Annotated in this window: 51 protein-coding genes and 1 riboswitch; of the genes, 29 read left to right on the forward strand and 22 right to left on the reverse strand. The window is 52.9% G+C overall.

All coding sequences use genetic code 11. The features are described from left to right. Positions 1–40 precede the first annotated feature (40 nt). From rluA to araB, 6 genes are all read right to left on the reverse strand, one after another. Complete coding sequence (rluA, locus tag A7589_RS13975) at positions 41–700, reverse strand: bifunctional tRNA pseudouridine(32) synthase/23S rRNA pseudouridine(746) synthase RluA (RefSeq protein WP_000525206.1); 660 nt, start codon at positions 698–700, stop codon at positions 41–43. A gap of 11 nt (positions 701–711) precedes the next feature. Further along, positions 712–3,618 (reverse strand): RNA polymerase-associated protein RapA, encoded by a 2,907-nt coding sequence (gene rapA / locus A7589_RS13980; RefSeq protein WP_001116985.1) that lies wholly within the window; start codon positions 3,616–3,618, stop codon positions 712–714. Positions 3,619–3,782: 164 nt separating this feature from the next. Beyond that, positions 3,783–6,134, reverse strand: coding sequence for a DNA polymerase II (gene polB, locus A7589_RS13985; protein WP_108188894.1), 2,352 nt, complete (start codon positions 6,132–6,134; stop codon positions 3,783–3,785). Between the two features lie 74 nt (positions 6,135–6,208). Further along, positions 6,209–6,904, reverse strand: coding sequence for an L-ribulose-5-phosphate 4-epimerase (araD, locus tag A7589_RS13990; RefSeq protein ID WP_000888710.1), 696 nt, complete (start codon positions 6,902–6,904; stop codon positions 6,209–6,211). A 168-nt stretch (positions 6,905–7,072) separates the two neighbouring features. Further along, the gene (araA, locus tag A7589_RS13995; protein WP_000151716.1) at positions 7,073–8,575 is read right to left on the reverse strand and encodes an L-arabinose isomerase; all 1,503 of its coding nucleotides are present in this window, start codon (positions 8,573–8,575) and stop codon (positions 7,073–7,075) included. A gap of 10 nt (positions 8,576–8,585) precedes the next feature. After that, the gene (araB, locus tag A7589_RS14000) at positions 8,586–10,286 is read right to left on the reverse strand and encodes a ribulokinase (RefSeq protein ID WP_000951880.1); all 1,701 of its coding nucleotides are present in this window, start codon (positions 10,284–10,286) and stop codon (positions 8,586–8,588) included. A gap of 338 nt (positions 10,287–10,624) precedes the next feature. Between araB and araC the strand changes: the two genes are divergently transcribed. Then, positions 10,625–11,503 (forward strand): arabinose operon transcriptional regulator AraC, encoded by an 879-nt coding sequence (gene araC, locus A7589_RS14010; RefSeq protein ID WP_016159393.1) that lies wholly within the window; start codon positions 10,625–10,627, stop codon positions 11,501–11,503. A gap of 85 nt (positions 11,504–11,588) precedes the next feature. Then, positions 11,589–12,353 (forward strand): DedA family protein, encoded by a 765-nt coding sequence (locus A7589_RS14015; protein WP_001148379.1) that lies wholly within the window; start codon positions 11,589–11,591, stop codon positions 12,351–12,353. 81 nt (positions 12,354–12,434) lie between these two features. Here A7589_RS14015 and thiQ read toward each other — a convergent pair whose 3' ends face one another. From thiQ to sgrR, 4 genes are all read right to left on the reverse strand, one after another. Further along, complete coding sequence (gene thiQ, locus A7589_RS14020; RefSeq protein ID WP_000916313.1) at positions 12,435–13,133, reverse strand: thiamine ABC transporter ATP-binding protein ThiQ; 699 nt, start codon at positions 13,131–13,133, stop codon at positions 12,435–12,437. Further along, positions 13,117–14,727, reverse strand: coding sequence for a thiamine/thiamine pyrophosphate ABC transporter permease ThiP (gene thiP / locus A7589_RS14025; protein ID WP_108188895.1), 1,611 nt, complete (start codon positions 14,725–14,727; stop codon positions 13,117–13,119). The genes thiQ and thiP overlap by 17 nt, the downstream gene beginning before the upstream one ends. Beyond that, the gene (thiB, locus tag A7589_RS14030; RefSeq protein WP_010355661.1) at positions 14,703–15,686 is read right to left on the reverse strand and encodes a thiamine ABC transporter substrate binding subunit; all 984 of its coding nucleotides are present in this window, start codon (positions 15,684–15,686) and stop codon (positions 14,703–14,705) included. Before thiB ends, thiP begins: the two co-directional genes overlap by 25 nt. Positions 15,687–15,716: 30 nt before the next feature. Beyond that, positions 15,717–15,816: riboswitch (TPP riboswitch) on the reverse strand. Between the two features lie 33 nt (positions 15,817–15,849). Beyond that, on the reverse strand, positions 15,850–17,505 hold the full coding sequence (sgrR, locus tag A7589_RS14035; protein WP_010355663.1) for a DNA-binding transcriptional regulator SgrR: 1,656 nt from the start codon (positions 17,503–17,505) through the stop codon (positions 15,850–15,852). An 88-nt stretch (positions 17,506–17,593) separates the two neighbouring features. Here sgrR and sgrT point away from each other — a divergent pair, with 88 nt between their 5' ends. Further along, the gene (gene sgrT, locus A7589_RS23310; protein WP_001248775.1) at positions 17,594–17,725 is read left to right on the forward strand and encodes a glucose uptake inhibitor SgrT; all 132 of its coding nucleotides are present in this window, start codon (positions 17,594–17,596) and stop codon (positions 17,723–17,725) included. A 106-nt stretch (positions 17,726–17,831) separates the two neighbouring features. Here sgrT and leuD read toward each other — a convergent pair whose 3' ends face one another. The 5 genes from leuD to leuL form a co-directional block, all read right to left on the reverse strand. Next, on the reverse strand, positions 17,832–18,437 hold the full coding sequence (leuD, locus tag A7589_RS14045) for a 3-isopropylmalate dehydratase small subunit (protein WP_000818245.1): 606 nt from the start codon (positions 18,435–18,437) through the stop codon (positions 17,832–17,834). A gap of 10 nt (positions 18,438–18,447) precedes the next feature. Beyond that, positions 18,448–19,848: a 3-isopropylmalate dehydratase large subunit gene (gene leuC / locus A7589_RS14050; RefSeq protein WP_001140670.1), complete on the reverse strand. Its 1,401-nt coding sequence runs from the start codon at positions 19,846–19,848 to the stop codon at positions 18,448–18,450. A gap of 2 nt (positions 19,849–19,850) precedes the next feature. Beyond that, positions 19,851–20,942 carry a 3-isopropylmalate dehydrogenase gene (gene leuB / locus A7589_RS14055; protein WP_000042349.1) on the reverse strand — a complete coding sequence of 364 codons (1,092 nt, stop codon included), beginning with the start codon at positions 20,940–20,942 and terminating at the stop codon, positions 19,851–19,853. After that, a complete protein-coding gene (leuA, locus tag A7589_RS14060; RefSeq protein WP_000082870.1) occupies positions 20,942–22,513 on the reverse strand; it encodes a 2-isopropylmalate synthase in 1,572 nt (523 codons plus the stop codon). Before leuA ends, leuB begins: the two co-directional genes overlap by 1 nt. A gap of 92 nt (positions 22,514–22,605) precedes the next feature. Then, the gene (leuL, locus tag A7589_RS14065) at positions 22,606–22,692 is read right to left on the reverse strand and encodes a leu operon leader peptide (RefSeq protein ID WP_001300467.1); all 87 of its coding nucleotides are present in this window, start codon (positions 22,690–22,692) and stop codon (positions 22,606–22,608) included. Between the two features lie 657 nt (positions 22,693–23,349). On the opposite strand from leuL, the gene leuO reads away from it, so the two are divergent. From leuO to mutT, 24 genes are all read left to right on the forward strand, one after another. After that, positions 23,350–24,294 (forward strand): transcriptional regulator LeuO, encoded by a 945-nt coding sequence (gene leuO, locus A7589_RS14070; protein WP_010355140.1) that lies wholly within the window; start codon positions 23,350–23,352, stop codon positions 24,292–24,294. 317 nt (positions 24,295–24,611) lie between these two features. Further along, positions 24,612–26,336, forward strand: a complete 1,725-nt coding sequence (ilvI, locus tag A7589_RS14075; RefSeq protein WP_000425628.1) for an acetolactate synthase 3 large subunit — start codon at positions 24,612–24,614, stop codon at positions 26,334–26,336. Between the two features lie 2 nt (positions 26,337–26,338). Next, a complete protein-coding gene (gene ilvN, locus A7589_RS14080) occupies positions 26,339–26,830 on the forward strand; it encodes an acetolactate synthase small subunit (RefSeq protein WP_010355142.1) in 492 nt (163 codons plus the stop codon). A gap of 11 nt (positions 26,831–26,841) precedes the next feature. Next, entirely contained in the window at positions 26,842–26,928 is an 87-nt protein-coding gene (locus tag A7589_RS22845; RefSeq protein WP_032147791.1) for a hypothetical protein, read from the forward strand. An 81-nt stretch (positions 26,929–27,009) separates the two neighbouring features. Beyond that, a complete protein-coding gene (gene cra / locus A7589_RS14085; RefSeq protein WP_000762401.1) occupies positions 27,010–28,014 on the forward strand; it encodes a catabolite repressor/activator in 1,005 nt (334 codons plus the stop codon). 601 nt (positions 28,015–28,615) lie between these two features. Then, on the forward strand, positions 28,616–29,074 hold the full coding sequence (mraZ, locus tag A7589_RS14090; protein ID WP_000488286.1) for a division/cell wall cluster transcriptional repressor MraZ: 459 nt from the start codon (positions 28,616–28,618) through the stop codon (positions 29,072–29,074). Position 29,075: 1 nt separating this feature from the next. After that, positions 29,076–30,017, forward strand: a complete 942-nt coding sequence (rsmH, locus tag A7589_RS14095; RefSeq protein ID WP_108188896.1) for a 16S rRNA (cytosine(1402)-N(4))-methyltransferase RsmH — start codon at positions 29,076–29,078, stop codon at positions 30,015–30,017. Next, complete coding sequence (gene ftsL, locus A7589_RS14100) at positions 30,014–30,379, forward strand: cell division protein FtsL (protein WP_000625658.1); 366 nt, start codon at positions 30,014–30,016, stop codon at positions 30,377–30,379. The genes rsmH and ftsL overlap by 4 nt, the downstream gene beginning before the upstream one ends. A 15-nt stretch (positions 30,380–30,394) precedes the next feature. Then, positions 30,395–32,161 (forward strand): peptidoglycan glycosyltransferase FtsI, encoded by a 1,767-nt coding sequence (ftsI, locus tag A7589_RS14105; RefSeq protein WP_000642204.1) that lies wholly within the window; start codon positions 30,395–30,397, stop codon positions 32,159–32,161. After that, the gene (gene murE / locus A7589_RS14110; protein ID WP_000785113.1) at positions 32,148–33,635 is read left to right on the forward strand and encodes a UDP-N-acetylmuramoyl-L-alanyl-D-glutamate--2,6-diaminopimelate ligase; all 1,488 of its coding nucleotides are present in this window, start codon (positions 32,148–32,150) and stop codon (positions 33,633–33,635) included. Before ftsI ends, murE begins: the two co-directional genes overlap by 14 nt. Then, complete coding sequence (murF, locus tag A7589_RS14115; RefSeq protein WP_108188897.1) at positions 33,632–34,990, forward strand: UDP-N-acetylmuramoyl-tripeptide--D-alanyl-D-alanine ligase; 1,359 nt, start codon at positions 33,632–33,634, stop codon at positions 34,988–34,990. The genes murE and murF overlap by 4 nt, the downstream gene beginning before the upstream one ends. Next, positions 34,984–36,066 carry a phospho-N-acetylmuramoyl-pentapeptide-transferase gene (gene mraY, locus A7589_RS14120; protein WP_000964122.1) on the forward strand — a complete coding sequence of 361 codons (1,083 nt, stop codon included), beginning with the start codon at positions 34,984–34,986 and terminating at the stop codon, positions 36,064–36,066. The genes murF and mraY overlap by 7 nt, the downstream gene beginning before the upstream one ends. Positions 36,067–36,068: 2 nt before the next feature. Then, positions 36,069–37,385: a UDP-N-acetylmuramoyl-L-alanine--D-glutamate ligase gene (gene murD / locus A7589_RS14125; RefSeq protein ID WP_000796426.1), complete on the forward strand. Its 1,317-nt coding sequence runs from the start codon at positions 36,069–36,071 to the stop codon at positions 37,383–37,385. Then, a complete protein-coding gene (gene ftsW, locus A7589_RS14130; protein ID WP_010345404.1) occupies positions 37,385–38,629 on the forward strand; it encodes a cell division protein FtsW in 1,245 nt (414 codons plus the stop codon). The genes murD and ftsW overlap by 1 nt, the downstream gene beginning before the upstream one ends. Then, positions 38,626–39,693, forward strand: a complete 1,068-nt coding sequence (murG, locus tag A7589_RS14135; protein ID WP_000016578.1) for an undecaprenyldiphospho-muramoylpentapeptide beta-N-acetylglucosaminyltransferase — start codon at positions 38,626–38,628, stop codon at positions 39,691–39,693. The genes ftsW and murG overlap by 4 nt, the downstream gene beginning before the upstream one ends. Before the next feature lie 53 nt (positions 39,694–39,746). Next, positions 39,747–41,222, forward strand: a complete 1,476-nt coding sequence (murC, locus tag A7589_RS14140; RefSeq protein ID WP_001096081.1) for a UDP-N-acetylmuramate--L-alanine ligase — start codon at positions 39,747–39,749, stop codon at positions 41,220–41,222. Next, positions 41,215–42,135, forward strand: a complete 921-nt coding sequence (gene ddlB, locus A7589_RS14145; RefSeq protein ID WP_000130076.1) for a D-alanine--D-alanine ligase — start codon at positions 41,215–41,217, stop codon at positions 42,133–42,135. Before murC ends, ddlB begins: the two co-directional genes overlap by 8 nt. Before the next feature lies 1 nt (position 42,136). Beyond that, entirely contained in the window at positions 42,137–42,967 is an 831-nt protein-coding gene (ftsQ, locus tag A7589_RS14150; RefSeq protein WP_000075731.1) for a cell division protein FtsQ, read from the forward strand. Beyond that, a complete protein-coding gene (gene ftsA, locus A7589_RS14155; protein WP_000588474.1) occupies positions 42,964–44,226 on the forward strand; it encodes a cell division protein FtsA in 1,263 nt (420 codons plus the stop codon). The genes ftsQ and ftsA overlap by 4 nt, the downstream gene beginning before the upstream one ends. A 60-nt stretch (positions 44,227–44,286) precedes the next feature. Then, positions 44,287–45,438, forward strand: coding sequence for a cell division protein FtsZ (gene ftsZ, locus A7589_RS14160; protein ID WP_000462777.1), 1,152 nt, complete (start codon positions 44,287–44,289; stop codon positions 45,436–45,438). A gap of 100 nt (positions 45,439–45,538) precedes the next feature. Beyond that, positions 45,539–46,456 (forward strand): UDP-3-O-acyl-N-acetylglucosamine deacetylase, encoded by a 918-nt coding sequence (lpxC, locus tag A7589_RS14165; protein WP_000595482.1) that lies wholly within the window; start codon positions 45,539–45,541, stop codon positions 46,454–46,456. 230 nt (positions 46,457–46,686) lie between these two features. Further along, positions 46,687–47,199 carry a secA translation cis-regulator SecM gene (gene secM / locus A7589_RS14170; protein ID WP_000014328.1) on the forward strand — a complete coding sequence of 171 codons (513 nt, stop codon included), beginning with the start codon at positions 46,687–46,689 and terminating at the stop codon, positions 47,197–47,199. Between the two features lie 61 nt (positions 47,200–47,260). Next, a complete protein-coding gene (gene secA, locus A7589_RS14175) occupies positions 47,261–49,966 on the forward strand; it encodes a preprotein translocase subunit SecA (RefSeq protein WP_000905811.1) in 2,706 nt (901 codons plus the stop codon). 59 nt (positions 49,967–50,025) lie between these two features. Then, positions 50,026–50,415: an 8-oxo-dGTP diphosphatase MutT gene (mutT, locus tag A7589_RS14180; RefSeq protein WP_000736052.1), complete on the forward strand. Its 390-nt coding sequence runs from the start codon at positions 50,026–50,028 to the stop codon at positions 50,413–50,415. Between the two features lie 214 nt (positions 50,416–50,629). On the opposite strand, the gene yacG is transcribed toward mutT, so the two are convergent. The 3 genes from yacG to coaE are packed head-to-tail and all read right to left on the reverse strand — an operon-like array spanning position 50,630 to position 52,200. Next, positions 50,630–50,827 carry a DNA gyrase inhibitor YacG gene (gene yacG / locus A7589_RS14185; RefSeq protein ID WP_000005033.1) on the reverse strand — a complete coding sequence of 66 codons (198 nt, stop codon included), beginning with the start codon at positions 50,825–50,827 and terminating at the stop codon, positions 50,630–50,632. A gap of 9 nt (positions 50,828–50,836) precedes the next feature. Next, positions 50,837–51,580, reverse strand: coding sequence for a cell division protein ZapD (gene zapD, locus A7589_RS14190; protein WP_001194741.1), 744 nt, complete (start codon positions 51,578–51,580; stop codon positions 50,837–50,839). Then, positions 51,580–52,200 carry a dephospho-CoA kinase gene (coaE, locus tag A7589_RS14195; RefSeq protein ID WP_001269534.1) on the reverse strand — a complete coding sequence of 207 codons (621 nt, stop codon included), beginning with the start codon at positions 52,198–52,200 and terminating at the stop codon, positions 51,580–51,582. Before coaE ends, zapD begins: the two co-directional genes overlap by 1 nt. Positions 52,201–52,224: 24 nt before the next feature. On the opposite strand from coaE, the gene A7589_RS23080 reads away from it, so the two are divergent. Beyond that, positions 52,225–52,269: a hypothetical protein gene (locus A7589_RS23080; RefSeq protein ID WP_176241868.1), complete on the forward strand. Its 45-nt coding sequence runs from the start codon at positions 52,225–52,227 to the stop codon at positions 52,267–52,269. 155 nt (positions 52,270–52,424) lie between these two features. Then, on the forward strand, positions 52,425–53,468 hold the full coding sequence (guaC, locus tag A7589_RS14200) for a GMP reductase (protein WP_001217350.1): 1,044 nt from the start codon (positions 52,425–52,427) through the stop codon (positions 53,466–53,468). A gap of 34 nt (positions 53,469–53,502) precedes the next feature. Here guaC and hofC read toward each other — a convergent pair whose 3' ends face one another. From hofC to nadC, 4 genes are all read right to left on the reverse strand, one after another. After that, complete coding sequence (hofC, locus tag A7589_RS14205; RefSeq protein WP_000157281.1) at positions 53,503–54,705, reverse strand: protein transport protein HofC; 1,203 nt, start codon at positions 54,703–54,705, stop codon at positions 53,503–53,505. Further along, complete coding sequence (gene gspE, locus A7589_RS14210; RefSeq protein WP_001027404.1) at positions 54,695–56,080, reverse strand: type II secretion system protein GspE; 1,386 nt, start codon at positions 56,078–56,080, stop codon at positions 54,695–54,697. Before gspE ends, hofC begins: the two co-directional genes overlap by 11 nt. Positions 56,081–56,089: 9 nt before the next feature. Further along, entirely contained in the window at positions 56,090–56,530 is a 441-nt protein-coding gene (gene ppdD, locus A7589_RS14215; protein WP_000360898.1) for a prepilin peptidase-dependent pilin, read from the reverse strand. A 202-nt stretch (positions 56,531–56,732) separates the two neighbouring features. Beyond that, on the reverse strand, positions 56,733–57,626 hold the full coding sequence (gene nadC, locus A7589_RS14225) for a carboxylating nicotinate-nucleotide diphosphorylase (protein WP_001135151.1): 894 nt from the start codon (positions 57,624–57,626) through the stop codon (positions 56,733–56,735). Between the last annotated feature and the right edge of the window lie 45 nt (positions 57,627–57,671).

The following is a 57,671-nucleotide window of genomic DNA, read 5'->3' on the forward strand; positions in this document are numbered from 1 at the left end:
GTCCATCACATCGGCCTACCGAACTGCACCAGCGTGACTATTAAAAATCCGCAGGCGCCTTAAACGTCATACTATTGCCATATGCCGGATGGGTAATCGTCAACATCTCTGCATGTAGCAGCAAACGAGGTGCCATCTCCCTGGCTTCTGGTGAAGCATAAAAACGATCGCCGAGAATCGGATGACCCAGCGCCAGCATATGCACACGTAGCTGATGCGAACGTCCGGTAACCGGCTTTAACACCACTCTTGCCGTGTTATCCGCCGCATAATCCACGACTTCATATTCCGTCTGCGCAGGCTTCCCCGTTTCGTAACAGACTTTCTGTTTCGGGCGGTTTGGCCAGTCGCAAATCAATGGCAGATCTATCAGACCTTCGGCGGGGGATGGATGCCCCCAGACGCGAGCCACATACTGCTTTTTCGGCTCGCGCTCGCGGAACTGGCGTTTTAATTCCCGCTCCGCCGCTTTGGTCAACGCCACTACAATCACACCGCTGGTAGCCATATCCAGACGATGCACCGATTCTGCCTGCGGATAATCACGCTGAATGCGCGTCATCACGCTGTCTTTGTGCTCTTCCAGACGCCCCGGCACAGACAACAAACCGCTCGGCTTGTTGACCACCATAATGTGATCATCCTGATACAGGACAACCAGCCAGGGTTCCTGCGGCGGATTGTAGTTTTCCATCCCCATCATCGGCTCCGTTACTGATGCGTCACAACGATTAAACGCAGGGCATCCAGACGCCAGCCTGCCTGATCCAGGCTTTCCATCACCTGATGACGGTTGCTCTCAATGGCGGTCAGTTCGTCGTCACGAATGTTCGGGTTCACTGCACGCAGTGCTTCCAGACGCGACAGTTCCGCAGACAGTTTTTCGTCAGCTTCGTTACGCGCCGCATCAATCAGTGCACGAGCAGACTTCTCAATCTGCGCTTCACCCAGCTGAAGAATAGCGTGAACCTCTTGCTGCACGGCGTTAACCAGCTTGCTGCCAGTGTGACGGTTAACCGCGTTAAGCTGACGGTTAAAGGTTTCAAACTCTACCTGTGCCGCCAGGTTGTTGCCGTTTTTATCCAACAGCATACGTACCGGCGTCGGCGGCAGGAAGCGGTTAAGCTGCAACTGCTTCGGCGCTTGTGCTTCAACCACGTAAATCAGCTCCACCAATAGCGTACCTACCGGCAACGCTTTATTTTTCAACAGTGAAATCGTGCTGCTACCGGTATCGCCAGAAAGTATCAGATCCAGCCCGTTGCGGATCAGCGGATGTTCCCAGGTAATAAACTGCGCATCTTCACGCGCCAGCGCCACTTCACGATCAAAGGTGATGGTGATGCCATCTTCCGACAGCCCCGGGAAGTCCGGCACCAGCATGTGATCGGACGGTGTCAGCACGATCATGTTGTCGCCGCGATCGTCCTGATTGATCCCGATAATATCGAACAGATTCATGGCGAAGGCGATCAGGTTGGTATCGTCATCCTGCTCTTCAATGCTTTCTGCCAGTGCCTGGGCTTTTTCGCCACCGTTGGAGTGGATCTCCAGCAGGCGGTCACGCCCCTGCTCCAGCTGTGCTTTCAGGGCTTCATGCTGCTCGCGGCAGTTTTTGATCAGCTCATCAAAGCCTTCGGTTTGATCGGGTGAAGCCAGGTAGTTAATCAGATCGTTGTACACGCTATCGTAAATAGTGCGTCCGGTCGGGCAGGTGTGCTCGAAGGCATCAAGACCTTCGTGATACCAGCGCACCAGCACTGACTGAGCGGTTTTCTCCAGATAAGGTACGTGAATCTGAATATCGTGCGCCTGACCGATACGATCCAGACGACCAATACGCTGTTCCAGCAGGTCTGGGTTGAACGGCAGATCGAACATTACCATGTGGCTGGCGAACTGGAAGTTACGCCCTTCAGAACCGATTTCCGAGCACAGCAGCACCTGTGCGCCGGTATCTTCTTCGGCGAACCATGCGGCTGCGCGGTCACGTTCGATAATCGACATGCCTTCGTGGAACACCGCTGCGCGAATACCTTCACGCTCGCGCAGCACCTGCTCCAGTTGCAGCGCGGTGGCGGCTTTAGCGCAGATCACCAGCACTTTCTGTGAGCGATGGCTGGTCAGATAGCCCATCAGCCACTCAACGCGCGGGTCGAAGTTCCACCAGGTGGCGTTATCGCCTTCAAATTCCTGATAAATACGCTCCGGGTAGAGCATATCGCGGGCGCGGTCTTCCGCACTTTTACGTGCGCCCATAATGCCAGACACTTTAATAGCCGTCTGATACTGCGTCGGCAGCGGCAGCTTAATGGTGTGCAGCTCGCGTTTCGGAAAGCCTTTCACACCGTTACGGGTGTTACGGAACAGCACGCGGCTGGTGCCGTGGCGATCCATCAGCATCGAAACCAGCTCCTGACGGGCGCTCTGGGCATCTTCGCTGTCGCTGTTTGCCGCCTGCAGCAGCGGCTCGATATCCTGTTCGCCGATCATTTCACCGAGCATGTTCAGTTCGTCATTGCTCAGTTTGTTACCTGCCAGCAGCATGGCAACGGCGTCCGCAACCGGACGATAATTTTTCTGCTCTTCAACGAATTGCGCGAAATCGTGGAAACGGTTCGGATCCAGCAGACGCAGACGGGCGAAGTGGCTTTCCATCCCCAGTTGTTCCGGGGTCGCAGTCAGCAGCAGAACGCCCGGCACATGCTCTGCCAGTTGTTCAATGGCCTGATATTCACGGCTTGGTGCATCTTCGCTCCACACCAGGTGGTGCGCTTCGTCGACTACCAGTAGATCCCACTCAGCTTCACAGAGATGTTCCAGACGCTGTTTGCTGCGACGGGTAAAATCCAGCGAGCAAATCACCAGCTGTTCGGTGTCGAACGGGTTGTAGGCATCGTGCTGGGCTTCGGCGTAACGCTCATCATCAAACAGGGCAAAGCGCAGGTTGAAACGGCGCAGCATTTCTACCAGCCACTGATGCTGTAAAGTTTCTGGCACGATGATCAATACGCGTTCTGCAGCGCCAGAGAGCAACTGCTGATGCAGGATCATCCCGGCTTCAATGGTTTTCCCTAAACCTACTTCGTCAGCCAGCAGGACGCGCGGCGCATGGCGGCGACCAACATCATGAGCGATGTTGAGCTGGTGCGGGATCAGGCTGGTACGCTGACCGCGCAGGCCGCTGTACGGCATACGGAACTGTTCGCTGGAATACTTACGTGCGCGATAACGCAGCGCAAAGCGATCCATACGGTCGATCTGCCCGGCAAACAGGCGGTCTTGCGGTTTGCTGAACACCAGTTTGCTATCAAGGAAAACTTCGCGCAGGGTCACGCCGGCTTCTTCAGTATCCAGGCGAGTACCGATATAGGTCAGCAAGCCATTTTCTTCTTTTACTTCTTCGACTTGCATCTGCCAGCCGTCGTGGCTGGTAATGGTATCACCAGGGTTGAACATCACGCGGGTCACGGGGGAATCACTGCGTGCGTACAGACGGTTTTCACCAGTAGATGGGAAAAGCAGAGTGACAGTTCGCGCATCCACCGCGACAACGGTTCCAAGTCCCAATTCGCTTTCTGTATCGCTGATCCAGCGTTGACCAAGTGTAAAAGGCATATGTGTTCGGCTCTATATCTTTAATTGCAGGCAATAACTACCCGCTACCGGGCTTATGTGGTAGTGGCGTTATTCAGGTCCAGGAATGGAAAGGGCGCTATGGTACTGGATGGCAAAGGATTCGTCACGCATCAAAATGGTATCTGGCGAACTCTTTTTTTTGCTCAAAATAGCCCAAGTTGCCCGGTCATAAGTGTAGCAAAATTATCCTCAATAAAGGGGAGTATTCCTTCCGCCACCGGTTGAAGCTGGCGAGTCAGATAGTGTTCGTAATCCAGCGGTGAACGTTGATAGTCCAGCGGCTCCGGGCCGTTAGTGGTCCAGACATATTTAATGGTGCCTCGGTTCTGATATTGCAAGGGGCGTCCGCGCTTTTGGTTTTCTTCATCGGCAAGGCGAGCGGCGAGTACATGAGGCGGCACATTACGCTGATATTCGCTCAGTGGGCGGCGTAGCCGTTTGCGGTAAACCAGCCGTGCATCCAGTTCACCTGCCATCAGTTTGTCGATGGTTTCGCGGATATAATCCTGATATGGCTCGTTGCGAAAGATGCGCAAATACAGCTCCTGCTGAAACTGCTGAGCCAGTTGTGTCCAGTCGGTACGCACGGTTTCCAGCCCTTTAAACACCATCCGCTGCTTGTCGCCTTCCTGAATCAGTCCGGCGTATCGCTTCTTACTGCCGGTATCGGCTCCGCGAATAGTTGGCATCAGAAAACGGCAGAAATGAGTTTCATACTCCAGTTCCAGCGCACTGGTCAGCCGTTGATTTTGCAGCGTTTCCGCCCACCAGGCGTTAACGTGCTGTACCAGTGCGCGACCGATTTTCGCCGCCTCTTCTTCGCAATGAGCGCCTTTCAGCCAGACAAACGTTGAGTCGGTATCGCCATAGATCACGTCATAGCCTTGCGCTTCAATTAACGCTTTGGTTTGTCGCATGATCTGATGACCGCGCATGGTGATCGAGGACGCCAGGCGCGGATCGAAGAATCGGCAGGCGGTCGTACCAAGCACGCCATAAAAGGCATTCATAATGATTTTCAGTGCCTGCGACAGCGGCTTATTGCCCTGACGTTTGGCTTCATCGCGGCCGTGCCAGATGTTAGTTACGATCTCTGGCAGGCAATGTTTTTCCCGCGAGAACCAGGCTTCGAGAAAACCTTCGGTGCTGTGCTCTGGATCAGGCTGCGCCATGCCTTCCACCAGCCCGACGGGATCAATCAGAAAGGTGCGGATGATCGATGGGTACAGGCTTTTGTAGTCCAGCACCAGCACCGAATCATACAGCCCTGGTCGCGAATCCATCACGTAGCCGCCAGGGCTGGCGTGCGGTGGAACTTCGCCGAGATTGGGCGCGACATATCCGGCGCGATGCATTCGCGGGAAATAGAGATGACCAAACGCCGCCACCGAACCTCCGTGGCGGTCTACCGGCAGGCCGTTAACCGTCGCCCGTTCGAGCAAAAATGGCATGATTTCAGTTTTATGGAAGATCTGCGTTACCAGTTCGCAATCTTTCAGGTTATAAGTCGCCAGTGCGGGCTTATCTTCGGCGAAACGGCGGTCAATTTCGTCCATCCGATCCCACGGGTTATCGATAGATTTTCCTTCGCCTAACAATTCCTGGGCGACGGTTTCCAGCGAGAATGAAGAGAAATTCCAGAACGCGGATTTCAGCGCCTCGATACCGTCGATAATTAGCCGGCCTTTGGCCTGGGCAAAAAAAACACCGTTTTTAAAACCGTGCTCGCGCCACTCCAGCTCGCTGTTATCGCGCCCCAGACGCAGCGGAATGCGGTAACGCTCGGCATGTTTTTGCAGCATTCGCAGATCGAACTGCACCACGTTCCAGCCGATGATCACATCGGGATCGTGGTTTGCAAACCAGGCGTTGAGTTTTTCCAGCAGTTGCGGACGGCTGGCGACGTACTCCAGTTCGAAATCAAGTGAGGAAGCGTCGCCATTCTCTGGCCCCAGCATATAAACGATGCGCTGCCCACAGCCTTCCAGGCCGATGCAGTACAGCTCACCGTGGCGGGTGGTTTCAATATCTATAGAGACCCACTTGAGCGGCGGGCGGTAGTCGGGATGCGGTTTCAGACGGGCATTAACGATAGCGCCATCACGCAAATCACCCTCGACCCACACCGGAGCGGTAATAAACCGCTCCATCAGATAGCGTTCTGGCGGGCGTACATCGGCCTCGTAGACGGTAACGCCACCTTCACGCAGGCGCTTTTCGTAATTCATCAACTGGCGATGGGCGCGACAGTAAAGGCCATACACCGGCTGGCGGTGAAAATCCTTTAACGCCAGCGGCGTCAGGCGAAAGCCTTGTTCACCCTGCAAAATATGCTGAGCGCGGGGAACCTGATCGGCAGGAATAAACGCCACGGACTCTTGCGGCGCAAGCGTAACCTGCAACGGCCCGTTGTCCGTCGCTAACCAAAAGGAAACTTCGGTTCCTTGCGGGGTATCCCGCCAGTGTCGGGTTAAGATAAAACCTGCCTGCGCCACGCTGAAAATCCAATAAAAAACCAGGCTTGAGTATAGCCTGGTTTTGGTTGACTGGCTGTGGTTTTATACAGTCATTACTGGCCGTAATAGGCTTTTGCGCCATGCTTACGCAGATAGTGCTTATCCAGCAGCGTTTGTTGCATATCCGGTAACTGCGGCGCTAACTGGCGGCAGAAAATCCCCATATAAGCGACTTCTTCCAGCACGATGGCGTTGTGCACCGCATCTTCGGCATTTTTACCCCACGCAAATGGACCGTGAGAATGCACCAGCACGCCTGGCATTTGCGCCGCGTCTATACCTTGTTTTTCAAACGTTTCAACGATGACGTTACCGGTTTCCCACTCATATTCACCGTTGATTTCTGCATCGGTCATTTTACGCGTACAGGGAATGGTGCCGTAGAAATAGTCGGCGTGGGTGGTGCCGGTTGCCGGAATCGACTGACCTGCCTGCGCCCAGATAGTGGCATGGCGGGAGTGTGTGTGCACAATGCCGCCAATGGACGGGAATGCCTGATAGAGCAGCCGGTGAGTTGGCGTGTCGGAGGAGGGCTTTTTCTTACCTTCAACGACTTCACCAGTTTCGATGCTAACCACGACCATATCGTCGGCGGTCATGGTGCTGTAATCGACGCCGGAAGGTTTGATCACAAAGACGCCGCGCTCGCGATCAACGGCGCTGACGTTGCCCCAGGTCAGCGTGACCAGGTTGTGTTTTGGCAGCGCCAGATTGGCTTTTAATACCTGACGTTTGAGATCTTCTAACATGTTGACTCCAGAGAGGTCATTTCCCCTCACCCCGGCCCTCTCCCCAAAGGGGCGAGGGGGAAAAGAATGCCGGATGCGCTTTGCTTATCCGGCCTACAAAATCTCAGCGCGTAGGCCTGATAAGACGCGCCAGCGTCGCATCAGGCGTTGAAAGCCCGATGCGGCTAATTAGCGACGAAATCCGTAATACACTTCGTTCCAGCGCAGCGCGTCTTTAAACGCTGGCAGGCGGGTGTCGTTATCAATCACCGTGATTTCAATGTCGTGCATCTCGGCAAACTGGCGCATATCGTTCAGGTTCAGCGCATGGCTGAAAACGGTATGGTGCGCGCCACCAGCAAGGATCCATGCTTCGGAAGCAGTTGGCAGATCCGGCTGTGCTTTCCACAACGCATTCGCTACCGGCAGTTTCGGCAGGGAGTGCGGCGTTTTCACCGTATCGATGCAGTTAACCAGCAGACGATAACGATCGCCGAGATCAATCAGGCTGGCGACAATCGCAGGGCCGGTTTGGGTGTTGAAGATCAGGCGAGCAGGATCGTCTTTACCGCCAATGCCAAGGTGCTGAACGTCGAGGATCGGTTTCTCTTCTGCGGCGATCGACGGGCAGACTTCCAGCATATGGGAGCCGAGCACCAGGTCATTACCTTTCTCGAAGTGATAGGTGTAATCCTCCATAAAGGAGGTGCCGCCCTGCAGACCGGTTGACATCACCTTCATGATGCGAAGCAGGGCGGCAGTTTTCCAGTCGCCTTCGCCCGCAAAGCCGTAACCCTGCTGCATCAGACGCTGTACGGCGAGACCCGGAAGCTGTTTCAGGCCGTGCAAATCTTCAAAGGTGGTGGTGAACGCGTGGAAGCCACCTTGTTCCAGGAAACGCTTCATCCCCAGCTCAATACGTGCCGCTTCCAGCACGTTCTGCCGTTTTTCGCCGTGGATTTGTGTGGCAGGCGTCATGATGTAGCTGCTTTCATACTCATCGACCAGCGCGTTAACATCGCCATCGCTGATGGAGTTCACCACCTGCACCAGATCGCCAACCGCCCAGGTATTCACCGAGAAACCGAACTTGATCTGTGCGGCAACTTTATCGCCATCGGTGACCGCCACTTCACGCATATTGTCGCCAAAACGGCAGACTTTCAGATGACGGGTATCCTGTTTAGAGACCACCTGGCGCATCCAGGAGCCGATACGCTCATGGGCTTGTTTATCCTGCCAGTGACCGGTAACCACGGCATGTTGCTGACGCATACGCGCGCCGATGAAGCCGAACTCGCGGCCGCCGTGCGCGGTCTGGTTCAGGTTCATAAAGTCCATGTCGATGCTGTCCCACGGCAGCGCCGCGTTGAACTGGGTGTGGAATTGCAGCAACGGTTTGTTGAGCATGGTCAGGCCGTTGATCCACATTTTTGCCGGGGAGAAAGTGTGCAACCACACCACCAGACCGGCGCAACGATCGTCGTAATTGGCGTCGCGGCAAATTGCGGTGATTTCATCCGGCGTGGTGCCCAGCGGTTTCAGCACCAGTTTGCAGGGCAGTTTCGCTTCCGTATTTAGCGCCTTAACGACGTGCTCGGCATGTTGGGTGACCTGACGCAGGGTTTCCGGGCCATACAGATGCTGGCTACCAATGACAAACCACACTTCATAATTATCAAAAATCGTCATTTTCGTGTCCTTATAGAGTCGGAACGGCCTGGGCAGCCTGTGCCGGGGCGGAAGTTGGAAGATAGTGTTGTTCGGCGCTCATCGCCCATTGCTGATAGCGGCGATAAAGCTGTTCAAAGCGTTGTGCCTGTTCGCTGCGCGGTTGCAGGGTTTTCTCTACCGCACTGGCCATTTTTTGCTGTGCTGATGGGATGTCTGCGTGCACTTTTGCGGCGACGGCAGCGAAAATTGCCGCACCGAGCGCACAGCACTGGTCAGAGGCTACAATTTGCAGCGGGCGATTCAGCACGTCGCAGCAGGCCTGCATAATGACCTGGTTTTTCCGCGCGATGCCGCCCAGCGCCATCACGTTATTGACGGCGATTCCCTGATCGGTGAAGCACTCCATGATTGCGCGTGCGCCAAAGGCGGTGGCGGCAATCAAACCGCCAAACAGCAGCGGAGCGTCGGTAGCGAGGTTCAGATCGGTAATCACCCCTTTCAGGCGTTGGTTCGCGTTCGGTGTGCGGCGGCCGTTAAACCAGTCGAGCACCACCGGCAGGTGATCCAGAGAAGGATTTTTGGCCCACGCCTCGGTCAGCGCCGGAAGCAGTTGTTTTTGGCTGGCGTTGATTTGCTCTTTCAGTTCCGGATGTTGGGCGGCGAGCTGTTCCAGAGGCCAGCCGAGTACGCGACCAAACCAGGCGTAGATATCACCAAATGCCGACTGGCCTGCTTCCAGACCGATAAATCCAGGCACCACGCTGCCATCAACCTGACCGCAAATACCTTTCACTGCCCGTTCGCCAACGCTCTGTTTGTCGGCAATCAGAATGTCGCAGGTGGACGTGCCGATAACTTTTACCAGCGCGTTAGGCTGTGCACCCGCGCCGACCGCGCCCATATGGCAGTCAAACGCGCCGCCGGAAATCACTACACTTTCAGGCAAACCGAGACGCTGCGCCCATTCCGGGCATAAGGTGCCCACCGGAATATCGGCAGTCCAGGTGTCAGTGAACAACGGGGAAGGTAAATGACGGTTGAGGATCGGATCCAGCTCATCAAAGAAACTGGCTGGTGGCAGGCCACCCCAGCTTTCATGCCACAGTGATTTATGCCCGGCGCTGCAACGTCCGCGACGAATATCCTGCGGGCGCGTGGTGCCGGAAAGCAGGGCAGGAACCCAGTCGCACAGCTCAATCCACGATGCGGCAGATTGCGCAACGGCGCTGTCCTGACGGGTAACGTGGAGAATTTTCGCCCAGAACCATTCGCTGGAATAAATACCGCCAATATAGCGGGAATAGTCAACTTTGCCCGGTGTGTGACATAAGCGGGTGATCTCTTCCGCTTCTTCAACCGCTGTGTGGTCTTTCCACAATACGAACATCGCGTTCGGGTTTTCGGCAAACTCCGGGCGCAGCGCCAGCACGTTGCCGTCGGCGTCGATTGGCGCAGGCGTGGAGCCGGTGCTGTCCACGCCAATACCGACCACTTCAGCCCGTTGTTCGGCGCTAAGCTCTGCCAGTACGGTTTTCAGCGCCGCTTCCATTGACTCAATGTAGTCACACGGATGATGACGGAACTGGTTATTCGGGCCGTCACAATATTGCCCTTTTTGCCAGCGGGGATACCACTCTACGCTGGTGGCGATCTCTTCACCGGTGGCGCATTCCACCGCCAAAGCTCGCACAGAATCACTGCCAAAATCGAGGCCAATTGCAATCGCCATCGTTTCACTCCATCCAAAAAAACGGGTATGGAGAAACAGTAGAGAGTTGCGATAAAAACAGTCAGGCAGTATTCGCTAATCTTATGGATAAAAATGCTATTGCATAGCAAAGTGTGACGCCGTGCAAATAATCAATGTGGACTTTTCTGCCGCGATTATAGACACTTTTGTTACGCGTTTTTGTCATGGCTTTCGTCCCTCCTTGTTACAAAATGCTTTTCACAAGCGGGGTTGTCGGTTGGATTAGTGAAGATAGCCCACCAGAGACGCAATGCTGATGATGTTTAATGCAATATGGACAATTGGTTTCTTCTCTGATTGGCGGGAGTATGAAAAGTATGGCTGAAGCGCAAAATGATCCCCTGCTGCCGGGTTACTCGTTTAACGCCCATCTGGTGGCGGGTTTAACGCCGATTGAGGCCAACGGTTATCTCGATTTTTTTATCGACCGACCGCTGGGAATGAAAGGCTATATTCTCAACCTCACCATTCGTGGACAGGGTGTGGTGAAAAATCAGGGACGAGAATTTGTCTGCCGGCCGGGCGATATTTTGCTGTTCCCTCCGGGCGAAATTCATCATTACGGTCGTCATCCGGAGGCTCGTGAATGGTATCACCAGTGGGTTTACTTTCGTCCGCGCGCCTACTGGCACGAATGGCTTAACTGGCCGTCGATATTTGCCAATACCGGTTTCTTTCGCCCGGACGAAGCGCACCAGCCGCATTTCAGCGACTTGTTCGGGCAAATCATTAATGCCGGGCAAGGGGAAGGGCGCTATTCGGAGTTGCTGGCGATAAATCTTCTTGAGCAATTGTTACTGCGGCGCATGGAAGCGATAAATGAGTCGCTCCATCCGCCAATGGATAATCGGGTACGCGAGGCTTGTCAGTACATTAGCGATCACCTGGCGGACAGCAATTTTGATATCGCCAGCGTCGCGCAGCATGTTTGCCTGTCGCCGTCGCGTCTGTCGCATTTGTTCCGCCAGCAGTTAGGAATTAGCGTCTTAAGCTGGCGCGAGGATCAACGCATTAGTCAGGCGAAGCTGCTTTTGAGCACCACCCGGATGCCTATCGCCACAGTCGGGCGCAATGTTGGCTTTGATGATCAACTCTATTTCTCGCGGGTATTTAAAAAATGTACCGGGGCGAGTCCGAGTGAGTTCCGTGCCGGTTGTGAAGAAAAAGTGAATGATGTAGCTGTCAGGTTGTCATAACTGGTAACGAATCAGACAATTGATGGCTTGACGGAGTGGCAATGGGTTTGCAGAATCCCTGCTTCGTCCCTTTGACAGGCACATTATGCAAGCATTGCTGGAACACTTTATTACCCAATCCACCGTGTACTCATTGATGGCGGTGTTATTGGTGGCTTTTCTGGAGTCGCTGGCGCTGGTCGGGTTGATTCTACCCGGTACGGTGCTGATGGCGGGGCTGGGGGCGCTGATTGGCAGTGGCGAGTTAAGTTTCTGGCACGCCTGGCTGGCAGGGATCATTGGCTGCCTGATGGGCGACTGGATCTCCTTCTGGCTGGGCTGGCGTTTTAAAAAGCCGTTGCATCGCTGGTCATTTCTGAAGAAAAACAAAGCACTACTCGATAAAACCGAACATGCGCTGCATCAGCACAGCATGTTCACCATTCTGGTCGGTCGTTTTGTCGGCCCGACGCGTCCGCTGGTGCCAATGGTGGCGGGGATGCTGGATCTGCCGGTGGCGAAATTTATCACGCCAAATATTATCGGCTGTTTGTTGTGGCCGCCGTTTTACTTCCTGCCGGGGATTCTGGCGGGCGCGGCGATTGATATTCCCGCCGGGATGCAGAGCGGCGAGTTTAAGTGGTTGTTGCTGGCGACGGCGGTGTTTTTGTGGGTTGGCGGCTGGCTGTGTTGGCGGTTATGGCGCAGCGGCAAAGCAACTGACCGTTTAAGTCATTATTTGTCGCGTGGTCATTTGTTGTGGCTGACACCGTTGATATCTGCCACTGGCGTGGTGGCGCTGGTGGTGTTAATTCACCATCCGTTGATGCCGGTGTATATCGATATTTTGCGTAAAGTGGTTGGGGTTTAGGGGATAGTTTGCACCGGCGCTGGTTTGTTCCCCTCGCCCTAACCCTCAGCCCAGAGGGGCGAGGGGACTGTCCGTGCGCTTTTAACCCATAATCCCCAACAGCGCCGAAGCACTCGCCTTACCGCTCAACAACTCATCGGTCTTACCCTGCCAGGCGATGCGCCCGTCGGCGACCACCACCGAGCGCGTGGCGATCCGCGCCGCATCTTCCACACTGTGCGACACCATCAATAGCGTCATTTTTTGCTGCTGGCAGCTCGTGCTCACCAGCGTCAGCATTTCCTGACGCAGCGCCGGATCGAGTGCAGAGAACGGTTCATCAAGCAATAAAATCGGCTGTTCGCGCACCAGACAACGCGCTAACGCGACGCGCTGCCGTTGACCGCCGGAAAGCTCACCTGGTAACCGTGCCATTAAATTATCAATTCCCATCTGACGGGCGATAGCGTGCATTTTCTCCTGCTGTACCGCGTTCAGCTTCAATCCCGGATTCAACCCCAGCCCGATGTTCTGCGCCACCGTCAGGTGACTGAACAGGTTGTTCTCCTGAAACAGCATCGACACCGGGCGGCGTGACGGCGGCGTTGTGGTGTGATCAACGCCATTGATAGTCAGCGAGCCACTGGCAGGCGTCAGAAAACCGGCGATCAAATTCAGCAGGGTACTTTTACCTGCGCCGCTTGGCCCGAGGATCGCCACCTGCTCGCCGCGTTCCACCGTTAGGCTAAAACGCATCGGTAAATGGTGGTAAAGCCAGGTGATATCAGTCAGTTTTAACATTTCGCCCCGGTAGTTTTTCAATCACGGTAAACAGCATAAAACAGAGCAGCAGCAGAATTAACGCGGTGACCGCGCCGTCCTGGCTGCGGTATGAGCCAATTTGCTGGTAGAGATAAAACGGCAGGGTGCGGAAATCATCGTTACCGAACAACGCCACTACGCCAAAATCACCAATCGACAGCACGCAGGCAAAGGCCAGCGCCTGCGCCAGCGGACGCTTCAGGGCGCGCAGCTCCACCACTTTTAAGCGCGACCAGCCTTCAATGCCCAGCGACTGACACAACATGCTGTAGCGGGCGGTGATATCGCGCATCGGGTTTTCCAGCACCTTCAGCGCGTAAGGGATCGCCATTAACGCATTGGTGAAAATAACAATGCTGTCAGCAGATTGCGGCAGGCCAGTAGTGTTGTTAAGCAGCAAAAAGAAACCCGTTGCCAGCACAATACCCGGCATGGCGATGATTAGCATTCCGCTCATCTCCAGCGCCTGACCCGCCAGTATTTTTTGCCGCGCCCGCAGTTCGCGACTGCTCCATAGCAGCATCATGGTTAGCACCACGCACAATACGCCTGCCGCCAGCGCAATACGCAACGAGGTCCACAGCGCCTGCCACAGCACCGGTTGCGCCAGCACTTCCGGTAGCTGGCGATTTACCCCATCGACGATCACCGCCAGTAACGGTGGCAGCAACAACAGCAGCGCCAACACAATCAACACAGTGTCACAAATGCGGCTGTGCAGACGATCGTCCGGGTCACGCCAGCCTTGCAGCAGCGTGGTGCCGGGCGCAATGGCCTTACTTAATCGCTGACTCAACAGCACCAGCCCAAGGCAGCAGACCATCTGGATCAACGCCAGCATCGCCGCGCGGGCAGGATCGTAGTCGTAACTCAGCGCCTGATAGATTGCCAGCTCGATAGTGGTCGCCTGTGGCCCGCCGCCCAGCGATAGCACGGTGGCGAAGCTGGCGAAACAGAGCATAAAGATCAGCGCAGCAACCGGCGGGATTTGTCGCCGTAACCACGGCCATTCGACGAAACGAAAGAAATGCCAGCCGCGCATCCCAAGCTGTGCGGCAAGCTGGCGCTGCTCGCCGGGGATATTTTCCAGTGCCTGGAGTAATAAACGGCTCGCCATCGGCAGATTAAAAAATACGTGCGCCAGCAAAATACCTTGCAGGCCGTAGGGCGAAAAGGTCCATTCCAGACCGAGCGTTTGCCAGAGCGATGCCAGCCAGCCCTGACGACCATAGACGCTAAGAATACCAAAAACGGCGACCAGCACCGGCAGGATCAAGGTCATTGCGCACAGACGCAGCAGCGCCAGCCGCCCCGGAAAGCGCCTGCGATAGAGAGCGCGGGCAAGGAATATCGCGGGCACGACAGAGAGCAGCGCCGAGAGAAACGCCTGCCAGAAGGAGAAGCGCACCACATGCCACAGGTAACTGTCCTGCCAGATTGTTGCCCAGTCACCCTGCGGCGCGTTCCACCACAGGGCGAGAAACGCCGCCAGTGCAACCGCCACCACAAGCGTAGCGGCGCTTACGCCTGGAATTAACCAGCCGGGAATTAACGGCTGACGGCGCGTTGCCATTCGCTAATCCAGGCCTGACGTTGTGCCGCCACTTCGGCGGGCGTGAACTCCAGCGTGGTGGCCGGTTTGGTTAGTTGTTCAAATCCGGCAGGCAGTGCGACGTTTGCTACCGGATACATCCAGTTGCCGGTAGGGATCGCATTCTGGAAAGCCGGAGAAACCATAAACTGGAGGAATTTTTGCGCCAGCTCCGGCTGCTTGCTGGCAGCGGTGCGGGCGGCAACTTCCACTTGCAGATAGTGACCTTCGCTGAAGTTCGCGGCGGCGTAGTTATCTTTCTTCTCTTCGAGAATGTGATAAGCCGGAGAGGTGGTATAACTCAGTACCAGATCGCTTTCGCCTTTTAAAAACAGGCCATAGGCTTCGCTCCAGCCTTTAGTGACCGTGACGGTTTTCTTCGCCAGCTTCTGCCAGGCCTGCGGGGCGTCATTGCCGTAGACTTTTTGCATCCACAGCAGCAGGCCCAGCCCCGGCGTACTGGTGCGCGGATCTTCATAAATCACTCGCCAGTTTTGATCGCTCTCAACCAGTTCCTTCAGGCTTTGTGGCGGATTTTTCAGTTTGTTTTTGTCATAGACGAAGGCGAAGTAGCCGTAATCAAACGGTACGAAAGTGTCATTATTCCAGCCGCCGGGAACGTTAACGGCATCGGCTGCCACGCCGCTTTTGGCAAACAGTCCGGTTTTGCTGGCGGCGTCTAACAGATTGTTATCCAGCCCCAGCACCACATCGGCTTTACTGTTTTTGCCTTCCATCCGCAGGCGGTTGAGCAGTGAGACACCATCTTCCAGCGCCACCAGTTTCAGTTCGCAATTACAGTCGGCTTCAAAGGCTTTTTTGACCACCGGACCAGGCCCCCAGTCGGCGGCAAAGGAGTCGTAGGTATAAACAGTCAGAACGGGTTTAGCGAAAACGGGCGCTGTGCACAGCAACAGCAGGGGAAGACATTTTTTTAACACTTTGCACCTCAAAAAAGAGTGGCAAAGGACTTGAGAAGGAGCCTCAAATCCCTTCGCCGGCGTTATCCGGATCAGGTTCGACGGGTATTTTCTCAGCACACGCGTCCACGTGGCACCCCGTTGAGAACGGCGTTAGTGTAGTGATTTTGTTATCAACCAGCAATCATGGATCCGGTGGCGCAAACCACGCTGATTTAAAATCGAACCAGCCGAGGGTATTCATGCGCAGACCGCGCATACTACGTTGCCCCTGAATGATCAACCAGTGGTGGATCAGCGGCACCATCGCTTTGCTGGTAACCAGTTGCTGGCACCAGTTCGCCAGATTCATCTCGCCATTACGCCAGCGGGCGGCGTCGGCTTGCCAGTCGATCGGAATACAGTGTTGTAGCAGCGGCACCTCGCACAAGTGCGCGAACAGCGAAAAATCCAGCGGCAGCGTAAAGTTGGCGCTGTTAAGCCAGATGTCGCTTTCGATCTCACCTTCGTGCCATTGATCGTAGCTGATCTCATTGATGTTAAGCGTCACCTGATGACTTGCCAGAATTTGCTGCATGATCCTGGCAATTACCCGGTGTTCAATATGATCCTGGTAAAAGGTCAGGGTGAGATGTTCCAGTCCGGCGGGTTTTTCGCAATGCGTGGGGCGGGCATGGTGCCAACGGGGAAGCAACCCATAGGCCGGGAACCAGAGTTGTTGGTACTGTTCCTCGGCGAAATAAACCAGATTGGTCGGCGAAAGCACATAGCTTACCCAGTCTCTGACTTGCTGATTCGCCCCGCGATGGGTGCGGCTGTCGAACAGTAAATAATAGCAACCTTCCTCCAGGCGGCTTTCAATCTCTTTTTCCTCGCCCTGCGGCCCTTTCAGCATCAGCCCTCCGGCTGGCTCGTCGGCAATTTCCGGCAGAACCCAGACGTTAACTTCGTCGATTAGCGCCCGATAACCGAAGAAGTCATCGAATGCCTGAATTTTCAGTTGATTGGCGCTGTTACGCATTACCGCATACGGACCGGTGCCGATGGGATGGCTGGCAAAGTTGCTGAGGGTTTCCCATTCACGTGGCAGGATCATCGCCGGAACTTGCCCCAGCAGTAACGGCAACCAGCGGTCTGGTTGTGTGAGATGGATATCCAGCGTCCAGGGCGTCGGCGATACAATTTCAGCAATGTGGGAGTAGAGCGGCAGCGTATTGATCCGTTTCAAAGAGGCAATTACGTCGTCCATTTCCAGTTCACGCCCATGATGAAAATGAACTCCCGGACGTAAAAAGAAACGCCAGTGAAGCGGGGAAATTTGTTGCCAGTGGTGGGCGATGTCCGCTTCCAGTTCCCCATTTTCCTCATTTATGCGGGTTAACGCGCTGAAGATTTGCCGGGCGATATGCGTTTCGGAACGGCGTAATGCGCTGCCAGGCAGCAGGTTGCGCAACGGACGATAGTAGAGGACGCGCAGGATGTGCCGCCCCTGGCGGAAGCTACGCCCCAGATGAGAAACCAGCATTTGCCGCACAGCGGTTTTATCACCAACGAGTTGCACCAGTTGGTCGATACGATCCTGTTCCAGTAAGTCCTCTGCCCGCTGTTGTTGTAGCGCCAGCCCGGTATAGAGAAACGTTAAACGCGAGCGTTTGCCGCGCCCGACTTCCGCTTCCCACGTCAGCCAGCCGCGATCCTGCATGGTGTTGAGCAGGGTGCGCATATGACGGCGGGAGCAGCTCAATAACTCCGCCAGTTCGTTCAGCGTTGTCTCCTGCGATTTACCCTCGCAGCATTGCCACAGGCGGATGAACTGTTGTTGCAGACGAGCAGATGGCATAAAAGGGGAACTCCTGCGCAAAAGTCAGCAATTTTATTTTCCCTATATTAAGTCAATAATTCTTAACGATGAAGCAATGAGGTATCCCATGCGTCAGTTTTATCGGCACTATTTTATCGTGACAGAGAAGATGTGCTGGCTTTGCGGGTTAAGCGTTCTACAACGTTTAGCCATGCCTGAAGAACGGATACCGTGGGAGGGGAGTTACTTTGACTACTGATTTGCAGACATCATGTGTGACTGAGTATTGGTGTTAATCGCCACGCCAGCAGTGAATACCTGCTGGCTTTTTTCTTTTTGACGATTGAGTGCGGACGGAGTACAAACTAACGCATAAACGCCGGTTGCTTCTCTTCATAAGACGCGATGGCGTCGCCGTGCTGCAGTGTCAGACCGATGCTGTCCAGACCATTCATCATGCAGTGGCGGCGGAAGGCATCAATAGCAAAGCGATAAGTTTTATCACCCGCTTTCACTTCTTGAGCTTCCAGATCCACATCGAAGTGAATCCCCGGATTGGCTTGCACCAACGCAAACAGCTCATCCACTTCCGCATCGCTTAATTTCACCGGCAGCAACTGGTTATTAAAGCTGTTGCCGTAAAATATATCGGCGAAACTCGGCGCAATCACCACTTTAAAACCGTAATCAGTCAACGCCCACGGCGCGTGCTCACGCGAGGAACCGCAGCCGAAGTTTTCCCGCGTCAGTAAAATGGATGCGCCCTGATATTGCGGGAAGTTCAGCACGAAATCCGGGTTTGGCTGTTGGCCTTTTTCATCGAGAAAACGCCAGTCGTTAAACAGATGCGCGCCAAAACCAGTGCGCGTCACTTTCTGCAAAAACTGTTTCGGGATGATTGCATCTGTGTCGACATTGGCGGCATCCAGCGGAACCACCAGGCCTGTGTGTTTGATAAATTTCTCTGCCATGGTGTGCTCCTTATTTAATGTTGCGGATATCGGCAAAATGACCAGTAACAGCAGCGGCGGCAGCCATTGCCGGGCTGACCAGATGCGTACGCCCGCCGCGCCCCTGGCGGCCTTCAAAGTTACGGTTGCTGGTGGAGGCACAACGTTCGCCCGGATTCAGACGATCGTTGTTCATCGCCAGACACATTGAGCAGCCAGGCAAGCGCCATTCAAAACCGGCTTCAATAAAGATTTTGTCCAGACCTTCTGCTTCTGCCTGGGCTTTTACCGGACCGGAGCCGGGAACCACCAGCGCCTGTACGCCTGGCGCGACTTTCCGGCCTTTGGCGATTTCCGCTGCCGCGCGTAAATCTTCAATGCGCGAGTTGGTGCAGGAACCAATAAACACTTTGTCGATAGCGACTTCAGTCAGCGGAATACCCGGTTTCAGCCCCATATAGGCCAGTGCTTTTTCTGCCGACGCGCGTTCAACCGGATCGGCAAATGAAGCGGGATCAGGGATATTCTCGTTAACGGAGATCACCTGTCCTGGGTTAGTTCCCCAGGTCACCTGCGGGGCGATCTCTTCTGCCTGTAAAGTAACAACGGTATCGAAAGTTGCACCTTCGTCGGTTTGCAGGGTTTTCCAGTAGGCAACGGCGTCGTCGAAATCTTTGCCCTTCGGCGCATGAAGACGGCCTTTGACATAGTTAAAGGTGGTTTCGTCTGGTGCAACCAGACCGGCTTTCGCGCCCATTTCGATTGCCATATTACACAGGGTCATACGACCTTCCATGCTCAAATTGCGGATCGCTTCGCCGCAAAATTCCACCACATGCCCGGTGCCGCCTGCGCTGCCAGTTTTACCGATAATCGCCAGTACGATATCTTTTGCGGTAATGCCTGGTGCGGCTTTGCCCTGGACTTCAATTTTCATGGTCTTTGCGCGTCCCTGTTTCAGGGTTTGCGTTGCCAGTACGTGTTCAACTTCGGAAGTGCCGATACCAAAGGCCAGTGCGCCAAACGCACCGTGAGTGGCGGTATGAGAGTCACCGCAAACAATGGTCATTCCTGGTAACGTCACGCCCTGTTCTGGTCCCATCACGTGGACGATCCCTTGATACGGGTGATTCAGGTCATACAGCTCGACGCCAAATTCTTTGCAGTTTTTGATCAGCTCCTGCATCTGGATGCGCGCCATTTCTCCGCAGGCATTAATGTCTTTGGTCTGGGTAGAGACGTTGTGATCCATGGTGGCGAAGGTTTTACCCGGCTGACGCACCGGGCGACCGTGGGCGCGCAGACCATCGAACGCCTGCGGTGAGGTCACTTCGTGTACCAGATGGCGGTCGATATATAACAGCGGGGTTTCGTTTTCGGCTTCGTAGACTACGTGAGCGTCGAACAATTTTTCGTATAACGTCTTAGCCATGATTACACCCCTTCAGCCACATAGCGGGCAATGATATCGCCCATTTCATCGGTACTTACGGCGGCAGCGCCACGGGCTAAATCTCCGGTGCGAATGCCTTCTTCTAATGCGCGGTTAATGGCGCGTTCAATGGCGGAAGCCGCATCATCGGCATCCAGGCTGTAGCGCAGCAGCAGCGCCAGCGACAGAATTTGCGCAATCGGGTTGGCGATATTTTTGCCTGCGATATCTGGTGCCGAGCCGCCCGCCGGTTCATACAGTCCAAAACCTTGCTCGTTCAGGCTGGCGGAAGGCAACATGCCCATCGAGCCAGTGATCATTGCGCATTCATCAGAAAGAATGTCGCCAAACAGGTTGGAGCACAGCAGAACGTCAAACTGCGATGGATCTTTAATCAGTTGCATGGTGGCGTTGTCGATGTACATATGCGCCAGTTCGACATCCGGATATTCAATGGCGATCTCGTTAACGATCTCTCGCCATAAAATAGAAGATTGCAGCACGTTGGCTTTGTCGATTGAGGTGACTTTGTGGCGACGCTTGCGGGCAGATTCAAACGCGATGCGGGCAATGCGTTCGATCTCAAAACGGTGATACACCTCGGTATCAAACGCTTTTTCATATTGTCCGCTACCTTCGCGGCCTTTGGGCTGACCGAAATAGATGCCGCCAGTCAGTTCGCGTACACACAGGATGTCGAAGCCGTTAGCGGCAATGTCTGCGCGCAGCGGGCAGAACGCTTCCAGCCCCTGATACAGTTTTGCCGGACGCAGGTTGCTGAATAATTTGAAGTGCTTACGCAAAGGCAACAGCGCGCCGCGTTCTGGTTGCTGGTCTGGTGGTAAATGTTCCCACTTCGGGCCTCCAACTGAGCCAAACAGCACAGCATCGGCTTGCTCACAACCTTCAACCGTCGCAGGTGGCAGCGGCTGCCCGTGGTTATCAATGGCTGCGCCGCCTACATCGTAATGGCTGGTGGTGATGCGCATCGCAAAGCGGTTACGCACGGCGTCCAGCACTTTCAGCGCCTGGGTCATCACTTCCGGCCCGATCCCATCTCCGGGCAATACGGCAATATGGTAATTCTTCGACATCACACGGTTTCCTTGTTGTTTTCGTTGTGTTGAGCTTTGCGTTGCAACTCTTTTTCGACTTCTGCGGCGCGCCAGATATTGTTCAGCACGTGTACCATCGCTTTGGCGGAGGACTCGACAATATCGGTAGCCAGGCCGACGCCGTGGAAGCGGCGACCATTGTAGTTGGCAACAATATCCACCTGACCCAGCGCATCTTTACCGTGGCCTTTGGCGGTCAGGCTGTATTTCACCAGTTCGACGTTATAGTCAGTGATGCGGTTAATTGCCTGGTAGACGGCATCGACCGGACCGTTACCGTTGGCGGCTTCCGCTTTTACTTCCTCACCACAGACCAGTTTGACAGCAGCGGTGGCGATATCGTTAGAACCAGACTGCACGCTGAAGTAATCCAGACGGAAATGCTCCGGTTCTTCTTGCTGTTTACCGATGAAGGCCAGCGCCTCCAGGTCGTAATCAAACACCTGACCTTTCTTATCTGCCAGCTTCAGAAACGCGTCGTACAGGTTGTCTAAATTATATTCACTTTCTTTATATCCCATCTCATCCATGCGGTGTTTCACCGCCGCACGACCGGAACGAGAGGTCAAATTCAACTGGATTTGGTTCAGACCAATAGATTCTGGTGTCATGATTTCGTAATTTTCGCGATTTTTCAGCACACCATCCTGGTGAATGCCGGAGGAGTGCGCGAACGCACCGCTGCCGACAATGGCTTTGTTTGCCGGAATCGGCATATTACAAATCTGGCTAACTAACTGGCTGGTGCGCCATATTTCCTGGTGATTAATGGCGGTGTGGACGTTGAGGATATCCTTACGTACCTTGATAGCCATGATCACTTCTTCCAGCGAACAGTTACCGGCACGCTCGCCGATCCCGTTCATCGCGCCTTCTACCTGCCGCGCGCCGGCATGTACCGCCGCCAGTGAGTTGCCGACCGCCAGACCCAAATCATCGTGGGTATGTACGGAAATAATGGCTTTATCGATGTTGGGTACGCGTTCATACAGGCCGCTGATGATTCCGGCGAACTCAAACGGCATGGTGTAGCCCACGGTATCCGGAATGTTGATGGTGGTGGCACCGGCGTTAATCGCCGCTTCGACCACTCGCGCCAGGTCGGCAATCGGTGTGCGTCCGGCATCTTCGCAAGAAAATTCAACATCATCGGTGTAATTGCGTGCGCGTTTCACCATATAGATGGCGCGTTCGATCACCTCATCCAGCGTGCTGCGCAGCTTGGTGGCGATGTGCATTGGGGAGGTGGCAATAAAGGTATGAATACGGAAGGCTTCGGCGACTTTCAGAGATTCGGCCGCTACGTCGATATCTTTTTCCACGCAGCGGGCTAACGCACATACGCGGCTGTTTTTGACCTGGCGGGCGATGGTTTGCACTGATTCAAAATCGCCCGGCGAAGAGACGGGAAAACCGACTTCCATCACGTCGACCCCCATACGCTCAAGACCCAGCGCAATTTGCAGTTTTTCTTTCACACTCAAGCTTGCCTGTAACGCCTGTTCACCGTCGCGCAATGTGGTATCGAAAATAATGACTTGCTGGCTCATGGTTTGGGTCCTTGTCTCTTTTAGAGCGCCTCGCTTCGGGCATAAAAAAACCCGCGCAATGGCGCGGGTTTTTTGTTTGACTGCGTGCTGGCTTAATGCTGAATGCCGCTCACTCGTCTACCGCGCAAAGAAGATGCGTTTAGTAGTAGTAGACCGATAAAGCGAACGATGTGAGTCATTAAATCAGCTCCAGATGAATGCGATATGCTTTTAGAGTTACTGGATACAAAAACGGATGTCAACCCTGATGCAACAAAAACGTCCCGCCAGCATGAGTTCTGCATGAGTTGAATTAGCTAATTGTGCTGCGCGGGTTTAAACAGTCGATATTAATTTCTGCTTAACCACACATACCTTTCATTGGTGGACATACTTCAGAATAATTTATGGCATTTAATCAATGAGGTAAAAGGAGGGAAATTTATTCTTTACCCTGTCTATCCTGATGATTTTTATTGAGTTATATTTTGAGTGAATGTTTTGATATTGATTTTATGAATATTATTGATCGATTAATGTTAAGGGTTAATACATCAAATATATAAATTAATTATTAAATACGCACGTTTAATCCATTTTTTGGATGATTGAGTATTCGCGGGAGTTATGATTAGATTGTTTTCGCAACAAAAACATTATGGATTATTATGCTGTGGTGAATGACTCTTCGCACGGCAATGGATTCTGTTTTTATCAGAACCCGTATCTTTATGTTTTCCTAATTTTACGCATTTTTCTTTTTCTTATTTTATATGCATGGTAAATCATATTTTTCAGGATTATTTCTCTGCATTCCAATAAGGGAAAGGGAGTTAAGTGTGACAGTGGAGTTAACTATGTCAGAGGTAAAAACAGATCATCCAGAAATTGCGGAGTTAAGCAAGCCACAGCTACGCATGGTCGATCTAAACTTATTAACCGTTTTCGATGCCGTGATGCAGGAGCAGAACATTACCCGTGCCGCGCATGTTCTGGGTATGTCGCAACCAGCGGTCAGTAACGCTGTTGCACGCCTGAAGGTGATGTTTAATGACGAACTGTTTGTTCGTTATGGGCGTGGTATCCAACCGACTGCCCGCGCTTTTCAACTTTTTGGCTCTGTACGTCAGGCGCTGCAATTAGTGCAAAACGAATTACCCGGTTCAGGTTTTGAGCCGGCCAGCAGCGAACGTGTATTCCATCTTTGCGTTTGCAGCCCGTTAGATAGCATTCTGACCTCGCAGATTTATAATCACATTGAGCAAATCGCGCCAAATATTCATGTGATATTCAAGTCTTCATTAAACCAGAACACCGAACATCAGCTACGTTATCAGGAAACGGAGTTCGTTATTAGTTATGAAGACTTCCATCGTCCTGAATTTACCAGCGTGCCATTATTTAAAGATGAAATGGTACTGGTAGCCAGCAAGAACCATCCGACTATTAAAGGCCCATTACTGAAACATGACGTTTATAACGAACAACATGCGGCGGTTTCGCTTGATCGTTTCGCGTCGTTTAGTCAACCGTGGTACGACACAGTAGATAAACAAGGCAGTATCGCTTATCAGGGAATGGCAATGATGAGCGTCCTTAGCGTGGTGTCGCAAACGCATCTGGTTGCTATTGCGCCTCGTTGGCTGGCTGAAGAGTTCGCTGAATCCTTAGAGTTACAGGTATTACCGCTGCCGTTAAAACAAAACAGCAGAACCTGTTATCTCTCCTGGCATGAAGCTGCCGGGCGCGATAAAGGCCATCAATGGATGGAAGAGCAATTAGTCTCTATTTGTAAACGTTAAGCAAATGCAGAATAAATCAGGCGCGTAATTCTGGTTTATTCTGCATTTTTTATTAAATGTAGAATTTTATTCTGAATACATGTTTGCCCTGATTTTAGAAATAATAAAAAAATAGAGAAATTGCTGTAACTGGTCGAATTTGACCGATTTATTATCAATTCTGTCCGCCATTCTGGATTATTTTATCGTTTATTTTCTCCTTTCCTCCTGTTTATTCTTATTTCTTCACGCTTGTGAATCAGCTTGTCAATTGCTTAAGCAAGATCGGACGGTTAATGTGTTTTACACATTTTTTCCGCCAAACAGTGAGGCAAGCCATGGAGATGTTGTCTGGAGCCGAGATGGTCGTCCGATCGCTTATCGATCAGGGCGTTAAGCAAGTATTCGGTTATCCCGGAGGCGCGGTCCTTGATATTTACGATGCATTGCATACCGTGGGCGGTATTGATCACGTATTAGTTCGTCATGAGCAGGCAGCGGTACATATGGCCGATGGCCTGGCGCGCGCGACCGGAGAAGTGGGCGTTGTGCTGGTGACATCGGGTCCTGGAGCCACCAACGCAATTACCGGTATCGCCACCGCCTATATGGACTCTATTCCGCTGGTTATCCTTTCCGGGCAGGTCGCAACCTCGCTGATAGGTTACGATGCCTTTCAGGAGTGTGACATGGTGGGAATTTCCCGGCCGGTGGTTAAACACAGTTTTCTGGTTAAGCAAACGGAAGACATTCCACAGGTGCTGAAAAAGGCTTTCTGGCTGGCAGCAAGTGGTCGCCCTGGGCCGGTAGTAGTTGATTTACCGAAAGATATTCTTAATCCGGCGAACAAATTACCTTACGTCTGGCCGGAATCGGTCAGTATGCGTTCGTATAACCCGACAACGTTGGGTCATAAAGGGCAGATTAAACGCGCACTACAAACGCTGGCGGCGGCGAAAAAACCGGTCGTTTACGTGGGGGGGGGCGCGGTGACAGCGGGTTGCCATCAACAACTCAAACAGATTATTGAGCAACTTAATCTTCCTGTCGTCTCATCATTAATGGGATTAGGCGCGTTTCCGGCAACGCATCGTCAGGCGCTGGGAATGCTGGGAATGCACGGCACTTACGAAGCCAATATGACAATGCATAATGCCGATGTCATTTTTGCGGTTGGCGTACGCTTTGATGATCGCACTACTAACAATCTGGCAAAGTACTGCCCAAATGCGACGGTGTTACATATTGATATCGATCCAACCTCTATCTCAAAAACCGTGACTGCCGACATCCCGATCGTTGGCGATGCGCGGCTGGTGTTGGATCAAATGCTGGAGTTGCTGGCACAAGAAACGGCTCACCAACCGTTGGATGAAATCCGTGACTGGTGGCAGAAAATTGAACAGTGGCGCGCTCGCCAGTGCCTGAAATACGACACTCAGAGCGAAAAGATTAAACCGCAGGCGGTGATAGAGACGCTCTGGCGACTGACGAAGGGGGACGCTTACGTTACGTCCGACGTCGGGCAGCACCAGATGTTCGCCGCACTTTATTATCCTTTCGACAAACCGCGTCGCTGGATCAACTCCGGTGGCCTCGGCACCATGGGGTTTGGTTTACCTGCGGCGCTGGGCGTCAAAATGGCGTTGCCGGAAGAAACTGTGGTCTGCGTTACTGGCGACGGCAGTATTCAGATGAACATTCAGGAACTGTCTACTGCCTTGCAATACGAGCTTCCGGTGTTGGTGGTGAATCTTAATAACCGCTATCTGGGGATGGTGAAACAGTGGCAGGACATGATCTATTCCGGCCGTCATTCACAATCTTATATGCAATCTCTGCCAGATTTCGTCCGTCTGGCAGAAGCCTATGGTCATGTTGGTATCCAGATTTCGCGCCCGGATGAGCTGGAAAGTAAACTTGGCGAGGCGCTGGAACAGGTACGAAATAATCGCCTGGTATTTGTTGATGTCACCGTCGATGGCAGTGAGCACGTTTATCCGATGCAGATTCGCGGGGGCGGAATGGATGAAATGTGGTTAAGCAAAACGGAGAGAACCTGATTATGCGCCGGATATTATCAGTATTACTCGAAAATGAATCAGGCGCGTTATCCCGCGTGATCGGCCTTTTTGCCCAGCGTGGCTATAACATTGAAAGCCTGACCGTTGCGCCAACCGACGATCCGACATTATCGCGCATGACTATCCAGACCGTGGGCGATGAAAAAGTGCTTGAGCAGATCGAAAAGCAATTACACAAGCTGGTCGATGTGTTGCGCGTGAGCGAGCTGGGGCAGGGTGCGCACGTTGAGCGGGAGATTATGCTGGTGAAAATTCAGGCCAGCGGCTATGGACGTGACGAAGTGAAACGCAATACGGAAATATTTCGTGGGCAAATCATTGATGTCACGCCTTCGCTTTATACCGTTCAACTGGCAGGCACCAGCGATAAACTCGACGCATTTTTAGCATCGATTCGCGATGTGGCGAAAATTGTTGAAGTTGCCCGCTCTGGCGTCGTCGGTCTTTCGCGCGGCGATAAAATAATGCGTTGAGAATGATCTCAATGCGCAATTTGCAGCCCAATAAGCCACGTTGGGCTTTTTTTGCGAATTTAGTAGGAACCTGGAATAAAAGCAGTTGCCGCAGTTAATTTTCTGCGCTTAGATGTTAATGAATTTAATCCATACCAGTACAATGGTTATGGTTTTTACATTTTACGCAAGGGGCAATTGTGAAACTGGATGAAATCGCTCGGCTGGCGGGAGTGTCGCGGACCACTGCAAGCTATGTTATTAACGGCAAAGCGAAGCAATACCGTGTGAGCGACAAAACCGTTGAGAAAGTCATGGCAGTGGTACGTGAGCACAATTACCACCCGAATGCCGTGGCGGCTGGGCTTCGTGCTGGACGCACACGTTCTATTGGTCTTGTTATCCCCGATCTTGAGAACACAAGTTATACCCGCATTGCTAACTATCTTGAACGCCAGGCGCGTCAACGCGGTTATCAGCTACTCATTGCTTGTTCCGAAGATCAGCCAGACAACGAAATGCGTTGTATTGAGCATCTTTTACAACGTCAGGTCGATGCCATCATTGTTTCGACTTCGCTGCCGCCAGAGCATCCTTTCTATCAACGCTGGGCTAATGACCCGTTCCCGATTGTCGCGCTGGATCGCGCCCTCGATCGTGAACATTTCACCAGCGTGGTTGGTGCCGACCAGGATGATGCTGAAATGTTGGCGGAAGAGTTACGTAAGTTTCCGGCCGAAACGGTACTTTATCTTGGCGCGCTGCCGGAGCTTTCTGTCAGCTTCCTGCGTGAGCAGGGTTTCCGTACTGCCTGGAAAGATGATCCGCGCGAAGTGCATTTCCTTTATGCCAATAGCTATGAGCGGGAAGCTGCTGCCCAGTTATTCGAAAAATGGCTGGAAACGCATCCGATGCCGCAGGCGCTGTTCACTACCTCTTTTGCATTGTTGCAGGGAGTGATGGATGTCACGCTGCGTCGCGATGGTAAACTGCCTTCCGATCTGGCGATTGCCACCTTTGGCGATAACGAATTGCTCGACTTCTTACAATGTCCTGTGCTGGCAGTGGCTCAGCGTCATCGGGATGTCGCTGAGCGCGTGCTGGAGATTGTCCTGGCGAGTCTGGACGAGCCGCGTAAGCCAAAACCAGGTTTAACGCGCATCAAACGAAATCTCTATCGTCGCGGCGTCCTCAGCCGTAGCTAAACGTTAAACAAAAAATGATGCGCTGGTTGATTGCGGCTGGCGCATTGAGTACGTAATTGGACATCAATATCCTTTATGTAAATAAGACTATTCCTGACTATTATCCATAAGACCTTCTAAATATCTCACCAATTAACTTCATTCGATGTGCTTAATGATAATTAAGTCGTAACGATGGATTGCGATTGCATTATTTTGTTACATGCAAATCGGCAATTGCCGATTAAACAAACACTTTTCTAATCTTTTACGCAAAGTCGCTGGCGTCAGGCATGGCGCGTGCGCAACAGGGACTGTTATCCGGGGGCGATATGTCCTAAAATGCCGCTCGCGTCGCAAACTGACACTTTATATTTTCATTAAGGAAAAAGAAGTCGTTTTTAAAACGGTAATGATGAGTGGGATTTTTTCTTACAACTATTCATAACGTTAATTTGCTTCGTTCGTTGGGCGATTTTTAAACAATGCAGATATTAGTCGTAAACATCGGGTTTTTTGCTTCGGTAAGGAATGTTCCTGGCTTGACAAGCTTTTCCTCCGCTCCGTAAACTCCTTTTAGTGGGAATTTGTGGGATAAAGTGGTAATTGGGGGAAGACTGGCATGTTCCGGGGAGCAACGTTAGTCAATCTCGACAGTAAAGGGCGCTTATCGGTGCCCACCCGTTATCGGGAAGAGCTGCTCGAGAACGCTGCCGGTCAAATGGTGTGTACCATTGACATTCATCACCCATGTCTGCTGCTTTACCCCCTTCCTGAATGGGAAATTATCGAGCAAAAATTATCGCGTCTGTCGAGCATGAACCCGGTTGAGCGCCGTGTGCAGCGCCTTCTGTTAGGTCATGCCAGCGAATGTCAGATGGATGGCGCAGGTCGATTGTTAATCGCGCCAGTACTGCGGCAACATGCCGGGCTGACAAAAGAAGTGATGTTGGTTGGACAGTTCAATAAGTTTGAGCTGTGGGATGAAACAACCTGGCATCAACAAGTCAGGGAAGATATCGACGCAGAACAGTTGGCTACCGAAAACTTATCGGAGCGGCTGCAGGACTTGTCTCTATAAAATGATGGAAAACTATAAACATACTACGGTGCTGTTGGATGAAGCCGTAAATGGCCTCAATATCCGTCCTGACGGTATCTACATTGATGGAACTTTTGGTCGCGGTGGTCACTCACGTCTGATCCTCTCGCAGCTTGGCGAAGAGGGGCGTTTGCTGGCGATCGATCGCGACCCGCAGGCTATTGCCGTTGCGAAGACTATTGATGATCCGCGCTTCTCCATCATACATGGACCTTTCTCCGCGCTGGGCGAATACGTCGCCGAGCGTGATCTTATCGGCAAGATTGATGGCATTCTCCTCGATCTTGGCGTCTCTTCACCGCAACTCGATGATGCTGAACGCGGTTTTTCCTTTATGCGCGATGGCCCGCTGGACATGCGTATGGATCCGACGCGCGGTCAATCCGCTGCTGAATGGCTACAAACTGCCGAAGAAGCCGATATCGCCTGGGTATTAAAAACGTATGGCGAGGAGCGTTTCGCTAAACGCATTGCGCGCGCCATTGCCGAGCGTAACCGTGAACAGCCGATGACCCGTACCAAAGAACTGGCGGGAGTCGTTGCTGCCGCAACGCCGGTGAAGGACAAATTCAAACATCCTGCGACCCGTACCTTCCAGGCGGTGCGCATCTGGGTAAACAGTGAACTGGAGGAGATAGAGCAGGCGCTAAAAAGCTCGCTCAACGTGTTGGCGCCAGGTGGGCGGCTTTCGATCATCAGTTTTCATTCGCTGGAAGACCGTATTGTGAAACGCTTTATGCGTGAAAACAGTCGTGGTCCGCAAGTTCCGGCAGGATTACCGATGACTGAAGAGCAGCTCAAAAAACTGGGTGGCCGTCAGTTGCGAGCATTAGGCAAGTTGATGCCGGGCGAAGAAGAGGTGGCAGAGAACCCTCGTGCCCGTAGTTCAGTTCTGCGTATTGCAGAGAGGACGAACGCATGATCAGCAGAGTGACAGAAGCTCTAAGCAAAGTTAAAGGATCGATGGGAAGCCACGAGCGCCATGCCTTGCCTGGCGTCATCGGTGACGATCTTTTGCGATTTGGGAAGCTGCCACTCTGCCTGTTCATTTGCATTATTTTGACGGCGGTGACTGTGGTGACCACAGCACACCATACCCGTTTGCTGACCGCTCAGCGCGAACAACTGGTGCTGGAGCGAGACGCTTTAGACATTGAATGGCGCAACCTGATTCTTGAAGAGAACGCGCTCGGCGACCATAGCCGGGTGGAAAGGATCGCTACGGAGAAGCTGCAAATGCAGCATGTCGATCCATCACAAGAAAATATCGTAGTGCAAAAATAAGGATAAACGCGACGCATGAAAGCAGCGGCGAAAACGCAGAAACCAAAACGTCAGGAAGAACATGCCAACTTTATCAGTTGGCGTTTTGCGTTGTTATGCGGCTGTATTTTACTGGCGCTGGCTTTTCTGCTCGGGCGCGTAGCGTGGTTACAGGTTATCTCCCCGGATATGTTGGTGAAAGAGGGCGACATGCGTTCTCTTCGCGTTCAACAAGTATCCACCTCACGCGGCATGATTACTGACCGCTCTGGTCGCCCATTAGCAGTAAGTGTGCCGGTAAAAGCGATCTGGGCTGACCCAAAAGAAGTGCATGACGCTGGCGGTATCAGCGTCGGTGACCGCTGGAAGGCGCTGGCTAACGCGCTTAACATTCCGCTGGATCAGCTCTCAGCCCGCATTAACGCCAACCCGAAAGGACGCTTTATTTATCTGGCGCGTCAGGTAAACCCTGACATGGCGGACTACATCAAAAAACTGAAACTGCCGGGGATTCATCTGCGTGAAGAGTCTCGCCGTTACTATCCGTCCGGCGAAGTGACCGCTCACCTCATCGGCTTTACCAACGTCGATAGCCAGGGGATTGAGGGTGTCGAGAAGAGTTTCGATAAATGGCTTACCGGGCAACCGGGTGAACGTATTGTGCGTAAAGACCGCTACGGTCGCGTAATTGAAGATATTTCTTCTACCGACAGCCAGGCGGCGCACAACCTTGCGCTGAGTATTGATGAACGCCTGCAGGCGCTGGTTTATCGCGAACTGAACAACGCGGTGGCCTTTAACAAGGCGGAATCCGGTAGTGCCGTGCTGGTGGATGTCAACACTGGCGAAGTGCTGGCGATGGCTAACAGCCCGTCATACAACCCAAACAATCTGAGTGGCACGCCAAAAGAGGCGATGCGTAACCGTACCATCACCGACGTCTTTGAACCAGGTTCAACCGTCAAGCCGATGGTGGTGATGACCGCGTTGCAGCGCGGCGTGGTGCGAGAAAACTCAGTACTGAATACCGTTCCTTATCGAATTAACGGCCACGAAATCAAAGACGTGGCGCGCTACAGCGAATTAACCCTGACCGGGGTATTACAGAAGTCGAGTAACGTCGGTGTTTCCAAGCTGGCGTTAGCGATGCCGTCCTCAGCGTTAGTAGATACTTACTCACGTTTTGGACTGGGAAAAGCGACCAATTTGGGGTTGGTCGGAGAACGCAGTGGCTTATATCCTCAAAAACAACGGTGGTCTGACATAGAGAGGGCCACCTTCTCTTTCGGCTACGGGCTAATGGTAACACCGTTACAGTTAGCGCGAGTCTACGCAACTATCGGCAGCTACGGCATTTATCGCCCGCTGTCGATTACCAAAGTTGACCCCCCGGTTCCCGGTGAACGAGTCTTCCCGGAATCCATTGTCCGCACCGTGGTGCATATGATGGAAAGCGTGGCGCTACCGGGCGGCGGCGGCGTGAAGGCGGCGATTAAAGGCTATCGTATCGCTATTAAAACTGGTACTGCGAAAAAGGTCGGGCCGGACGGTCGCTACATCAATAAATATATTGCTTATACCGCAGGCGTTGCGCCTGCGAGTCAGCCGCGCTTCGCGCTGGTTGTTGTTATCAACGATCCGCAGGCGGGTAAATACTACGGTGGCGCTGTTTCCGCGCCGGTCTTTGGTGCCATCATGGGCGGCGTATTGCGCACCATGAACATCGAGCCGGATGCGCTGACAACGGGTGATAAAAATGAATTTGTGATTAATCAAGGCGAGGGGACAGGTGGCAGATCGTAATTTGCGCGACCTTCTTGCTCCGTGGGTGCCAGACGCACCTTCGCGAGCACTGCGAGAGATGACACTCGACAGCCGTGTGGCTGCGGCGGGCGATCTCTTTGTAGCTGTAGTAGGTCATCAGGCGGACGGGCGTCGATATATCCCGCAGGCGATAGCGCAAGGTGTGGCTGCCATTATTGCAGAGGCGAAAGATGAGGCGACCGACGGTGAAATCCGTGAAATGCACGGCGTACCGGTCATCTATCTCAGCCAGCTCAATGAGCGTTTATCTGCACTGGCGGGCCGCTTTTACCATGAACCCTCTGACAATTTACGTCTCGTGGGCGTAACGGGCACCAACGGCAAAACCACGACTACCCAGCTTCTGGCGCAGTGGAGCCAACTGCTTGGCGAAACCAGCGCGGTAATGGGCACTGTTGGTAACGGCCTGCTGGGGAAAGTGATCCCGACAGAAAATACTACCGGTTCGGCAGTCGATGTTCAGCATGAGCTGGCGGGGCTGGTGGATCAGGGCGCGACGTTTTGCGCAATGGAAGTTTCCTCCCACGGGCTGGTACAGCACCGTGTGGCGGCATTGAAATTTGCGGCGTCGGTCTTTACCAACTTAAGCCGCGATCACCTTGATTATCATGGTGATATGGAACACTACGAAGCCGCGAAATGGCTGCTTTATTCTGAGCATCATTGCGGTCAGGCGATTATTAACGCCGACGATGAAGTGGGCCGCCGCTGGCTGGCAAAACTGCCGGACGCGGTTGCGGTATCAATGGAAGATCATATCAATCCGAACTGTCACGGACGCTGGTTAAAAGCGATCGACGTGAACTATCACGACAGCGGTGCGACGATTCGCTTTAGCTCAAGTTGGGGCGATGGCGAAATTGAAAGCCATCTGATGGGCGCTTTTAACGTCAGTAACTTGCTGCTGGCGCTGGCGACACTGCTGGCACTTGGCTATCCATTGACTGAACTGTTGAAAACCGCCGCGCGTCTGCAACCGGTTTGCGGACGTATGGAAGTGTTCACTGCACCAGGCAAACCGACGGTGGTGGTGGATTACGCGCATACGCCGGATGCACTGGAAAAAGCCTTACAGGCGGCGCGGCTGCACTGTGCGGGCAAGCTGTGGTGCGTCTTTGGCTGTGGCGGCGATCGTGATAAAGGCAAGCGTCCACTGATGGGCGCAATTGCCGAAGAGTTTGCTGACGTGGCGGTGGTGACGGACGATAACCCGCGTACCGAAGAACCGCGCGCCATCATCAACGATATTCTGGCGGGAATGTTAGACGCCGGACATGCCAAAGTGATGGAAGGCCGCGCTGAAGCGGTGACTTGCGCCGTTATGCAGGCTAAAGAGAATGATGTGGTGCTGGTCGCGGGCAAAGGCCATGAAGATTACCAGATTGTTGGCAACCAGCGTCTGGACTACTCCGATCGTGTCACGGTGGCGCGTCTGCTGGGGGTGATCGCATGATTAGCGTAACTCTTAGCCAACTGGCGAACATTCTCAACGGTGAACTGCAAGGGACAGATATCACCCTTGATGCCGTAACCACTGATACCCGTAAACTCACGCCGGGCTGCTTGTTTGTTGCCCTGAAAGGCGAACGTTTCGATGCTCATGATTTTGCCGACCAGGTGAAAGCTGGCGGCGCAGGCGCACTACTGGTCAGCCGTCCGCTGGACATCGACCTGCCGCAGTTAATCGTCAAGGATACGCGTCTGGCGTTTGGTGAACTGGCTGCATGGGTTCGCCAGCAAGTTCCGGCGCGCGTGGTTGCTCTGACGGGGTCCTCCGGCAAAACCTCCGTTAAAGAGATGACGGCGGCGATTTTAAGCCAGTGCGGCAACACGCTTTATACGGCAGGCAATCTCAACAACGACATCGGTGTACCGATGACGCTGTTGCGCTTAACGCCAGAATACGACTACGCAGTCATTGAACTTGGTGCGAACCATCAGGGCGAAATTGCCTGGACAGTAAGCCTGACCCGCCCGGAAGCCGCGCTGGTCAACAACCTGGCGGCGGCGCATCTGGAAGGCTTCGGTTCTTTGGCGGGCGTGGCAAAAGCGAAAGGCGAAATCTTTACCGGCCTGCCGGAAAACGGTATCGCCATTATGAATGCCGACAATAACGACTGGTTGAACTGGCAAAGCGTGATTGGCAATCGCAAAGTGTGGCGTTTCTCACCCAATGCCGCCAACAGTGATTTTACCGCCACCAATATTCATGTGACCTCGCACGGTACTGAATTTACGCTGCAAACTCCAACGGGTAGCGTCGATGTCCTGCTGCCGCTGCCGGGGCGTCACAATATTGCGAATGCATTGGCTGCTGCGGCGCTCTCCATGTCCGTGGGCGCAACGCTTGATGCCATCAAAGCAGGGCTGGCAAATCTACAGGCTGTTGCTGGCCGTTTGTTCCCCATCCAACTGGCGGAAAACCAGTTGCTGCTCGACGACTCCTACAACGCTAACGTCGGCTCCATGACCGCCGCTGTTCAGGTTCTGGCTGAGATGCCGGGCTACCGTGTGCTGGTCGTTGGCGATATGGCGGAACTGGGCGCTGAAAGCGAAGCCTGCCATGTACAGGTGGGCGAAGCGGCAAAAGCTGCTGGTATTGACCGCGTGTTAAGCGTGGGTAAACAAAGCCATGCTATCAGCACCGCCAGCGACGTTGGCGAACATTTTGCTGATAAAACTGCGTTAATTACGCGTCTTAAATCACTGATTGCTGAGCAACAGGTAATTACGATTTTAGTTAAGGGTTCACGTAGTGCTGCCATGGAAGAGGTAGTACGCGCTTTACAGGAGAATGGGACATGTTAGTTTGGCTGGCCGAACATTTGGTCAAATATTATTCCGGCTTTAACGTCTTTTCCTATCTGACGTTTCGCGCCATCGTCAGCCTGCTGACCGCGCTGTTCATCTCATTGTGGATGGGGCCGCGCATGATTGCTCATCTGCAAAAACTCTCCTTTGGTCAGGTGGTGCGTAACGATGGCCCGGAATCGCACTTTAGCAAGCGCGGTACGCCGACCATGGGCGGGATTATGATCCTGACAGCGATTGTGATCTCCGTACTGCTGTGGGCTTACCCGTCTAACCCGTATGTCTGGTGCGTACTGGTAGTGCTGGTCGGCTACGGCATCATTGGCTTCGTTGATGACTATCGCAAAGTCGTGCGCAAAGACACCAAAGGGTTGATCGCACGTTGGAAGTATTTCTGGATGTCGGTCATTGCGCTGGGTGTTGCTTTTGCTTTGTATCTTGCCGGGAAAGACACGCCAGCAACGCAACTGGTTGTACCGTTCTTTAAAGATGTGATGCCGCAGTTAGGTTTGTTCTACATCCTGCTGGCCTACTTCGTTATTGTCGGCACCGGTAACGCGGTAAACCTGACCGATGGTCTTGATGGCCTGGCGATTATGCCGACCGTATTTGTCGCTGGTGGTTTTGCGCTGGTGGCGTGGGCGACCGGCAACATGAACTTTGCCAGCTATTTACACATACCGTATCTGCGACATGCAGGGGAACTGGTCATTGTCTGCACCGCGATAGTCGGGGCAGGGCTGGGATTCCTGTGGTTTAACACCTATCCGGCACAGGTCTTTATGGGCGATGTTGGTTCGCTGGCGTTAGGCGGCGCGTTGGGCATTATCGCCGTACTGCTGCGTCAGGAATTCCTGCTGGTGATTATGGGCGGCGTGTTTGTCGTCGAAACCCTGTCGGTTATTTTGCAAGTCGGCTCCTTTAAACTGCGCGGGCAACGTATTTTCCGCATGGCGCCGATTCATCACCACTATGAACTGAAAGGCTGGCCGGAACCGCGCGTCATTGTGCGTTTCTGGATTATTTCGCTGATGCTGGTCCTGATTGGTCTGGCAACGCTGAAGGTACGTTAATCATGGCTGATTACCTGGGTAAAAATGTCGTCATTATCGGCCTGGGCCTCACCGGGCTTTCTTGCGTGGACTTTTTCCTTGCTCGCGGCGTGACGCCGCGCGTAATGGATACGCGTATGACACCGCCAGGCCTGGATAAATTACCCGAAGCGGTGGAGCGTCATACTGGCGGTCTCAATGATGAATGGCTGATGGTGGCAGATCTGATTGTCGCCAGCCCCGGTATTGCGCTGGCGCATCCTTCCTTAAGCGCCGCTGCCGATGCCGGAATTGAAATTGTTGGCGATATCGAGCTGTTCTGCCGCGAAGCACAAGCGCCTGTCGTGGCGATCACCGGTTCTAACGGCAAAAGCACTGTCACCACCTTAGTGGGGGAAATGGCGAAAGCAGCAGGCGTTAACGTTGGCGTGGGTGGCAACATTGGCCTGCCAGCATTGATGCTGCTGGATGCTGAGTGCGAGCTGTACGTGCTGGAACTGTCAAGCTTCCAGCTGGAAACGACATCCAGCTTACAGGCGGTGGCGGCGACGATTCTGAACGTGACTGAAGATCATATGGATCGCTATCCATTTGGTTTACAGCAGTATCGTGCGGCAAAACTGCGTATTTACGAAAACGCAAAAGTTTGCGTGGTTAATGCCGATGATGCCTTAACGATGCCGATTCGCGGTGCGGATGAACGTTGCGTCAGCTTCGGCGTCAATATGGGTGACTATCACCTGAATCATCAGCAGGGTGAAACCTGGCTGCGGGTGAAAGGCGAGAAAGTGTTGAATGTGAAAGAGATGAAGCTTTCCGGGCAGCATAACTACACCAATGCGCTGGCAGCACTGGCGCTGGCTGATGCCGCAGGTTTACCGCGTGCCAGCAGCCTGAAAGCGTTAACCACGTTTACCGGTCTGCCGCATCGCTTTGAAGTGGTGCTGGAGCATAACGGTGTGCGCTGGATTAACGATTCGAAAGCGACCAACGTCGGCAGTACCGAAGCGGCGCTGAATGGCCTGCACGTAGATGGCACGCTGCATTTGTTGCTGGGCGGCGATGGTAAATCGGCAGACTTCAGCCCACTGGCGCGCTATCTGAATGGCGATAACGTGCGTCTGTATTGTTTCGGTCGTGATGGCGCACAGTTGGCGGCGTTACGCCCGGAAGTGGCAGAGCAAACCGAAACTATGGAACAGGCGATGCGCTTGCTGACTCCGCGTGTTCAGCCGGGAGATATGGTTCTGCTCTCCCCGGCATGTGCCAGCCTTGATCAGTTCAAGAACTTTGAACAACGAGGCAATGAGTTTGCCCGTCTGGCGAAGGAGTTAGGTTGATGCGTTTATCTCTCCCTCGCCTGAAAATGCCGCGCCTGCCGGGATTCAGTATCCTGGTCTGGATCTCCACGGCGCTAAAGGGCTGGGTGATGGGCTCGCGGGAAAAAGATACCGACAGCCTGATCATGTACGATCGCACCTTACTGTGGCTGACCTTCGGCCTCGCGGCGATTGGCTTTATCATGGTGACCTCGGCGTCAATGCCCATAGGGCAACGCTTAACCAACGATCCGTTCTTCTTCGCGAAGCGTGATGGCGTCTATCTGATCCTGGCGTTCATTCTGGCGATCATTACGCTGCGTCTGCCGATGGAGTTCTGGCAACGCTACAGTGCTACGATGCTGCTCGGATCAATCATCCTGTTGATGATCGTGCTGGTGGTGGGTAGCTCGGTTAAAGGGGCATCGCGGTGGATCGATCTTGGCTTGCTGCGTATCCAGCCAGCCGAACTGACCAAGCTGTCGCTGTTTTGCTATATCGCCAACTATCTGGTGCGCAAAGGCGATGAAGTGCGTAACAACCTGCGCGGCTTCCTGAAACCGATGGGCGTGATTCTGGTGTTGGCCGTGTTGCTGCTGGCACAGCCTGACCTTGGTACGGTGGTGGTGTTGTTTGTGACTACGCTGGCGATGCTGTTCCTGGCTGGGGCGAAATTGTGGCAGTTCATCGCCATTATTGGCATGGGGATTTCAGCGGTTGTGTTGCTGATCCTCGCCGAACCGTACCGTATTCGTCGTGTTACCGCATTCTGGAACCCGTGGGAAGATCCTTTCGGCAGCGGCTATCAGCTGACGCAATCGCTGATGGCGTTTGGTCGCGGCGAACTGTGGGGACAAGGTTTAGGTAACTCGGTACAAAAACTGGAGTATCTGCCGGAAGCGCACACTGACTTTATTTTCGCCATTATCGGCGAAGAACTGGGGTATATCGGTGTGGTGCTGGCGCTTTTAATGGTATTCTTCGTCGCTTTTCGCGCGATGTCGATTGGTCGTAAAGCGTTAGAAATTGACCATCGTTTTTCCGGTTTTCTCGCCTGTTCAATTGGCATCTGGTTTAGTTTCCAGGCGCTGGTTAACGTAGGCGCAGCGGCGGGGATGTTACCGACCAAAGGTTTGACATTGCCGCTCATCAGTTACGGTGGTTCGAGCTTACTGATTATGTCGACAGCCATCATGATGCTGTTGCGTATTGATTATGAAACGCGTCTGGAGAAAGCGCAGGCGTTTGTACGAGGTTCACGATGAGTGGTCAAGGGAAGCGATTAATGGTGATGGCAGGCGGTACTGGCGGACATGTGTTCCCGGGGCTTGCGGTTGCGCATCATTTAATGACCCAGGGGTGGCAAGTTCGCTGGCTGGGTACTGCCGATCGTATGGAAGCGGACTTAGTGCCGAAGCACGGTATCGAGATCGACTTTATTCGTATCTCTGGTTTGCGCGGCAAGGGCATTAAAGCGTTACTTGCAGCTCCGTTGCGTATCTTTAACGCCTGGCGTCAGGCGCGGGCGATTATGAAAGCGTATAAACCTGATGTGGTGCTCGGTATGGGCGGCTACGTTTCAGGCCCAGGAGGTCTGGCAGCGTGGTCGTTAGGCATTCCTGTTGTACTTCATGAACAAAACGGTATTGCGGGCTTAACCAATAAATGGCTGGCGAAGATTGCGACCAAAGTGATGCAGGCGTTTCCAGGCGCTTTCCCTGATGCGGAAGTGGTGGGTAATCCTGTTCGTACCGATGTGCTGGCGCTGCCGTTGCCGCAGCAACGTCTGGCTGGACGTGAAGGTCCGGTTCGTGTGTTGGTAGTGGGTGGTTCTCAGGGCGCACGCATTCTTAACCAGACAATGCCGCAGGTTGCAGCAAAGCTGGGCGATTCAGTCACTATCTGGCATCAGAGTGGCAAAGGTTCGCAACAATCTGTTGAACAGGCGTATGCCGAAGCGGGGCAACCGCAGCATAAAGTGACGGAATTTATTGATGATATGGCGGCGGCGTATGCGTGGGCGGATGTCGTCGTTTGCCGCTCCGGTGCGTTGACGGTGAGTGAAATCGCTGCGGCGGGGTTACCAGCATTGTTTGTGCCGTTTCAGCATAAAGACCGCCAGCAATACTGGAATGCGTTACCGCTGGAAAAAGCGGGCGCAGCCAAAATTATCGAGCAGCCACAGCTTACCGTGGATGCTGTCGCCAACACCCTGGCCGGGTGGTCGCGAGAAACCTTATTAACCATGGCAGAACGCGCCCGTGCTGCATCCATCCCGGATGCCACCGAGCGAGTGGCAAATGAAGTGAGCCAGGCTGCCTGGGCGTAATTGTGGCGATGCCTTTTGCATCGCATGAATTTGAGAAGTTAATGGCGTAAAGAATGAATACACAACAATTGGCAAAACTGCGTTACATCGTGCCCGAAATGCGTCGCGTTCGGCACATTCACTTTGTCGGCATCGGTGGTGCCGGTATGGGCGGTATTGCCGAAGTTCTGGCCAATGAAGGGTATCAGATCAGTGGTTCAGATTTAGCGCCAAATCCGGTCACGCAGCAGTTAATGAATCTGGGGGCGACGATTTACTTCAACCATCGCCCGGAAAACGTGCGCGACGCCAGCGTGGTCGTTGTTTCCAGTGCAATTTCTGCCGACAACCCTGAGATTGTTGCCGCTCATGAAGCGCGTATTCCGGTGATCCGTCGCGCGGAAATGCTGGCTGAGTTAATGCGTTTTCGTCATGGCATCGCCATTGCCGGAACGCATGGCAAAACGACAACCACCGCGATGGTTTCCAGCATCTATGCGGAAGCGGGTCTCGATCCAACTTTCGTTAACGGTGGGCTGGTAAAAGCTGCTGGCGTTCATGCGCGCTTAGGTCATGGTCGCTATTTGATTGCCGAAGCAGATGAGAGCGATGCATCGTTCCTGCATCTGCAACCCATGGTGGCGATTGTCACCAATATCGAAGCCGACCATATGGATACCTACCAGGGCGACTTTGAGAATTTAAAACAGACCTTTATTAATTTTCTGCACAACCTGCCGTTTTACGGTCGTGCGGTAATGTGTGTTGACGATCCGGTGATCCGCGAATTGTTACCGCGCGTGGGGCGTCAGATCACGACTTACGGCTTCAGCGAAGATGCCGATGTGCGTGTAGAAGATTACCAGCAGATTGGCCCGCAGGGGCATTTTACGCTGCTGCGCCAGGACAAAGAGCCGATGCGCGTTACCCTGAACGCGCCTGGTCGTCATAATGCGCTGAACGCGGCGGCTGCGGTTGCGGTTGCTACGGAAGAGGGGATTGACGACGATGCTATTCTGCGTGCGCTGGAGAGCTTCCAGGGAACCGGTCGTCGCTTCGATTTCCTCGGTGAATTCCCGCTGGAGCCGGTCAACGGTAAAAGCGGTACAGCAATGCTGGTTGATGACTACGGTCACCATCCGACCGAAGTGGATGCCACCATAAAGGCGGCACGTGCAGGCTGGCCGGATAAAAACCTGGTAATGCTGTTTCAGCCGCATCGTTTTACCCGTACTCGCGACCTGTATGATGATTTCGCCAATGTGCTGACGCAGGTTGATACCCTGTTGATGCTGGAAGTTTATCCGGCAGGTGAAGCACCGATTCCGGGAGCGGATAGCCGTTCACTGTGCCGCACGATTCGTGGACGTGGGAAAATTGATCCTATTCTGGTGCCAGATCCGGCGCAGGTAGCCGAGATGTTAGCACCAGTATTAACCGGTAACGACCTGATTCTCGTGCAGGGTGCGGGTAATATTGGGAAAATTGCCCGTTCTTTAGCTGAAATCAAACTGAAGCCGCAAACTCCGGAGGAAGAACAACATGACTGATAAAATCGCGGTTCTGTTGGGCGGGACCTCCGCAGAGCGGGAAGTTTCTCTGAATTCTGGCGCTGCTGTGTTAGCCGGGCTGCGCGAAGGCGGCGTCGATGCACATCCTGTTGACCCTAAAGAAGTTGACGTGACGCAACTGAAATCGATGGGATTTCAGAAAGTATTTATCGCTCTGCACGGGCGCGGCGGTGAAGACGGCACATTGCAGGGGATGCTTGAGCTGATGGGACTGCCTTATACCGGCAGCGGAGTGATGGCATCTGCGCTTTCAATGGATAAACTACGCAGCAAACTGCTGTGGCAAGGTGCCGGTTTACCGGTCGCTCCGTGGGTGGCGTTAACCCGCGCAGAGTTTGAAAAAGGCCTTAACGATAAGCAGTTAGCCGAAATTTCTGCCCTGGGTTTACCATTAATCGTTAAGCCGAGCCGCGAAGGTTCCAGCGTGGGAATGTCAAAAGTAGTAGCAGAAAATGCTCTACAAGATGCATTAAGATTGGCATTTCAGCACGATGAAGAAGTATTGATTGAAAAATGGTTAAGTGGGCCGGAGTTCACGGTTGCGATACTCGGTGAAGAAATTTTACCGTCAATACGTATTCAACCCGCCGGAACCTTCTATGATTATGAGGCGAAGTATCTCTCTGATGAGACACAGTATTTCTGCCCCGCAGGTTTAGAAGCGGCACAAGAGGCCAATTTGCAGGCATTAGTGCTGAAAGCATGGACGACTTTAGGTTGTAAAGGATGGGGGCGTATTGACGTCATGCTGGACAGCGATGGACAGTTTTATCTGCTGGAAGCCAATACCTCTCCGGGTATGACCAGCCACAGTCTGGTGCCGATGGCGGCACGTCAGGCAGGCTTAAGCTTCTCGCAGTTGGTAGTACGAATTCTGGAACTGGCGGACTAATATGTCGCAGGCTGCTCTGAACACGCGAAACAGTGAAGAAGAAATTTCTTCTCACCGCAATAATGGAACGCGTCTGGCGGGGATACTTTTCCTGCTGACGGTTTTAACGACTGTGTTGGTGAGCGGCTGGGTCGTGTTGGGCTGGATGGAAGATGCGCAACGCCTGCCGCTCTCAAAGCTGGTGTTGACCGGTGAACGCCATTACACGCGTAATGACGATATCCGGCAGTCGATCCTGGCATTGGGTGAGCCGGGTACTTTTATGACTCAGGATGTCAACATCATCCAGACGCAAATTGAACAACGCCTGCCGTGGATTAAGCAGGTGAGCGTCAGAAAGCAGTGGCCTGATGAATTGAAGATTCATCTGGTTGAATATGTGCCGATTGCGCGGTGGAATGATCAACATATGGTAGACGCCGAAGGAAACACCTTCAGCGTGCCGCCAGATCGCACCAGCAAGCAGGTGCTCCCGATGTTGTATGGCCCGGAAGGCAGCGCCAATGAAGTGTTGCAGGGTTATCGCGAAATGGGGCAAATGCTGGCAAAGGACAGATTTACTCTGAAGGAAGCGGCAATGACCGCGCGGCGTTCCTGGCAGTTGACGCTGAATAACGATATTAAGCTCAACCTTGGCCGGGGCGATACGATGAAACGTTTGGCTCGCTTTGTAGAACTTTATCCGGTTTTACAGCAGCAGGCGCAAACCGATGGCAAACGGATTAGCTACGTTGATTTGCGTTATGACTCTGGAGCGGCAGTAGGCTGGGCGCCCTTGCCGCCGGAGGAATCTACTCAGCAACAAAATCAGGCACAGGCAGAACAACAATGATCAAGGCGACGGACAGAAAACTGGTAGTAGGACTGGAGATCGGCACCGCGAAGGTTGCCGCTTTAGTAGGGGAAGTTCTGCCCGACGGTATGGTCAATATCATTGGTGTGGGCAGCTGCCCGTCACGTGGTATGGATAAAGGCGGGGTTAACGACCTCGAATCTGTGGTCAAATGCGTACAACGCGCTATTGACCAGGCAGAATTGATGGCTGATTGCCAGATCTCTTCGGTATACCTGGCGCTTTCTGGTAAGCACATCAGCTGCCAGAATGAAATTGGTATGGTGCCCATTTCTGAAGAAGAAGTGACGCAAGAAGATGTGGAAAACGTCGTCCATACCGCGAAATCGGTGCGTGTGCGCGATGAGCATCGTGTGCTGCATGTGATCCCGCAAGAGTATGCCATTGACTATCAGGAAGGGATCAAAAATCCGGTAGGACTTTCGGGCGTGCGAATGCAGGCAAAAGTGCACCTGATCACATGTCACAACGATATGGCGAAAAACATCGTCAAAGCGGTTGAACGTTGTGGGCTGAAAGTTGACCAACTGATATTTGCCGGACTGGCATCAAGTTATTCGGTATTGACGGAAGACGAACGTGAATTGGGAGTCTGCGTCGTCGATATCGGTGGTGGTACAATGGATATCGCCGTTTATACCGGTGGGGCATTGCGCCACACCAAGGTAATTCCTTATGCTGGCAATGTGGTGACCAGTGATATCGCCTATGCCTTTGGCACACCGCCAAGCGACGCCGAAGCGATTAAAGTTCGCCATGGCTGCGCGTTGGGTTCCATCGTCGGTAAAGATGAGAGCGTGGAAGTGCCGAGCGTAGGTGGGCGACCACCGCGTAGTCTGCAACGTCAGACGCTGGCGGAGGTGATTGAGCCACGGTATACCGAGTTGCTCAACCTGGTCAACGAAGAGATATTGCAGCTGCAGGAAAAGCTTCGCCAACAAGGCGTGAAACATCACCTGGCGGCGGGCATTGTATTAACCGGTGGCGCGGCGCAGATCGAAGGACTTGCCGCCTGCGCTCAGCGCGTGTTTCATACGCAGGTGCGTATTGGCGCGCCGCTGAATATCACCGGTTTAACTGATTATGCTCAGGAGCCGTATTACTCGACGGCTGTGGGATTGCTTCACTACGGGAAAGAGTCACATCTTAACGGTGAAGCGGAAGTAGAAAAACGTGTTACAGCATCAGTTGGCTCGTGGATCAAGCGACTCAATAGTTGGCTGCGAAAAGAGTTTTAATTTTTATGAGGTCGACGGTGATTACGGCCTCAGGCGACAGGCACATATCGGAGAGAAACTATGTTTGAACCAATGGAACTTACCAACGACGCGGTGATTAAAGTCATCGGCGTCGGCGGCGGCGGCGGTAATGCTGTTGAGCACATGGTGCGTGAGCGCATTGAAGGTGTTGAATTTTTCGCGGTAAATACCGATGCACAGGCGCTGCGTAAAACGGCGGTTGGGCAGACGATTCAGATCGGTAGTGGTATCACCAAAGGACTGGGAGCTGGCGCTAATCCAGAAGTTGGCCGTAATGCGGCTGATGAGGATCGCGATGCACTGCGTGCGGCGCTGGAAGGTGCAGACATGGTATTTATTGCAGCAGGTATGGGTGGTGGTACTGGTACAGGTGCTGCGCCGGTCGTTGCTGAAGTGGCAAAAGATTTGGGTATCCTGACCGTTGCTGTCGTGACTAAGCCTTTCAACTTTGAAGGCAAGAAGCGTATGGCCTTCGCGGAGCAGGGGATCACTGAATTGTCCAAGCATGTGGACTCATTGATCACCATCCCGAACGACAAACTGCTGAAGGTGCTGGGACGCGGTATCTCCCTGCTTGATGCGTTTGGCGCCGCGAACGATGTGCTGAAAGGCGCAGTTCAGGGTATCGCCGAACTGATTACTCGTCCGGGTCTGATGAACGTGGACTTTGCAGACGTACGTACCGTGATGTCTGAAATGGGCTACGCAATGATGGGTTCTGGCGTGGCGAGCGGTGAAGATCGTGCGGAAGAAGCGGCTGAAATGGCTATTTCTTCTCCGCTGCTGGAAGACATCGACCTGTCTGGTGCGCGCGGCGTGCTGGTTAACATCACGGCGGGCTTCGACCTGCGTCTGGATGAGTTCGAAACCGTAGGTAACACCATCCGTGCATTTGCTTCGGATAACGCAACCGTGGTTATCGGTACTTCTCTTGACCCGGATATGAACGACGAACTGCGTGTAACCGTGGTTGCAACAGGTATCGGCATGGACAAACGTCCTGAAATCACTCTGGTGACCAATAAACAAGTTCAGCAGCCGGTGATGGATCGTTACCAGCAGCATGGTATGGCACCGCTGACGCAAGAGCAGAAACCGGTAGCTAAAGTGGTGAACGACAATACGCCGCAAACCGCGAAAGAGCCGGATTATCTGGATATCCCTGCTTTCCTGCGTAAGCAAGCTGACTAAGATTAAGCTGGAATTTGGGTTACCAGGCTCTTTGTGCTAAACTGGCCTGCCGAATGTATAGTACACTTCGGTTGGATAGGTAATTTGGCGAGATAATACGATGATCAAACAAAGGACACTTAAACGTATCGTTCAGGCGACGGGTGTCGGTTTACATACCGGCAAGAAAGTCACTCTGACGTTACGCCCTGCGCCGGCCAACACCGGGGTCATCTATCGTCGCACCGACTTGAATCCACCGGTAGATTTTCCGGCCGATGCCAAATCTGTGCGTGATACCATGCTCTGTACGTGTCTGGTCAACGAGCATGATGTACGGATTTCAACCGTTGAGCACCTGAATGCTGCGCTCGCGGGCTTAGGCATCGATAACATCGTTATCGAAGTTAACGCACCGGAAATCCCGATCATGGACGGTAGTGCCGCTCCGTTTGTTTACCTGCTGCTTGATGCTGGTATCGACGAGCTGAACTGCGCCAAGAAATTTGTTCGCATCAAAGAGACTGTTCGTGTCGAAGATGGCGATAAGTGGGCTGAATTTAAGCCGTACAATGGTTTTTCGCTGGATTTCACCATCGATTTCAACCATCCGGCTATCGATTCCAGCAATCAACGTTATGCGATGAACTTCTCTGCTGATGCATTTATGCGCCAGATCAGCCGTGCGCGTACGTTCGGTTTCATGCGTGATATCGAATACCTGCAGTCTCGTGGTTTGTGCCTGGGCGGCAGTTTCGATTGTGCCATCGTTGTTGACGATTATCGCGTACTGAACGAAGACGGCCTGCGTTTTGAAGACGAATTTGTGCGTCACAAAATGCTCGACGCGATCGGTGACTTGTTCATGTGCGGTCACAACATTATTGGTGCATTCACCGCTTATAAATCCGGTCATGCACTGAATAACAAATTGTTGCAGGCTGTCCTGGCAAAACAGGAAGCCTGGGAATATGTGACCTTCCAGGACGACGCAGAACTGCCGTTGGCCTTCAAAGCGCCTTCAGCAGTACTGGCATAACGACATTTATACTGTCGTATAAAATTCGACTGGCAAATCTGGCACTCTCTCCGGCCAGGTGAACCAGTCGTTTTTTTTTGAATTTTATAAGAGCGATAAGAAACGGTGCGAACGCTGTTTTCTTAAGCACTTTTACGCACAACTCATCTTCATTCCTGCTGTGGACTTCGGGCTTTAATGATAAGATTTGTGCGCTAAATACGTTTGAATACGATCGGGATGGCAATAACGTGAGTGGAATACTGACGCGCTGGCGACAGTTTGGTAAACGCTACTTCTGGCCGCATCTCTTATTAGGGATGGTCGCGGCGAGTTTAGGTTTGCCTGCGCTCAGCAATGCCGCCGAGCCGAATGCGCCCGCAAAAGCGACGACTCGCAACCACGAGCCTTCCGCCAAAGTTAACTTTAGTCAGTTGGCTTTGCTGGAAGCGAACACGCGCCGCCCGAACTCAAACTATTCCGTTGATTACTGGCATCAGCACGCAATTCGCACGGTAATCCGTCATCTTTCCTTTGCAATGGCGCCGCAAACGCTGCCTGTTGCCGAAGAATCTCTGCCTCTTCAGGCGCAACATCTTGCTTTACTAGATACGCTCAGCGCGCTGCTGACTCAGGAAGGCACGCCGTCTGAAAATGATTATCGCATTGATTATGCGCATTTTACCCCGCAAACAACATTTAGCACGCCCGTCTGGATAAGCCTGGCGCAAGGCATCCGTGCAGGCCCTCAACGCTTCAGCTAACAACAATAAACCTTTACTTCATTTTATTAACTCCGCAACGCGGGGCGTTTGAGATTTTATTATGCTAATCAAATTATTAACTAAAGTTTTCGGTAGTCGTAACGATCGTACCCTGCGCCGGATGCGCAAAGTCGTCAATGTCATCAATGCCATGGAACCGGAGATGGAAAAACTCTCCGACGAAGAGTTGAAGGGAAAAACCGCAGAGTTTCGCGCGCGCCTGGAAAAAGGCGAAGTGCTGGAAAATCTGATCCCGGAAGCCTTCGCAGTCGTTCGTGAAGCAAGTAAGCGCGTCTTTGGTATGCGTCACTTCGATGTACAGTTGCTCGGCGGTATGGTTCTTAATGAACGTTGCATCGCGGAAATGCGTACTGGTGAAGGTAAAACCCTGACCGCAACGCTGCCTGCTTACCTGAACGCATTAACCGGTAAAGGTGTGCACGTTGTTACCGTCAACGACTATCTGGCGCAACGTGACGCTGAAAACAACCGTCCGCTGTTTGAATTCCTCGGCCTGACTGTCGGCGTCAACCTGCCGGGAATGCCTGCGCCGGCAAAGCGTGAAGCCTATGCGGCTGACATCACTTACGGTACGAACAACGAATACGGCTTCGACTACCTGCGCGACAACATGGCATTCAGCCCTGAAGAACGTGTACAGCGTAAACTGCACTATGCGCTGGTGGACGAAGTGGACTCCATCCTGATCGATGAAGCACGTACGCCGCTGATCATTTCCGGCCCGGCTGAAGACAGCTCGGAAATGTATAAGCGAGTGAACAAAATCATTCCGCACCTGATCCGTCAGGAAAAAGAAGACTCCGAAACCTTCCAGGGCGAAGGCCACTTCTCGGTTGATGAAAAATCTCGCCAGGTGAACCTGACCGAACGTGGTTTGGTACTGATTGAAGAACTGCTGGTGAAAGAAGGCATCATGGCGGAAGGTGAGTCACTGTACTCTCCGGCCAACATCATGCTGATGCACCACGTAACGGCGGCGCTGCGCGCTCATGCACTGTTTACCCGCGACGTCGATTACATCGTTAAAGATGGCGAAGTTATCATCGTTGACGAACACACCGGTCGTACCATGCAGGGGCGTCGCTGGTCCGATGGTCTGCACCAGGCTGTTGAAGCCAAAGAAGGTGTGCAGATCCAGAATGAAAACCAGACGCTGGCTTCTATCACCTTCCAGAACTACTTCCGCCTGTATGAAAAACTGGCGGGGATGACCGGTACTGCTGATACCGAAGCATTCGAATTCAGCTCCATCTACAAGCTGGATACCGTCGTTGTTCCGACCAACCGTCCAATGATTCGTAAAGATCTGCCGGACCTGGTCTACATGACTGAAGCGGAAAAAATTCAGGCGATCATTGAAGATATCAAAGAACGTACTGCGAAAGGCCAGCCGGTGCTGGTGGGTACTATTTCCATTGAAAAATCGGAGCTGGTGTCAAACGAGCTGACTAAAGCCGGTATCAAACACAACGTCCTGAACGCCAAATTCCACGCCAACGAAGCGGCGATTGTTGCTCAGGCAGGTTATCCGGCAGCAGTGACTATCGCGACCAACATGGCGGGTCGTGGTACTGACATTGTGCTCGGTGGTAGCTGGCAGGCAGAAGTTGCCGCGCTGGAAAACCCGACCGCAGAGCAAATTGAAAAAATCAAAGCCGACTGGCAGGTACGTCACGACGCGGTACTGGCGGCAGGTGGTCTGCATATCATCGGCACCGAACGTCACGAATCTCGTCGTATCGATAACCAGCTGCGCGGTCGTTCTGGTCGTCAGGGGGATGCCGGTTCTTCCCGTTTCTACCTGTCGATGGAAGATGCGCTGATGCGTATTTTCGCCTCTGATCGCGTTTCCGGCATGATGCGTAAACTCGGGATGAAACCAGGCGAAGCCATTGAGCACCCGTGGGTGACCAAAGCGATTGCTAACGCCCAGCGTAAAGTTGAAAGCCGTAACTTCGATATTCGTAAGCAACTGCTGGAATATGATGACGTGGCTAACGACCAGCGTCGCGCCATTTACTCCCAGCGTAACGAACTGCTGGATGTCAGCGATGTGAGCGAAACCATCAACAGCATTCGTGAAGATGTGTTCAAAGCGACCATCGATGCCTACATTCCGCCACAGTCACTGGAAGAAATGTGGGATATTCCGGGTCTGCAGGAACGTCTGAAAAACGATTTCGACCTCGATTTGCCGATTGCCGAGTGGCTGGACAAAGAGCCTGAACTGCATGAAGAGACGCTGCGTGAACGTATTCTGACGCAATCCATTGAAGTGTATCAGCGTAAAGAAGAAGTGGTTGGCGCTGAGATGATGCGTCACTTCGAGAAAGGCGTGATGTTGCAAACGCTCGACTCCCTGTGGAAAGAGCACCTGGCGGCGATGGACTATCTGCGTCAGGGTATCCACCTGCGTGGCTATGCGCAGAAAGATCCGAAGCAGGAATACAAACGTGAATCGTTCTCCATGTTTGCAGCGATGCTGGAATCGCTGAAATATGAAGTTATCAGCACGCTGAGCAAAGTCCAGGTGCGTATGCCGGAAGAAGTTGAAGAGCTGGAACAACAGCGTCGTATGGAAGCCGAGCGTTTAGCGCAAATGCAGCAGCTTAGCCATCAGGATGACGACTCTGCAGCCGCAGCTGCGCTGGCGGCGCAAACTGGCGAGCGCAAAGTAGGACGTAACGATCCTTGCCCGTGCGGTTCTGGTAAAAAATATAAGCAGTGCCATGGTCGCCTGCAATAAAAGCTAACAGTTGACATAAAAGGCGCAGGATTCTGCGCCTTTTTTATAGGTTTAAGACAATGAAAAAGCTGCAAATTGCGGTGGGTATCATTCGCAATAAAAACAACGAAATTTTTATTACTCGTCGCGCCGCAGATGCGCACATGGCGAATAAGCTGGAGTTTCCTGGCGGTAAAATTGAAATGGGCGAAACACCGGAACAAGCGGTGGTGCGTGAACTTCAGGAAGAAGTCGGGATTACCCCACAACATTTTTCGCTATTTGAAAAACTGGAATATGAATTCCCGGACAGGCATATCACTCTGTGGTTCTGGCTGGTCGAAGGTTGGGAAGGGGAGCCGTGGGGTAAAGAAGGGCAACCCGGTGAGTGGATGTCGCTAGTCGGTCTTAATGCCGATGATTTTCCTCCAGCCAATGAACCGGTAATTGCGAAGCTTAAGCGTCTGTAGGTCGGATAAGGCGTCACGCCGCATCCGACATTTGCACAAGATGCCTGATGCGACGCTGGCGCGTCTTATCAGGCCTACGCAGTTTGTTAACTCGTTGATAAATTAGGCTTTGTAGGTCGGATAAGGCGTTTACGCCGCATCCGACATTTGCGCAAGATGCCTGATGCGACGCTGGCGCGTCTTATCAGGCCTACGTGCGGCATCAGACAAAATGTTACTGCTTTGGCTCTTCGCTCCAGTCATCACTCTCAGAAAGATCGCCGCTGCTGGGGATTCGTTTTTCTTCAGCAGCCCATTCTCCGAGGTCGATCAACTGACAACGTTTGCAACAAAATGGCCGAAACGGGCTGATTTCACCCCACACCACAGTTTTCCCGCAGGTTGGGCAATTCACCGTAATAGTTTCTGACATCGTAACTCCTTAGCAGCAAGCCAGTTCAAAATCCAGGCGCTCTGGCACCAGACCATTTTCACTGTCCAGCGGCATAAAACGAATCGCAAAACGGCTTTTATGACCGGAAATTTGCGGATAAAGCTGTGAATCAAGCGCCAGATTCAGCCGCAGCAGATCAGCGTCTTCGCCATTATCCTGATAAAAACCGTTCAGGCTGGTTTGTTTACGAAAAGGAGCCGACTGGCGAATCAGATCCAGCACCATGGTAAGTGCCTGGGTGAGCGGGTCCAGGCTGGCAATCCAGGTTTCTACCTGGCTGTCACGCTGTGACTGGGGTAAATGTAGCCAAATATGCAAAGTGGGCAAATCAAAGCTACAACAGCCGCCAGGTATGCTCAGACGCTGACGCACTAAGGCAATCAGCCTGTCTTCACGCAGAAATTGCCCGATACGCGGCGCAGAAATCAACACGCTACCCGCTGCTTTTAACTGCTGAATTAATGCTTCAATACGGCTCTGATCAACGCCTGGCACGCCAATCCAGGTCTGGAGTTTACGTTGCTGGCGGTCAAGCTCTTTCAATAGCTCAGTGCGCACTTCTCCGCGCTCGAAAACATCCAGCAATTCACTGACATTACGGAAGAAATGCAGAGCGCCAGCGTAGTCAACGATGGGTAAATTTACGGTGAGTTGTTGAATTAAAAACTCAATGCGCAGCCATGTACGCATTTTTTCATTTAGTGGATGTTCAAAAAGGACCTGGGTCTGCATTACGGTTTTTCCTGTGAGACAAACTGCGACGCAAGCTGCAAATAGTGTGCGTGCAGGCGGGCAACATCCGATGCAATAGCATCCGGTGCGCCGTTATTATCAATGACGTCATCTGCCACGGCAAGACGGGCTTCGCGCGTTGCCTGGGCAGCAAGAATTTGTTCGACATGCTCGCGAGTAACATCATCGCGCTGCATGGTACGCTTAAGTTGCGTTTCTGGGCTGACATCCACCACCAGCACACGATTCGCTTTTTTATACAGTGAGTTTTCTACCAGCAATGGCACAACCCACAGTATATAGGGGGAAGTTGCCTGCTGGATCTGACGTTGCGTCTCCTGCTGAATCAGCGGATGCAGCAGGGCGTTAAGCCAGTTTTTCTCTTCCGGGTTGGCGAAGATCCGCTCGCGCAAGACCCGGCGCTGCAATGAGCCATCAGCAGCAATCATGTCAGCGCCAAAGTGTTCAGCAATGGCACGTAGCGCAGGTGCACCTGGTTCAACCACCTGACGCGCAATAATATCGGCATCAATGACGTTAATTCCGAGGTCTGCAAACGCATTTGCAACGGTACTCTTGCCACTGCCAATGCCTCCCGTTAAGGCAACTATATACCTCATAATTTATATTCCCGGGAATTCATCATGATTATCAAAACGTTAAAAATGAGCGTACAAAAGCGAAATTGATGGAACGTTCGCTCATTATTTACCAGGTAAATTTATGGGATTGTAGCGTAAAAAAAGACAATTTCGCAGTCTTGCGCCACATCGATTAGTGCGTATGATAGCGTCACTGGAGTTGCGCTCTTATCCTTATAGCCATTAACCCCAGGAATCCGCACATGCGTATTGAAGAAGATCTGAAGTTAGGTTTTAAAGACGTCCTCATCCGTCCTAAACGTTCTACTCTTAAAAGTCGTTCCGATGTTGAACTGGAGCGTCAATTCACCTTCAAACATTCAGGTCAGAGCTGGTCCGGCGTGCCGATTATCGCCGCGAATATGGACACCGTAGGCACTTTTTCCATGGCCTCTGCGCTGGCTTCTTTTGATATTCTTACCGCTGTGCATAAACACTATTCTGTCGAAGAGTGGCAAGCGTTTATCAACAATTCTTCCGGTGATGTGCTGAAACATGTGATGGTTTCTACCGGCACGTCTGATGCGGATTTCGAAAAAACCAAACAAATTCTCGACCTAAACCCGGCATTAAACTTCGTTTGTATTGACGTGGCGAATGGTTATTCCGAACACTTCGTGCAGTTCGTTGCGAAAGCGCGTGAAGCGTGGCCGACCAAAACCATTTGTGCTGGCAACGTAGTGACTGGTGAAATGTGTGAGGAGCTTATCCTCTCCGGTGCCGATATCGTTAAAGTTGGTATTGGCCCAGGTTCTGTCTGTACAACTCGCGTCAAAACAGGCGTCGGTTATCCGCAACTTTCTGCGGTAATCGAATGTGCCGATGCTGCGCACGGTCTGGGCGGGATGATCGTCAGCGATGGTGGCTGCACCACACCGGGCGATGTCGCGAAAGCCTTTGGCGGCGGTGCTGATTTCGTGATGCTCGGCGGTATGCTGGCAGGCCACGAAGAGAGTGGTGGTCGCATTGTAGAAGAGAACGGCGAGAAATTTATGCTGTTCTACGGCATGAGCTCCGAGTCTGCGATGAAACGCCACGTTGGCGGCGTTGCGGAATATCGCGCTGCAGAAGGTAAAACCGTTAAGCTGCCGCTGCGTGGTCCGGTTGAAAATACCGCGCGTGATATTTTAGGCGGTCTGCGTTCAGCTTGTACATACGTTGGGGCTTCACGCCTGAAAGAGCTGACCAAGCGCACCACGTTTATCCGTGTGCAGGAACAAGAAAACCGCATCTTCAATAACCTGTAATCTCCCAATGCTGGCGTGGATCACCACGCCAGCGTTATCCCATCCCACTCATCGCATCGCCTAAATGGAAAATTGGCAGATACATTGCCACCACCAGCGTACCGATAATTCCTCCTGTAATGACCAGCAACGCCGGTTCCAGTAAGGCTGCAAGATTATCTGCCAGCGCCATTGTGTTATCCCGATGATGATGGGCGAGGTTGTCTAACATGAGATCCAGCGAGCCGGATGCCTCTCCTGTTCTCACTAATTGCAAACAGAGTGGGCTAAACTCACCGGCATTTTTTAGCGCCAGCCAGATGGGCTGACCGTTACTGATATCGTGCTGGATTTGTGTCAGAAGTTGCACCCAGTACGGGCAGCGCATTGTTTCTCTGACGCTCTCAACCCCTTGTAAAAAAGTAATTCCTGCACTTTGTGTCAGCGCCAGAATCGTAAAAATCTGCGTGAGTTTTTGTCCCCGCATCAGGGAACCCATAATTGGGATGCGTAACAGCAATTTCTGTCGCACGATAAGCCAGGTCGGACGGCGCATCAGCAACTTATTGGCTATCGCCAGCAGAAAGCCGAACAACACCAGCAACCAGCCCCATTCACTACTAAAGTCTGCCAGCGTCATGATCCCCTGCGTTAGCGCCGGTAGTGGGGTATTAAAGGTCTTATAGATAGCGGCAAACTCCGGCAGAACAAAATGCAGCATTGCCATAACCACCATGATTGCCATCGCTAAAATGATGATGGGATAACGCAACGCTGATTTCACTTTGTCGGTCAACTGACGTTGGGCTTTTTGCTGGCGCGCCAGTTCAAAGCAGCATTCATCCAGCTTACCGGTCAGTTCACCCGTACGGATCATCGCCTGATAGAGCGGTGGGAAAACCTCTGACCAGGGTAATAAGGCATTGGAAAAGGCAACGCCCTGTTCGAGATCGTGCGCCAGCGATTGCAGCAATACTTGCCATTGCTTACAGGGATGCTGTTCCGCCAGCAGCGCCAGCCCTTCAGAAAGGGTTAAGCCGGCTTTGAGTAGCGTCGCCAGTTGATGAATGACTTCCGCGCTTTTATCTCCTCGCCACTGTGCAGGATTGATGGCGATTCGCTTCAGACGCAGTGGGGTAACCGTCTGTTGCTGTAGCGCAAAAATCAACAAAGTACGGCTTTCTGCCCATAGCATCCCATCTTGCATATTGCCGTCGCCGGTTATGCCATGCCAGCGCCAGAGTTGCTTACTCGCCATGCGGCATCCCCAATACGCGGATTAACTCTTCAAAGGTGGTTAAGCCTTGCTCCACGGCCAGGCAGCCGTTTTCAAAAAGCGTGCGCATTCCCGCCTGTCGGGCGTGCGTTTCCAGCGATTCAACGTCGGTATTAGCGGAAATAAGCTGACGTATGACCGGTGTTATAGGCAGAACTTCAAACAAGGCCGTGCGACCATAAAAACCGTGGTAGCAGTGTCTACAACCGGGTGCTTGCCAGCGGGGCAGCGGCGATGTCCATACATTGTCGGGAATATGGATGGGTTCCCCTTGCTGCAGGCGACAATGCGGGCAAAGTTTGCGTACCAGCCGCTGGGCTATCACCAGCGTGAGCGCCGATGAAAGCATCCAGCGAGCAACGCCCATTTGCTGTAAACGCACCAGCGTTTCGCAGGTGGAATTAGTGTGCAGCGTGGACAATACCAGATGACCCGTTTGCGCGGCTTTAATGGCGATTTCTGCCGTTTCGCCATCGCGGATCTCTCCGATCATGATGACATCGGGATCCTGGCGTAATAACGCGCGCAAAACGCCCTGAAAGGTAAGACCGGCACGTGGATGGATTTGCGTCTGGTTTAGCCCGGCGATGGGGATCTCAACCGGATCTTCGACGCTACAAATATTAATATCAGCGGTATTCAGCGTTTGCAGGGCGCTATAAAGCGTGACGGTTTTTCCGCTTCCGGTTGGCCCAGTTACCAGCACCAGTCCTTGTGGTTGCTGTAGGGCATGAGCAAAGTCCGCCAGTTGTAACGGCTGCATTCCCAGCGTGTTGACATCCAGCGCCTGGTTTACCTGCTGTAACAACCGTAATACCACCTTTTCACCGCCCCGACATGGCAAGGTTGCAATACGAAATGAGACGGCGTTCCCTGCCAGTTCGACAGTGAATTGCCCGTCCTGCGGCAGGCGATGTTCCGCAATATCCAGGCTTCCCAGTACTTTTAATCTGGCGGTTAATGCGGCTCCGGCATCCCGTGGAACATCTGGTAAAGGATGCAGCACGCCGTCGATACGCAAGCGGATACGGTAGGCGCTGTTCGCTGGTTCGATATGAATATCAGACGCGCGTTGTTCCAGCGCAGATTGTAACGTTTGGGTCAGCAACTCTGCCTTGAGCTGATGTTTCTCCTGAACGGTTACGGGCAACGTTTGTTGTGAGCGGCTGGCATGGCCTTCCATTTGCTGGCGCGTCCAGCAGGTGATCTCAATGCGTTTAGTGGTGGCAAAATGTAAGGCATCGAGGAATTCATGCGAAGGCGCATCGACTACCGCAACATGAACCACCTCTTCGCTGGCATCCAGCAAAACTCCCTGATAACGCAGACACAGGGCGGTGAGCTGTGAAATATTCATTGCCGCTCCTTAGTTTGCGTCATCAAAGCGGAAGACATCTTCGCAGGCTTGCTGCAATGCGCTGTCACTTTGAATATTGCAGTTGCGCGTCCAGCCGGTGACGCCGTTTGCGTTATCCCAACCCGGTGTCATGATGACGTTTAAACCATTAAGACTTTCTTGCCCGGTCAGCGACACCACGCCCTTCGCCACGCTCATGGCAGAGACATAGCGAGTGGTGGTGGGCGAGGGGATACCATTGCTACCGCCGTCACAGGTGTCTAATCCACCATGTTCCAGCGCGCACAATTCTACGGCAGTACGGTAAGGCACAAAGGTTTGTAGCATGTCGGTGAGTGCTGCTTTGCGCAGGTAGTTCTGATAAGCGGGAATGCCGATGGCGCTTAAAATGGCAATGATGCCAATAACCACCATCAGTTCGATAAGTGTAAAACCGCGTTGCTTGTCCATCTGTTTCGCTCCTTGATTTCGTTGGCGCTACTTTGGCAAACGCCATCGGTACAGGCGAGGGGCAAAAAACGAAACGGGAAGGTGGCTTCCGGGGTTTTTTATTACGTTGCAGCGAAAGACAAGAAATTTGCGAGGCGTTACGAAGAAAGTTGGGGAAGGGAAGATTATCCGCCCGCTACGGAGCGGATAAATCTGTCAGGAATTAGCGAAAACGCATTGAGAGATCGAGTGCCTGTACGTGTTTAGTTAGTGCACCGACGGAGATAAAGTCCACGCCCGTTTCGGCAAATTCGCGCAGTGTTTTGTCGGTGACGTTGCCAGACACTTCCAGTAGCGCCTTGCCGTTGGTGCGTTTGACGGCTTCGCGCATCTGTTCTGTTTCGAAGTTATCCAGCATGATGATATCGGCACCTGCTTTCAGGGCTTCATCAAGTTCTTCCAGATTTTCTACTTCGACTTCTACTGGCGCATCAGGGTGCAGCCAGGACGCTTTTTCGACCGCCTGACGCACTGAGCCGGAGGCAATAATATGGTTTTCTTTGATCAGGAAGGCGTCAGAAAGCCCCAGACGGTGATTCGCTCCGCCGCCGCAAAGTACCGCGTATTTCAGAGCCGAACGCAGACCCGGCAAGGTTTTGCGCGTATCCAACAACTGCGTGTTGGTGCCTTCCAGTAATTCGACATAGTGGCGAACCTTACTGGCAACCCCGGAAAGAGTTTGCACAAAATTGAGCGCCGTGCGTTCGCCCGTTAACAGCACGCGGGATGGGCCTTCAAGTTCGAACAAGGGTTGATTGGCGTGGATGATATCGCCGTCATCCACATGCCAGATAATGGTGACATCGTCGCCTGCCAGTTGAATAAACACCTCTTCAACCCAGCGTTTGCCGCAAAATACGCCATTTTCGCGGGTGATCACCGTGGCATGAGAGCGAGAATTTTCCGGTAAAAGTTTTGCCGTAATGTCGTTGTTGGCATCAACTGTTCCGCCTAAATCTTCTCGCAGCGCCTGAGCCACCGCGCCGGGGATATCGAGATTAATGCGTTCCAGCAGCTCGTCACGTCGGGTGTCAGGGTTATAGCGGCGAGGCGGCATGTTAAAACTCCAGATAGCTAACGAATCATAAGGTAGAAACATGCT

Source organism: Escherichia sp. MOD1-EC6475 (assembly GCF_003046645.1).
Lineage (GTDB): Bacteria > Pseudomonadota > Gammaproteobacteria > Enterobacterales > Enterobacteriaceae > Escherichia > Escherichia ruysiae.

Bases quoted from the DNA above. Each gene is read 5' to 3' on its own strand.
- ftsZ (WP_000462777.1), top strand. From the start codon at position 44,287: ATGTTTGAACCAATGGAACTTACCAACGACGCGGTGATTAAAGTCATC.
- araC (WP_016159393.1), top strand. From the start codon at position 10,625: ATGGCTGAAGCGCAAAATGATCCCCTGCTGCCGGGTTACTCGTTTAAC.
- araA (WP_000151716.1), bottom strand. From the start codon at position 8,575: ATGACGATTTTTGATAATTATGAAGTGTGGTTTGTCATTGGTAGCCAG.
- leuL (WP_001300467.1), bottom strand. From the start codon at position 22,692: ATGACTCACATCGTTCGCTTTATCGGTCTACTACTACTAAACGCATCT.
- rapA (WP_001116985.1), bottom strand. From the start codon at position 3,618: ATGCCTTTTACACTTGGTCAACGCTGGATCAGCGATACAGAAAGCGAA.
- leuD (WP_000818245.1), bottom strand. From the start codon at position 18,437: ATGGCAGAGAAATTTATCAAACACACAGGCCTGGTGGTTCCGCTGGAT.
- coaE (WP_001269534.1), bottom strand. From the start codon at position 52,200: ATGAGGTATATAGTTGCCTTAACGGGAGGCATTGGCAGTGGCAAGAGT.
- lpxC (WP_000595482.1), top strand. From the start codon at position 45,539: ATGATCAAACAAAGGACACTTAAACGTATCGTTCAGGCGACGGGTGTC.
- murC (WP_001096081.1), top strand. From the start codon at position 39,747: ATGAATACACAACAATTGGCAAAACTGCGTTACATCGTGCCCGAAATG.
- leuC (WP_001140670.1), bottom strand. From the start codon at position 19,848: ATGGCTAAGACGTTATACGAAAAATTGTTCGACGCTCACGTAGTCTAC.
- secA (WP_000905811.1), top strand. From the start codon at position 47,261: ATGCTAATCAAATTATTAACTAAAGTTTTCGGTAGTCGTAACGATCGT.
- ftsA (WP_000588474.1), top strand. From the start codon at position 42,964: ATGATCAAGGCGACGGACAGAAAACTGGTAGTAGGACTGGAGATCGGC.
- sgrR (WP_010355663.1), bottom strand. From the start codon at position 17,505: ATGCCATCTGCTCGTCTGCAACAACAGTTCATCCGCCTGTGGCAATGC.
- rsmH (WP_108188896.1), top strand. From the start codon at position 29,076: ATGATGGAAAACTATAAACATACTACGGTGCTGTTGGATGAAGCCGTA.
- sgrT (WP_001248775.1), top strand. From the start codon at position 17,594: ATGCGTCAGTTTTATCGGCACTATTTTATCGTGACAGAGAAGATGTGC.
- yacG (WP_000005033.1), bottom strand. From the start codon at position 50,827: ATGTCAGAAACTATTACGGTGAATTGCCCAACCTGCGGGAAAACTGTG.
- mraZ (WP_000488286.1), top strand. From the start codon at position 28,616: ATGTTCCGGGGAGCAACGTTAGTCAATCTCGACAGTAAAGGGCGCTTA.
- rluA (WP_000525206.1), bottom strand. From the start codon at position 700: ATGGGGATGGAAAACTACAATCCGCCGCAGGAACCCTGGCTGGTTGTC.
- hofC (WP_000157281.1), bottom strand. From the start codon at position 54,705: ATGGCGAGTAAGCAACTCTGGCGCTGGCATGGCATAACCGGCGACGGC.
- A7589_RS22845 (WP_032147791.1), top strand. From the start codon at position 26,842: ATGCGCAATTTGCAGCCCAATAAGCCACGTTGGGCTTTTTTTGCGAAT.
- araD (WP_000888710.1), bottom strand. From the start codon at position 6,904: ATGTTAGAAGATCTCAAACGTCAGGTATTAAAAGCCAATCTGGCGCTG.
- ddlB (WP_000130076.1), top strand. From the start codon at position 41,215: ATGACTGATAAAATCGCGGTTCTGTTGGGCGGGACCTCCGCAGAGCGG.
- gspE (WP_001027404.1), bottom strand. From the start codon at position 56,080: ATGAATATTTCACAGCTCACCGCCCTGTGTCTGCGTTATCAGGGAGTT.
- ftsQ (WP_000075731.1), top strand. From the start codon at position 42,137: ATGTCGCAGGCTGCTCTGAACACGCGAAACAGTGAAGAAGAAATTTCT.
- ftsI (WP_000642204.1), top strand. From the start codon at position 30,395: ATGAAAGCAGCGGCGAAAACGCAGAAACCAAAACGTCAGGAAGAACAT.
- thiQ (WP_000916313.1), bottom strand. From the start codon at position 13,133: ATGTTAAAACTGACTGATATCACCTGGCTTTACCACCATTTACCGATG.
- nadC (WP_001135151.1), bottom strand. From the start codon at position 57,626: ATGCCGCCTCGCCGCTATAACCCTGACACCCGACGTGACGAGCTGCTG.
- ilvI (WP_000425628.1), top strand. From the start codon at position 24,612: ATGGAGATGTTGTCTGGAGCCGAGATGGTCGTCCGATCGCTTATCGAT.
- ftsW (WP_010345404.1), top strand. From the start codon at position 37,385: ATGCGTTTATCTCTCCCTCGCCTGAAAATGCCGCGCCTGCCGGGATTC.
- ppdD (WP_000360898.1), bottom strand. From the start codon at position 56,530: ATGGACAAGCAACGCGGTTTTACACTTATCGAACTGATGGTGGTTATT.
- guaC (WP_001217350.1), top strand. From the start codon at position 52,425: ATGCGTATTGAAGAAGATCTGAAGTTAGGTTTTAAAGACGTCCTCATC.
- ftsL (WP_000625658.1), top strand. From the start codon at position 30,014: ATGATCAGCAGAGTGACAGAAGCTCTAAGCAAAGTTAAAGGATCGATG.
- leuO (WP_010355140.1), top strand. From the start codon at position 23,350: ATGTCAGAGGTAAAAACAGATCATCCAGAAATTGCGGAGTTAAGCAAG.
- A7589_RS14015 (WP_001148379.1), top strand. From the start codon at position 11,589: ATGCAAGCATTGCTGGAACACTTTATTACCCAATCCACCGTGTACTCA.
- leuB (WP_000042349.1), bottom strand. From the start codon at position 20,942: ATGTCGAAGAATTACCATATTGCCGTATTGCCCGGAGATGGGATCGGG.
- zapD (WP_001194741.1), bottom strand. From the start codon at position 51,580: ATGCAGACCCAGGTCCTTTTTGAACATCCACTAAATGAAAAAATGCGT.
- mraY (WP_000964122.1), top strand. From the start codon at position 34,984: ATGTTAGTTTGGCTGGCCGAACATTTGGTCAAATATTATTCCGGCTTT.
- murF (WP_108188897.1), top strand. From the start codon at position 33,632: ATGATTAGCGTAACTCTTAGCCAACTGGCGAACATTCTCAACGGTGAA.
- mutT (WP_000736052.1), top strand. From the start codon at position 50,026: ATGAAAAAGCTGCAAATTGCGGTGGGTATCATTCGCAATAAAAACAAC.
- murD (WP_000796426.1), top strand. From the start codon at position 36,069: ATGGCTGATTACCTGGGTAAAAATGTCGTCATTATCGGCCTGGGCCTC.
- araB (WP_000951880.1), bottom strand. From the start codon at position 10,286: ATGGCGATTGCAATTGGCCTCGATTTTGGCAGTGATTCTGTGCGAGCT.
- leuA (WP_000082870.1), bottom strand. From the start codon at position 22,513: ATGAGCCAGCAAGTCATTATTTTCGATACCACATTGCGCGACGGTGAA.
- thiP (WP_108188895.1), bottom strand. From the start codon at position 14,727: ATGGCAACGCGCCGTCAGCCGTTAATTCCCGGCTGGTTAATTCCAGGC.
- murG (WP_000016578.1), top strand. From the start codon at position 38,626: ATGAGTGGTCAAGGGAAGCGATTAATGGTGATGGCAGGCGGTACTGGC.
- ilvN (WP_010355142.1), top strand. From the start codon at position 26,339: ATGCGCCGGATATTATCAGTATTACTCGAAAATGAATCAGGCGCGTTA.